Here is a 54,351-nt window from a genome sequence, read left to right as displayed (position 1 = left end):
TTGTAGCGCAGGTCGACAATCACTTCGGTGATCCCAGCCGCCTTGAACTGCGCGAACGCCGCACGCAGCGCCGGATCCGCGGTCGAGATGAAAGTGCGCAGGTTGACGTACCCCACCCTGCGGCCGCCATCGTCGAGGATCTTGGCGCCGTAGCGTGAGGAAACCGGAGTCAGCGTATAGTCTGCCTTGGCGACGCTGAGATCGCGGGTGCCGGCGGCGTCGGTGACGCGAAGGATGCGCGTGGTTCCTACGGTCGACGGGCCGAGCGCGTCGGTCACGCCCTGGGCACCGCTGCTCGCCATGATGGACGAAACCGTGCGCATATTGGCCGCACTGGTCCCGATCGCGACGATCTCGGCACCGCGATCGATTCCCGCGGCCAGCGCCGGCGTGTCTTCAAAGGCTTCGGCGACGAAGACACGCCCCGCGGTCGACTCGTACGAGAGGCGGACGCCGAACCCCGCACTCGATCCCGAGCTGTAATAGGCATTTTCCTCGGCGATCGAGGTGACGTAGGTGAAATAGCGGTCGCGGCCCTGCGAGCGCGCAGTCGCGGTCAGCGCGTCGATATAGTCGCCGACATTGGTGTAACCGGCAGGACTGAGGGTGGCGGGCAGCGTCTCGGGAAAGAGATACCATTCGCGCAGCTGCGCCGCGGCCCAGTCCTGACGGTCCCGCAGCGTGCATCCCGTGGTGGGTGGCGTTGGAGTCGGCGTCGAGCCGCCGCCGCTGATCGGCGGCATGACGACCGAGCCGCCGCCGCCGCTCCCGCCGCAGGCGGACAGGATCATCGCAAGGCTCAACACGGCAGCGGCAGGCTTGCGCATCGTCACTTCTTTCCCAGAGTGTACAGATACTTAGCATAATAGTCAGGCCGTGCCAGCCCCGCGACGAACGGGGGCGAAGGCCTATAATTCGGGAAGTGCCCAATCGATCGGCTTCTGGCCGCGACTCACGAGAAATTCGTTCGCCTTGGAGAAGTGCCGGCTGCCGAAGAATCCCGAATGCGCCGAGAGGGGCGAGGGGTGCGGGGCCTTGAGCACGAGATGCCGCCCGTCCTTGTCGGTCGAATCGACGAACGCCGCCTTCTTTTGCGCGTGGCTGCCCCAGAGCAGGAACACGACCGGCTCGGCACGCGCGTTGACCAGCCGGATTACCGCGTCGGTGAACCGCTCCCAGCCCCGCCCCTGGTGCGATGCGGCCATGCTCATCTGGACGGTAAGCACGGCGTTGAGCAGCAGCACACCCTGCTCAGCCCAATGTTCGAGAAAGCCGTGGCGCGCGCGCGGGATGCCGAGATCGGTCTCCATCTCCTTGTAGATGTTGACCAGGCTCGGCGGGGTGCGGACGCCGGGCTTGACCGAGAAACACAGGCCGTGCGCCTGGCCCTCGCCATGATACGGATCCTGGCCGAGGATGACGACGCGCACATCCTCGAGCGGGGTCAGGTCGAGCGCGCGGAACCACTCGCTGCCCGCCGGGAAGATGCGCTTGCCCGCTGCCTTCTCGGCAACGAGGAACTGGCGCAGTGTCGCCATGTACGGATCGGCGAACTCGCCTTTCAGCGGTTCGAGCCAGCTTGGATGCAATTTGACCTCGGCCATGGCTTCCGTGTCCGAAAGCCCGGAGGCGCTGTCAATGCGAACGGCAATCGGCGCGAAGCGGGCAGCCGGCGCAATCGGCCGCGTCTAAGCGGCACAGCGTCTGCCCGAGCTTCTTGGTGGCGATATGGAAGTCGAGGAAATCGCGGCCCTGCCATTCGGGCATCGCCGCGGTCACTGCCTCGCTCGCCGCGCGCGCCTCGGCGTGATGGGAGACGAATCCCAGCCGCTGGAGCACCCGCAACACATGGCTGTCGACGATCAGCACCGGGCGATCGAGCGTGCTGCCGTTGAGCGTCGCGGCGGCGACCTTCCGGCCGACGCCGGGCAGACGCTCGAGCCAGGCGAGCGCTTCCTCAAGCGGTGGCGGCCCGAGAAAGCCCAGGTCGAAGCCCTTGCGCTCCACCGCGATCCGCTCGAGCGCGTCGACGACATAGCCCGCCTTGTCCTCGGCATGGGTGACCCCGCCGATGCAGCGCAGCACTTCGTCGCGCCCCGCCGCAAGCACGCGGCCGGGCGTCCCGAACGCGGCGACCAGCCTGTCATAGGCGGCGAGCGAGACGCCGTCGCGCGTCCGCCCGCTGATCATCGACTTGACCAGCGCGCCGATCGGCGAACGGCGCGGCAACGGCCCGGCCAGCGCGCGTATCGGCGCCAGCGCCCGCTGCCAGCGGATCAGATCGTCGTGCCCGTTGAAACCGAACCCCGATTGCATTTCAAGGATATGAAACATAAAGTGAACATCCGCAATAGCGCCGCCCGCTCGTTGGCTTGCTCCCGTCACGCGCCGCGCTAGGTTCGTGCGAAACCAGCGGAGAGAATGATGTGGAGCTTTTGTACGTCGCCATGAGCCTTGTGATCGCTTGCAGTGCCTCGGCGAGCGCGCAGGATGCGCCGGCGGCCGAAGCCCCCAAGCCCGTTGCGGAGAAGAAGGTCTGCCGTTCGGTCACGCCCACGGGCAGTGTGATGGCGAAGCGCATCTGCCTCAGCCGCGAGGAGTGGAAGGAGTTCGACCGCGCCTATGAGCGCCAGAACGCGGCTTTCCGCGAAGGCCAGGCACGCGGCAATCCCAACCAGTAATCGCGGCTTGACGGCGCGGCGGCGAGTTGGTTCGAGACGCCATGCACATGACTCACGACGCATCGGCCCCGGCGGCGGAAACCATCGGCTTCGACCAGTTCCTTGCGGTCGACATCCGCGTCGGCACGATCGTCGAGGCGCTGCCCTTTCCCGAGGCGCGGAAGCCGGCGTACAAGCTGGTGATCGATTTCGGGCCGACGATCGGACGGAAGCGCTCCTCGGCGCAGATCACCGAGCATTACGCGATCGAGGAACTGCCGGGGATGCAGGTGGCGGCCGTGGTCAACTTCCCGCCGCGGCAGATCGGGCCAGTGATGTCGGAAGTGCTGACGCTCGGCTTTCCCGACGCCGAGGGCAAGGTCGTGCTGTTCCGGCCCACCACTCCCGTCCCGAACGGAGGCAGGCTGTTCTGAACGTTTGCCGTTGACGGCAAGGCGGCGCGGCATAGTCTCTCCCTCAAATATAAGGAGGGGGAATCATGAACGTGCGGATCGCACTCGCGCTGGGGGCGGCGCTGCCTGCCTTGTTCGCCGTGCCGGGGATCGCGCAGCAGGCGCAGACGGGCGACGATGCGCTCGCTGAGAAGGTGATCAACAACACCGATCCGGCGAGCTTCCAGACCTATGGCCTGACGCCCGCGGCCAAGACCGTCGCCGACAAGGCGGTGCAAGGCGGCAAGGCGCTGCGAATCCCGGTGACGGGCAGCGGCAATCCGTGGAGCATCGGGGTCAACGTGCCGCTGACCAAGCCGGTCAAGGCGGGGGACAGGATCATCGTCGCCTTCTACGCCAGGCTGAGCCAGGCGGCGGCGCCGAGCGCCAAGCTCAACGCCCAGCTCCAGCTCTCGGCGGCGCCCTATAGCGCGATCTTCGCCAAGGGCTTCGACGTGACGGCGGAGTGGCAGTTCCTTCAGTTCGCTGGCAAGGCCGACAAGGCGTACCCCGCGGGGGCGATCACCGCGGCATTCCACGTCAATACCGGCAACCATGTCCTTGATCTCGGCCCGGTCGCGGTGTTGGACATGGGGCAGTAGCGCTCAGACCCTGCGCGCGGTGACCAGATAGTCGAGACTGGTGTCGTCGCGCAACACGAAGCCGCGCGCGGGCGAGAAGCCAAGCCCGCGCAGGTCGCCGACCTGTAAGCCGGCGGCTTCGAGCAGCGCGGTCAGTTCGTCGGGGGTGAGGAATTGGTGCCAGTCGTGCGTCCCCTTCGGGATCGCGCCGGTGCCTTCGCCCAGGGTGATCATCGCGAGGTGCGATGATGCCGTACGATTCGGGGTCGAAAGGACCATCAGGCCGCCCGGGGCGAGCGCATCGGCCAGGCCGGCAATGAACGCGCCGGGATCCGAGACGTGTTCGATGACTTCCATCGAGGTGACGAGATCGAAGCGGCGGCTGGGCAGGTCCTCGATCCCGCCGGCGACATAGTCGATGTCGAGTCCGACCGCGGCGGCGTGGGCGCGGGCGGCGCCGATATTTTCTGGCGCTGCGTCGAGCCCGGTTACCCTTGCCCCCAGCCGGGCGAGCGGCTCGGCGAGCAACCCGGCGCCGCAGCCGACATCGAGCGCGGTCCTGCCGGCGAGCGGCGCGAACGACATGCCGTCGCTGTCGAAATGCGCGTCGGTCACTTCGCGCAGATAGGCGAGCCGCGCCGGATTGAGCCGGTGCAGCATCGCCGACGATCCGCGCGGATTCCACCAGTCCGCGGCGAGCTTGCCGAAATGCTCAGCTTCACCGGGGTCAATAGTTGCTTTGGTTGCGTTCGCCATGGCCGCCTCCTATCAGGCCGGTCCATCCTACCCAAGGCCCGGAAAACAAGCACCCGACATGGCACGCATCGTGATGAAGTTCGGCGGCACCTCGATGGCCGGCATCGAGCGGATCCGCAGTGTGGCGGCGCGCGTCAAACGCGAATGGGACGCCGGCAACGAAGTTGCGGTGGTCGTCTCGGCGATGGCGGGGGACACCGACCGGCTGGTCAATTTCTGCCGCGAGGCGAGTTCGCTCTACGATCCGCGCGAATATGACGTGGTCGTCTCCAGCGGCGAGCAAGTCACCTCTGGGCTGCTCGCCGTCGCGCTCCAGTCGATCGGCGTGCCCGCGCGTTCGTGGCTCGGCTCGCAGGTGGCGATCCACACCGACGCGGCGCACGCCAAGGCGCGCATCCAGTCGATCGATTCGACCGGACTTGAGGAAGGCTGGAGCCGCGGCGAAGTCGCGGTGATCCCAGGCTTTCAGGGCATCACCGACGATGGCAGCAACCGCATCACGACGCTCGGCCGCGGCGGATCGGACACGTCGGCGGTGGCGGTGGCGGCGGCGGTGAAGGCCGATCGCTGCGACATCTACACCGATGTCGACGGCGTCTACACCACCGACCCGCGCATCGTGCCGCGCGCGCGGAAGCTCAAGAAGGTGACGTACGAAGAGATGCTGGAGCTCGCCAGCGTCGGGGCCAAGGTGCTCCAGACGCGCTCGGTGGGGCTGGCGATGAAGGAACAGGTCCGCGTCCAGGTGCTGTCGTCGTTCACCGGCGACGATGCACCGATGGCGGACACGCTGCCCGGGACGATGATCGTGGGCGAAGAGGAGATTCAGGACGTGGAAAGCCAGCTCATCACGGGCATCGCGCACGACAAGAACGAAGCCAAGATCACGCTGGTCGCGGTGCCCGACAAGCCCGGCGCAGTGGCATCGATCTTCACACCGCTCGCCGAAGCCAACATCAACGTCGACATGATCATCCAGAACATCGCGCACCAGAGCGCGGGTTCGGCGAGCGCGACCGACGTGACCTTTACCGTGCCTGCGGCGGACCTGGCGCGCTCGATCGAGACGCTCAACCAGTCCAAAAGCGACATCGGCTTTGCCGAGCTGATCCAGGATACGCGCGTCGCCAAGATCTCGGTGGTCGGCGTGGGGATGCGCAGCCATGCCGGCGTCGCCGCGACGATGTTCACCACGCTCGGCGCACGCGGGATCAACATCCAGGCGATCACCACCAGCGAGATCAAGGTCTCGGTGCTGATCAACGAGGACGAAACCGAGCTGGCGGTGCGCGTGCTCCACACGGCATATGGGCTCGACGCCGAGGATATCGCGGTCTGAGCAACCATTTGCCGCGTGCGGACTTCTGCTTCCGGGTCGTGATGGGAGCAGCCATGCGGATTACCGTCCAACTCGCAGCGGCCGGGCTCATCGCCATCGGCAGCATCGGCGTGGCGCAGGCACAGGAATCGCGCGCCTTCTGCGCCGACCGACCCGGGCTCGGCACGCCGAGCTGCACCGTCGACACTGGCCATATCCTGGTCGAGACGGGCGCGGTCGACTGGACGCTGGAACGCGATTCCGGGACGCGCACCGATACGTTCGAGGCCGGCGACCTTCTCGTTCGTGCCGGACTGACCGGGACGCTCGAGGCGCAGATCGGCTGGACCGCGTTCGGCCATGTCCGCGAGCGCGACGCGACCGGCGCCGTTTCGCACGCGAGCGGCACCGGCGACATCCGCGTCGCGCTGCGCCAGAACGTCGCCAATCCGGACGGGTCGGGCTTCTCGCTCGCGGTGATGCCGTTTGGGACGTTGCCGGTTGGCGGCGAGGCGATCGGCGCGGGTGATTGGGGCGCCGGCGTAATCATGCCGGTCCATTTCGACCTCACCAACGCGGTCGAGCTGTTGCTCACGCCAAAGATCGAAGCCGCAGTCGACCAGGATCGGCACGGGCGCCATTTGGCCTATGGCAGCGTCGTCGGGCTCGAAACTCCGCTTTCGGATACGCTGGGCGCCGCGCTCGAAGCCCAGATGACACGCGACGACGATCCGCTGGAAGCCCATACCGAGGCGCTGGCCAGCCTGTCGCTGGAGTTGCAGCCCAGCGACGATCTCCAGTTCGACGCTGGCGCGGTCGCAGGGCTCAATTCCCAAAGCCCCGATGTCGAACTCTATATCGGGATAGCACGGCGCTTCTGATCGTGGGGGGCTGACATTTTTCCGCCGCATCGGCACGGCATCGCTCGCCTGCCTTGCCGTTAGACGATTCAATCAAAATGCGCCCGAGCGCTTCCGAACGGCTGCGCGCATCGCTGGGGCAGCGCGGCGTCGCATTCGTGCTCGCGCTCGTCGTGGAGCTGGGGCTGGCCCTGCTGCTGTGGTTCATGGCGCCCCCACTCTTCGAGAAGAAGCCGCCGCCGACCACTACGGTATTCGGGATCGATACGGCTCCGGGCGATACCGAACAGCCGCAGCGCACTGAGCAGAAAAAGGCGGACTCGAAGAGCCAGACCCGCGAGCGCGTACGCGAAGTCCAGCCCCGCCCGGTCGAGCCCCCGCCCGAGCCCGAGCCGCCCGCCGAACCCGTCCCCGAGACCTTCATCCGGATGACCCGGCGCGATTATGCGGCCGCCGACATCAAGGGAATGAAGTCCGGTGCTCCCTCGGCCCCCGCCGATGTAGGCGAAGCCTCTGGCGGGGGGAGCCGCCCCGGCGACACCGCGATCGTCGGCAAGGCGCCCAATGGCGAGCCGCTCTACGCGGCCGCCTGGTATCGCCGGCCGACACATGCCGAGCTTGCGCCCTATCAGTCGCGGCGCGCCCTGGGTCCGGGCTGGGGGCTGATCGCATGCCGTACGGTGGCGAACCATCGTGTCGAGGACTGTCAGGAAGTCGCGGAGGGCCCGCGCGGATCAGGCTATGCCGGCTCGGTGCGTCAGGCCGCCTGGCAATTCCGCGTCCGCGCGCCGCGCGTGGGTGGCAAGGAACTGACCGGCACCTGGGTGAGCATTCGCATCACCTATGGCCAGGTGGACTCCGATCCCGACTGAGCGTTGCCGCTTGCCGGAATGCTGCTCCCGGCGCTAGGCCCTGCCGCCATGACTGATACAAGCACGATCGGCGCCGAGCGCCTGGCCCGACGCATGGCGCGCGGACGCGAATTTCTGGGCAGCGAGGTTGCGATCCTGTGCGGCGCGATGTCGTGGGTAAGCGAGCGCAACCTCGTCGCGGCGATGTCCAATGCCGGCGGGTTCGGGCTGATCGCGTGCGGCGCGATGACGCCCGAGCTGCTCGACAAGGAAATCGCGGGCACCAAAACGCTGACGGACAAGCCGTTCGGCGTCAACCTGATCACGATGCACCCGCAGCTGCTCGAACTGATCGCGGTGTGCAAGAAGCATGATGTGACTCACGTCGTACTGGCGGGCGGGCTGCCCCCGGCGGGTAGCCTGGAGGCGATCAAGGAATTCGGTGCCAAGCTCATCTGCTTCGCCCCGGCGCTGAGCCTCGCCAAGAAGCTGATCCGTTCGGGCGTCGATGCGCTGGTGGTCGAGGGGATGGAGGCCGGCGGGCATATCGGCCCGGTCTCGACCAGCGTGCTGGCACAGGAGATCCTGCCCGAGGTTTCCGAGCAGGTCCCCGTGTTCGTCGCGGGCGGGATCGGCCGCGGCGAGGCGATCGCGGGCTATCTCGACCAGGGCGCGGCAGGGGTCCAGCTCGGCACGCGCTTCGTCTGCGCGACCGAGAGCATCGCGCACGCCAATTTCAAGAAGGCGTTCATTCGCGCCTCGGCCCGCGACGCGACCGCCAGCGTCCAGATCGATCCGCGGCTTCCCGTCATTCCGGTGCGCGCGCTCAAGAATGCCGGCGGCGAGCTGTTCACGGCCAAGCAGCGCGAAGTCGCGCAGCTGCTCGACGAGGGCAAGCTCGAGATGATGGAGGCCCAGCTCCAGATCGAGCATTATTGGGCGGGCGCGCTGCGCCGCGCGGTGATCGACGGCGATGTCGAGCACGGGTCGGTAATGGCGGGCCAGTCGGTCGGCATGGTCAAGAAGGAAGAGCCGGTCGCCCAGATCATCGCGACTCTGATGGCCGAGGCCGCGCACGCGCTGGAGAAGCGGGCGGCCTGAGCTCAGCGAAGCTCCCTATACAGCTGCCAGAGTTCCTTCGCGCATTCGAAGATCGTGAGTGCGGCGACGGCGATCACGGCGACCGTGAACCCCTTGTCGAGGCCGTTCTGGACCTGCGCGACTTGGTCTGCGTCGGCGCCGGTGACGATGACGATCCGCCCGGCCTCGTGCAGCACTTTGGCGATGGCCAGCGTGCCGGCGGCGCAGCCGAGGATAACCATAGCACGGAGCGGCCGCCACGAAGGACGCAGTATGTCGATCAGGGTAAGTACGATTCGCGCCGCCACCAGAGCGGTCACTGGCCAGTAAAGCGCGATCCATACCGGCGCACCCGTTACATTGATCGCGGCATCGTGCGGCAGGAGGGCGATCGGGAAGGCGCCTGTCCACCAAGCGAGGAACGTCACGCCGAAGGCAAGCTGGAATACCGATTCCCAGCGCTTGCGCGGCGGCATGTCGAGCCGGAGCTTCGGCAGATCGGGCAGGTCCTCGGGCTTCCATCGCGCGAGATAGTCGTCGAGCCATCCGGTTCGCTCGATCACGGCAAAAGCCAGCGTAACCAGCGCCGCGTTGAGAAGAAGCGACGACCCGGCACCGGCCACGCCCTGCCAAAGCACTCGCATCAACGGCTGCCCAACAAGAAAGCGCCCGCCAATTTGCACTGCCTCCGCCACCGCGACCACGGCGAGCACGATCCGCAGGACGAACCAATAGAAAGGAAAGACCTCCGCCCCGATCAGCGCGCGCTGGCCGTGATACTGGCCGGCGACTACGATCGGGTGGCCGAATTCGCGCAGCAAGGCGCTGACTTCGTCGCGCGCCAGCGGGCGCCCCAAACTTTCCTCGCGATCCTCAACCCGCGCCGCGATCAGGTCCGCGAGCTCCGCCACGATGTCGTCAGCCTTGGCAGCAGGGAGGTTCCAGCGCACTGCGCCGAGATAGCGGTCAATGACATCCATCATTTGTCTCCCTGCGTCAGGCGGAGGATCGATTCGGAAATGGCATTCCACTCGGCGAGCAACTGGCCGAGCACCGTGAGGCCGACCGAGGTGAGCCGGTAGAAGCGCTTGTTGCGCTTGGCCTCCTCGCGCCATTCGCTGGTCAGCAACCCCTGGGCTTCGAGCCGGCGCAGCAGTGGGTAAAGCGCGCCTTCGTCGATCGGCAGCCCTGCCTCCTCGAGGCTGGTGCGCAACGTATAGCCGTAGCGCTCCTCGCGCAGCGCACCGAGCACGGCCAGCACCAGAGACCCGCGCCGAAGCTCGACGCGCAGCTTTTCGAACATGTCGTCTTCGATGGGCACTGCCGTGTCTCACATGGTATGCGTTACACACTGTATAATACACAGTAAGTGCACACGCAAGGGGTATCGGATTTTGTGAGAGAACCCCGGGCCGGAAGCCGTCGCATCACCTGCGGCGGCTAGGGAAGTTTGGTTCCAAGGCATCCCGCGCGATGCATGATCTCGCGATGCTTATCGGATGCACGGATGCGGGGATATTGCCCGTATCGCGAGTGGACGACCGTCGGATGGAGGGGAGGCTTTAGCCGTCGATGCTCCCACCCAGCGATGCATTGACCAGCCCGCCGTCCACTGTGAGCGTCTCGCCCACCACATAATCCCCCGCGCGGCTGGCGAGGTAGATCGCGGCGCCGGCCATGTCCTCTTCCACGCCGATCCTGCCCGCGGGGATGCGCTTGGCTACGCCGTCGCCGTGATCGCGCGCGGCCTTGTTCATGTCGCTGGGGAAGGCGCCGGGGGCGAGCGAGGAGACGACGATATGGTCGCGGATCAGCCGTGCAGCCATGCGCCGGGTCAAGTGAATCAGCGCGGCCTTGGACGCCTGATAGCTGTAGGTTTCCCACGGATTGACGCGCTGGCCGTCGACCGAAGTGATGTTGATCACCTTGGCCGGTCGCTCGGCCGATCCGCCGGCCTTGAGCAGCGTGTGGAGCGCCTGGGTCAGGAAGAAGGGCGACTTGACGTTGAGGTCCATCACCTTGTCCCACCCCGCCTCGGGGAACTCCTCGAACGGCACGCCCCAAGCCGCGCCGGCATTATTGACTAGAATGTCGAGGCGGGATTCGCGCGCGGCGAGGTCTGCGGCCAGCGCGCGGCAGCCTTCGACGGTCGAGATGTCGTGGGGGAGGGCGATGCAATTCTCACCCAAGGCCGCCGCGGTCTCCTCGCAGGCTTCGGCCTTTCGGGACGAGACATAGACCTTGGCGCCTTGGGCGACATAGCCCGCGGCGATCATCCGCCCGATCCCGCGCGACCCGCCGGTAACGAGCGCGATGCGCCCGTCGAGGCGGAAAAGTGTGTTGGTGTCCATAGTAAACTCCCTCTCCCCATCGGGAAGAGGGCAGGGGAGAGAGGCAAGTGCAATGCCCTCTCGATCCCTGCCCCTCTCCCAACCCTCTCCCCGGAGGGGAGAGGGCTTTTGTTATCCGCCCCGCTTCAGCACTTCCCGCGCGATGATCAACTGCTGGATCTGGCTGGTGCCTTCGTAGATCCGGAACAGCCGGACGTCGCGGTAGAGCCGCTCGATGCCGTAGTCGGCGATATAGCCTGCGCCGCCGAAGATCTGCACCGCGCGATCGGCGACGCGGCCGACCATCTCCGAGGCGAAGTATTTGGTGGCGGCGGCCTCCATCGTTGTGTTCTCGCCAGCGTCCTTCTTGGCGGCGGTCTCGAGCATCAGCGCGCGGGCGGCCATCGCCTCGGTCTTCGAATCGGCGAGCATCGCCTGGATCAACTGGTGCTCGGCGATCGGCTTGCCGAATTGCTTTCGCTCGCTGGCATAAGCGACGCAATCGGCGATCAGCCGCTCGGCGACTCCGACGCATACCGCCGCAATGTGCAGCCGGCCGCGATCGAGCACCTGCATCGCGATCTTGAAGCCCTGGCCCTCCTCGCCGAGCCGGTTGGCGGCGGGGACGGGGGTGTCGTCGAACACCACGTCGGCGACCCGCGCGCCCTTCTGGCCCATCTTCTTCTCAGGCTCGCCGATCGACACGCCGGGCAGGTCGCGCGGCACGAGAAACGCCGATACGCCGCGGCCGCCGGGCTTGTCGCCGGTGCGCGCCATCACGGTGAACAACTGGGCCTTGTCGGCATTGGTAATGAAGCGCTTGGTGCCGGTGAGGCGGTAGACATCGCCGTCCCGCACCGCGCGGGTCTGCACCGCGCCGCTGTCTGAGCCGACATCAGGTTCGGTCAGCGCGAAGCTGGTGATCACTTCGCCACTGGCGATGCGGGGCAACCATTCGGCTTTCTGTTCGGGGGTGCCGGCCATTACGAGGCCCTGGCTGCCGATCCCGACATTGGTGCCGAAGCTCGAGCGAAATGCGGGAGTGGTGCGGCCAAGCTCGATCGCGACCTTGCATTCCTCGACCATCGTCAAGCCGAGTCCGCCATATTCCTCGGCGATCGACAGGCCGAACAGGCCTAGTGCCTTCATCTCCTCGACGACGGCGTCGGGGATCGCATCGGCGGCCTCGACATCGCCCTCGAGCGGGCGCAGCCGATCGGCGACGAAGCGGCGGACCGTGTCGATCAGCGTATCGAAGGTCTCGGGATCGAGCGCCATGCCATCCGTTCCTGTTGTTCGAAGGCGCATGCTATAGCTGGAGATAGGCGTCGAGCAAGCCATACCCGATATTCCAATCGGAGCGATTGACGCCGCCCCATCACCACCTATGCTGCGGTGGAAAGCTTCGTGAGAGGGTCGAACATGGTCACGAGCCCCGCCGATGCGCCTGCCTCGCTTATTCCGCCCGTGCGCCGTGTGCGCCAGACGACGATGCTCGCCTATGGCTTCGGCGCGGTCGCCTATGGGGTGAAGGACTTCTGCTTCTCCACCTTCCTGCTGCTGTTCTACAATCAGGTGCTGGGTCTCCCTGCGGCGCAGGTGGGCTTTGCGATCATGTGTGCGCTGCTGCTCGACGCAGTGATCGACCCGGCGATCGGCTTCGTGTCGGACCGGACGCGCGGGCGCTGGGGGCGGCGGCATCCATGGATGTATGCGTCCGCCGCGCCGATCGCGCTCGGCTGGCTGCTGCTGTGGAACCCGCCGGCCTGGTCGCAGGGGGCGATGCTGGTATGGGTGTTCGCCAGCGCGGTGCTCGTGCGGACGGCAGTGTCGGCTTATGAAGTGCCGTCGCAGGCGCTGAGCCCCGAGCTTTCCGCCGACTATGACGAGCGGACGCGGATCATGGCGTATCGCTATCTGTTCGGCTGGATCGGTGCGATGGCGATGCTGACGGCATCCTATGGCTGGTTCCTTGCCGACGGACTGCTTGAGCGGCGCGGCTATGTCGTCTTCGCGCTGGTGGGCGCGATCGTCATGGTCGTCGCGATCCTCGTCTCGGCGCTCGGCACGCACCGCGAGATCGGCCGGCTGCCGCGTCCCGAGATCGAACGCCAGTCGCTGGCCGCCAATTTCCGCGAACTGCGCGAGAGCCTGCGCAACCGGGCGTTCCTGATCCTGATGGCGGCGGGGATGTGCTATTATTCGGCGCAGGGCGTGAGCTATGCGCTGTCCAACTATCTCTACACGCATGTCTGGGGGTTTCGCGGCGCCGACTTCCAATGGCTCGGGCTGGTGCTGCTGGTCGGGGCAATCGGTGCGTTCGTCCTCGCACCCCGCGTGGCGCGCCGGATCGGCAAGCCGCAGGCGGCGATGGCATTCATGATCGGCGCGACGCTGCTGATCACCGGGCCGCTGTGGCTGCGCCTCGCCGGTTGGTTCCCGCCACTTGGCAGCCCGGTCCTGCTGCCGTTGCTGCTCGGCTTCTTCACCTTGAACGCGGTGTGCGTGATCGCCTCGACGATCCTCGGCGCATCGATGATGGCCGACGTCGCCGAGCATTCGGAGGCCGAGACCGGGCGGCGTTCCGAGGGGGTGTTCTTTGCGGGCTCCTTCTTCGTCCAGAAATGCACGAGCGGGCTGGGCATCTTTGCCGCGGGCGCGATCCTGGCCATCGCGGGGTTTCCGGAGGCGGCGAAGCCGGGGAGCGTGCCGCTGGCGACGATCGACCGGCTGACCTTGTTGTTCGCCGCGCTATACCTGGTGCTCGGCGTCGCCGCGGCGTTCTTCTACCGACGCTTTCCGTTCGGGAAGGAGGAGCATCTGGCTCGGGTCAAACGGCTGGCGGAAATGCCCGCCGGGCGGTGACCCGGCGAGCATCCTTTCCTCCCCAGGAAAGTCTGGCCTCAGGTCCAGAGTCAGGCGACGCGGCCGAGGCGGTGGTAGAGATTGGCGTATTTCGTGGATTCGGGCTGGTCCTTGATCTTGTGCAGATGGGTGCCGACCGCCTCGCGGATCAGCTTGAAATCCTCCGTCGAGAAGACGGCGCGGCTGCGTTGGGGTTCTCCGGTCATGGTCGTGCCTCCTTTCAGGCGGCTTGCTGGTTGAACTGGGCGGTCTCGGTGCTTTCGGCGAGCGCAGTGGTCGAGCTTGCGCCGCCGGCGACGGCCTGGGCTACGCAATCGAAATAGCCGGTGCCGACTTCGCGCTGGTGGCGGGTTGCGGTGTAGCCGTGGCCTTCCGCGGCGAATTCGGCCTGCTGGAGCTCGGAATAGGCGGCCATGCCGCGGTCACGATAGCCGCGTGCGAGCTCGAACATGCCGTAGTTGAGCTGGTGGAAGCCGGCGAGGGTGACGAACTGGAACTTGTAGCCCATCGCGCCGATCTCGCGCTGGAAGCGGGCGATGTCGTCGCGATCGAGATTCGCCTCCCAGTTGAAGCTAGGCGAGCAATTGTATGCCAGCATCTTCTCGGGATGTTCGCGCTTGATCGCTTCGGCGAAGCGGCGGGCGTCGTCGAGATTGGGCTTGCTCGTCTCCCACCACAGCAGGTCGGCATGCGGCGCGAAGGCGAGGCCGCGCTGGATGCAGTGATCGACGCCGGTACCCTCCTTCAGGCGGAAGAACCCCTCGGCGGTGCGCTCGCCTGTGAGGAACGCGTGGTCGCGTTCGTCGACGTCCGACGTGATCAGCTTCGCGCTCTCGGCATCGGTGCGGGCGCAGATCACCGTCGGGACGCCGCAGACATCCGCGGCGAGGCGTGCGGCATCGAGGTTGCGGATATGCGCCTGGGTGGGAATCAGCACCTTGCCGCCCAGATGCCCGCACTTCTTTTCCGAGGCGAGCTGGTCCTCGTAATGCACCCCGGCGGCGCCCGCGGCGATATAGGCTTTCATGATCTCGAAGCAGTTGAGCGGCCCGCCGAACCCCGCCTCGGCGTCGGCGACGATCGGCGCGAACCAGTCGCGCGTCGCACCGCCTTCCATATGCTCGATCTGGTCGGCGCGCTGGAGCGTGGCGTTGATCTTCCGCGCCAGCTCGGGGCCGGCATTGGCGGGGTAGAGCGACTGATCGGGGTACATCTGCCCGGCGGTGTTGGCGTCGGCGGCGACCTGCCAGCCCGACAGATAGATCGCCTTCAATCCGGCGCGGACCATCTGCATCGCCTGGTTGCCCGACAGCGCGCCGAGGGCGTGGATATAGTCCTCATTCCTGAACAGTTCCCACAGCTTGAGCGCGCCGCGGCGGGCGATGGTGTGCTCGATCGGCAGCGAGCCGCGGAGCCTGGCCACGTCCTCCGGCGAATAAGGGCGGACGATGCCATCGAAGCGGCCGCTGGGGGCGGGAACGAGATCCTCGAAAGTCATCGGCATGTCACTTCCTTGACAAAGCATGGTTTGTGACGGCGAATATGATTGACGAACTTGACTCAAAGCGAGGTTTGTTTGGCAATCGCGGGGTCCGTCTGTCGCAGGGCGGAGTCAACTAACCTGTCAGCATGTAAATAATTTACATCCCTCCGATTCTAGTCGGGGTAGAACATAATAAGAACAGGACGTGTAGGAAATGGCAGATCCGAAGCTGTTCGCCGGACACGCGATTAGGCGGTTGCGTCGCCAGCTCGGGCTCAACCAGGTGACGATGGCGCAGGCGCTGGCGGTGAGTCCGAGCTATCTCAACCTGGTCGAGCGCAACCAGCGTCCGATCTCCGCGACGCTGATGCTGCGGCTGGCGCAGAGCTATGACTTCGATCCGCGCCAGCTTGCCGCGAGCGAGCCCGGCGGCGGCGCCGAGGCGCTGCGGCGGCGGCTGGCCGATCCGATCTTCGCCGATCTGGAGATCGACCGGCACCAGATGGAGGAATGGCTGGCGGGCGCGCCGGGCGGGGCGGAGGCGTTCGCGCGCGCCTATGACCGGATCGGCGGCGGGGCGGGGCCGGTCGCCCGGCCCTACGATGCCGGCTGGCAGGTGCGCCGCGAAATCGAGCGCTGGCGTAATCATTTTGGCGACCTCGACGCCAAGGCCGAGGCGCTGGCCGACGAGCTGCGTATCGCTGCGGGCGACCTGTATGGCGCGATGGCCGAGCGGCTCCGCGTCAAGCACCAGCTTTCGGTGCGCATCCTGCCCGCCGACGTGATGCCCGACCTAACCAAGCGGCTCGACCTGCACGCGCGGCAGATCCAGCTCTCCGAGATGCTCGACATGTCGGGACGCAGCTTCGCGCTCGGCGAACTGCTCGCGCAGGAAGCGCGCGGCGAGATCGACGCGCTGGTGAAAGGGGCGGGGTTCGATCGCGCCGCCGAGCGGCTCTATCGGCGGCACCTGGGCGGCTATTTCGCCGCGGCGGTGATGATGCCCTATGCCCGCTTCCTGCGCGCGTGCGAGGCGAGCGGCTATGATCTGGAGCTGCTCCAGCGGCGCTTCGGCGCGAGCTTCAGCCAGGTCGCGCACCGGCTGACCACGCTCCAGCGCGTCGGCGCGCGGGGACTCCCTTTCTTCCTGCTGCGAGTCGACCGGGCGGGGCAGGTTTCGAAGCGCTATGCCGGGGCGAGCGCGTCGCCGCTTGCCGAGGGGCCGGGGACGTGCCCGTTGTGGAATATTTTCGAGGCCTTCGCGCGGCCCGACGAATTGCTGACGCAATTGCTCGAGCTCGAGGATGGCAGCCGCTGGTTCACGCTGGCGCGAGGCGTGCGGCCGCAGGGCGTGTCGCGCGGCGTGCCGGCCCGCTTCGCGGTCGGGCTGGGCGTGTCGGCGAACGATGCGCGCACGCTTGCCGTAGCGGCGGGGCATGACCTGGCCGGGCGGGCAATGCCGGTGGGGCTCGGTTGCCGCGCCTGCACCAGGCCCGATTGCCCGCAGCGATCGGCGCCGCCAGCGGGCCGCGCGATGCTGGTCGCCGAGCGCGAGCGCGGGGTCTCGCCGATCGCCTTTGCCGGCGATTGACGGCGGGGAAGCGCGCAAAACGGTCACATTTCGGTCGCGATGCTCGGGAACCAGCGGGCGTCCTCGGGGTTGCGTGCACGACGTGCGGGTCTCCCGGGACGCTGCAATGTGCCACTGCCGATCACGCGGCGGGGCCTGTCGAGAGGATATCGAATGCTGCTTGCCCTGATTGGACTGATCGCGGCCGCGCCGCCGCAGACTGCTGATGCCGCTGTCGGGCGATGGCAGACGCAGACGCGCGGCGGGATCGTCGAGATCCAGCGCTGCGGGGCTTCGATCTGCGGGCGGATCCTGACTTCGGAGAAGCTGCGGACCGATCCCAATTTCAAGGACGTCAACAACAGCAACGCCGCGCTGCGCGGCCGGCCGCTGCGCAACCTCCAGATCCTGAGCGGCTTCACCCAGAGCGGCAATGGCTGGACCGGCGGCAAGATCTACAATGCCGATGACGGCAAGACCTATGGCGCCGACGTGACGCCGGCCGGCGCCAACCAGCTCAAGGTGCGCGGCTGCGTGTTCAAGCCGTTCTGCAAGACCCAGACCTGGACCCGGCTGCGCTAACCGCGCCCGTTTGCTTTCAGTACCCGCGTACAAGGATCGTATGATGTCGCATCTCAAGCTTTCGCTCGTCGCCGCCACTGCGCTGGCGGGCTCGTTCGGTTTCGCCGCTTCGGCAAACGCCCAGGCATTCTATCTGCAAGAGCAGTCGGCACGCGCCGCGGGGCGAGCCTTTTCGGGCGAGGTCGCCGATACCGGGGCGGCGTCGCTGTGGTGGAACCCGGCGTCGATCGCGGGGACGACGCAGGGCGAGGCGGTGGTCAATGCCTCGCTGATCGTGCCGCGGGGCGAGGTCGCCGATACCGGCACGCTGATCCGTCGTCCCGGCCAGGCCTTCGCGCCGGTGGGCGGCGACGCAGTGACGCGCAACCCGATCGACAAGGGCGTGCTGCCTTCGGGCGCGGTGTCGATCCCGCTGGGCGACCGTGTCGCGATCGGCGTCGCGGTGACCTCGCCGTACAGCTTCACCACTGATTATCCCGAGACGAGCTGGGCGCGGTACAGCGCGCTCAAGACGCGGCTGCGCACGATCGACATCCAGCCGAGCGTCGCGGTGGCGGTGACCGACTGGCTGCGCGTCGGCGCGGGGCTCAACGTCGAATATACCGACGCCAGCCTGGCCAATGCGCTGCCCAACCTCTCGCCCGCGCTCGCCGACGGCCGGCAGGAATTGAAGGGCGATGGCTGGGACTTCGGCTGGACTGCGGGCTTCCAGATGCACAGCGACGACGTGACCGTCGGCGTCAGCTACAAGTCGGCGATCGAGCATACGCTGACCGGCGACCTCGAGATCAGCGGGCTCGCCGGCCCGCTCGCGGCGCAGAACGCGTCGCTCTCGGGCGTCGAGGCGCGCTTCTACACGCCGGCGCAGGTGATCGTCGGCGCGCGCTTCCGGCTGAGCGACCGCTTCACGCTCAATGGCCAGGGCGTGCATTATGGCTGGAAAAAGTTCGACGCGATCCGGCTCGGTGCGCCGATCAACGCCGCGATCCCGGAAAATTATCGCGACAGCTGGAGCATCGCGGGCGGGTTCGACTATGCCGCCTCGTCCAAGCTCGTTGTGCGCGCGGGCGTCCAGCGCACGCAGACGCCGACGCGCGATACCGAGCGCGACGCGCGCGTCCCGGACTCCGATCGCTGGAATTACGGCGTCGGTGCGTCCTATGCGCTGACCTCGGGCTTCACGCTCGACGCGGGTGCCAATTACGTGACCTTCTCGGATGCGCCGATCGACCGGGTGACCGCGGCCTATCCGGGCACCGCGGCGCAAACGCCGATCCTGACCTCGGGCGAGCTGCGCGACGCGAGCGCTTTGGTCTTCTCGCTCGGCGGGCGGCTGCGCTTCTGACCAACGCCCGCCGCCGTCCGGAAATGCGGCGGCGGGTTCGGTGTAGTTCGTAGGCGGTGCGTTACGGGCGCTTAGGACTTTGCGCCTAAGCGGGGGCTCCAACGGAAAATCGAGGCTTTTTCGCGTGTTGTCCTTCATCAAGCCGAGCTATCCCGTCGACGAGGCCGAGCGCCAGGCCGCGGTCGATCGCTATGGCGTCGCGGCGAGGCAGTCGCGTGCCGCGGACGCGCTGGTCGCCGAGGCGGCGCAATTGTTCGACGCCAAGTTCGGTATCGCGACGGTGATCGATCGCGAAAAGATGATCGTCAACGCTCGCTACCGCAGCGACATCCAGGAGATCGACCGCGCGATCTCGTTCTGCGGGCATGCGATCCTCAACCCGCACAATGTGATGGTGATCTTCAACGCGAGCATCGATCGCCGCTTTGCCGGCAATCCGCTGGTGCGCGGCAGCCCGCACATCGCCTTTTACGTGGGCGCGCCGCTGGTGGCGCCGTGCGGGGCGGTGCTCGGCGCGCTGTGCGCGATCGACAGCCTGCCGCGCGCGCAGCTGCTGCCCGGCGCGCGGGCAGAGCTGCAGCGGCTTGCCGGGCGGGTGACCGAGAAATTGCTGGGTTAAATTCCCCTCCCTGAAAGGGAGGGCAAGGGGTGGGTTAGAAAAGGTCGGGCTCGATGCCCGGCTTTTTCTTTTCCGCCGAGGACGCCGTTGGGCTCGCTGCGCTCGCACCCACCCCCAACCCCTCCCTTTCAGGGAGGGGAGTGGTTAGGTTGCCGCTTTCACCCAGCCCACCGCCGGATCGTTGAAATCGACGACGTCGCGCAGCTCCCAGACATTGGCATAGCCATAGCCGACCAGGTTGATGAAGGTCTGGATGTTGAGCGCGAGCGCCGGATTCTTGAGCGGGACTGGCATGCGGTGGTTCGCGAAATTGTTGTTGCAGTAGATCAGGATCGGGCGGTTGCGGTTCGGGCCGAGGACCGCGGCCAGCGCCTCCGCGGTGAAATCGGTGAGCGGCAGGTTGACCGCGCCGGCGATATGGCCGGCGGCGAACTTGTCGGCGGAGCGCGCGTCGAGGATCAGCGCGTTCTTCTCGGCCGCCTTGGCCTTGAACGCGGGAAGGGCGAGCAGGCGGCTGGCGCGGTGTGATCGGACATCGGTGGTGAGCGTGGCGAAGCCGGCATAGTCGATCTGCGGGTTGGGCACGTCTTCGGGAAGCGCGAACAGCAGCGCGAGGGCGGGGAGCATCGGGAGCCTCCTTCGGTCGAGGGCGTACCGATTGCCGCTGGCGCCTGCATGGTTGCTGAACCACCCCGTCACCCCGTCACCCCGGCACTGCGGTCGGGGTGACGATGGTTGTATGCGGCGGGCGACGCGCTATCACCCTAGGCAACAAGGAAGGGGAGCGTAGATGGCCAGCCTGTTTCGCCTGAAGGCGATCGTTGCGGAGGCGGACCGGCCTGAGGGGCACCGGCTCGCGCGGACCTTGTCTTGGCCGCATCTGGTCGCGCTTGGCGTGGGCGCGATCGTCGGCACCGGCATCCTGACGCTGATCGGGGTCGGCGCCGACCGGGCCGGGCCCGCGGTGATCCTGTCGTTCGTCGTCGCCGGGGCGATCTGCGCATGCGCGGCGCTGGCCTATGCCGAGATGGCGACGATGATCCCGGCTTCGGGCAGCGCCTATACGTACAGCTATGTCGTGCTTGGCGAAGTGATCGCCTGGGTGGTCGGGTGGAGCCTGCTTGCCGAATATACGCTCGTGGTCGGGACGGTGGCGGTGGGCTGGTCGGGCTATGCGACGCCGTTCCTGCTCGCGATGGGGGTGCCCGAGGCGCTTACCCACGGGCCGCAAATGGCAGGATGGCAGGTCGCGGAATGGGGCGTCAACGTGCCGGCGCTGTTCGTGGTGTGGCTGGTCGCGGGGCTGCTGATCCTCGGCACGCGCGAGAGCGCGACGCTCAATGCGCTGCTGGTGGTGATCAAGCTGATCGCGCTCGCGGTGTTCGTCGCGGTGGCGCTGCCCTATTTCGACGCCGCCAATCTCGAGCCGTTCGCGCCGTTCGGCTTCGCCAAGCAGATGTCGCCCGACGGAGTCGAGCGCGGGGTGATGGCGGCGGCGGCGATCATCTTCTTCGCCTTCTACGGCTTCGATGCGATCTCGACCGCGGCGGAGGAGGCCAAGAACCCGGCGCGCGACCTTTCGATCGGGATCGTCGGATCGATGGTGGCGTGCGTGGTGATCTACATGGTGGTGGCGATCGCCGCGGTGGGGGCGCTGAGCTATACGCGCTTCGCCGACAGCCCCGAGCCGCTGGCGCTGATTCTCCGGGGGCTCGGCCAGCCCGGGGCGGCGACCTTCCTCGCGGCGAGCGCGATCGTGGCGCTGCCGACGGTGATCCTCGCCTTCCTGTTCGGGCAGAGCCGGATCTTCTTCGTGATGGCGCGCGACCGCATGCTTCCGGAGAGCCTGGCGACGGTGTCGCGGCGCGGATCGCCGGTGCGGATCACGATCTTCACCGCGTGCGTGGTGAGCTTCTTCGCCGCCTTCTTCCCGATCGACGAGATCGCCGCGCTCGCCAATGCGGGGACGCTGACGGCGTTTGCGGCGGTGGGGATCTGCATGCTGGTGATGCGGCGCCGCGCGCCGGATGCGGTGCGGCCATTCCGCACGCCGGCGGCATGGCTGGTCGGGCTCGGCGCGGCGTTCGGCTGTCTCTATCTTTTCATCAGCCTGCCGCATCAGACCCAGCTGTTGTTCGGGGCATGGAACCTGATCGGGCTGCTGCTCTACTTCGGCTGGGCGCGGCGCAACGTGGACAAGGCAGGATGAGCGGCTGGACGATCGGGATCATCGGGGGGTCGGGGCTCTACGACGTCGAAGGGATCGAAGGCGGGCAATGGGTCGAGACGGCGAGCCCCTGGGGGCAGCCCTCGGACGCGTGCTTCGTCGGGCAGGTCGGGCATGTGAAAGTGGTGTTCCTGCCGCGGCACGGGCGCGGGCACCGGATCAGCCCGTCCGAGCTCAATGCGCAGGCGAATATCGACGTGCTCAAGCGGCTGGGGGTGACCGACGTGCTCGCGGTATCGTCGGTCGGCAGCCTGGTCGAGGACCGGCCGCCGGGGAGCTTCACGATCGCCGACCAGTTCATCGATCGGACCAAAGGGCGACCTTCGAGCTTCTTCGGGAGCGGGATGGTGGCGCATGTCTCGATGGCGGACCCCGTATGCCCGCGGCTGTCGGGACTGGTCGCCGAGGCGGCACGCGCGGCGGGGGCCGACACGCATGTCGGCGGCACCTATCTGGCGATGGAGGGGCCGCAATTCTCGACGCGCGCCGAGAGCCATCTCCACCGGAGCTGGGGGTGCCACCTGATCGGGATGACGGCGATGCCCGAGGCCAAGCTCGCCCGCGAGGCCGAACTTCCCTATGCGCTGGTCGGGATGGTCACCGACTATGATTGCTGGCGCGAGGGCGAGGCGGCGGTCGACGTCGCGCAGGTCATCGCCCAGCTTTCGAGCAATGCGGCCAAGGCGCGGGCGATGGTGATGCACTTGCTGCGCGGCCTGCCCGAGGCGCGGCCGGCGTCGCCGATCGACACGTGTCTCGATGCGGCGCTGATCACCGCGCCGTCGGCGCGCGATCCCGCGCTGCTGGCCAGGCTCGACGCCGTGGCGGGGCGGGTGCTGGGGGCCTCTGTTCGACCGGCCTAGCTTTGGCTAAGGCGGCGCCAGGCTCTGACGGAGTGAAGGTTTTGAAGAAGATGTATCTGATCGGCCTGGGTGCGGCCGGCTTGCTCGCCGCCACCGCGGCGGTCGCCTTGCAGAATGGCGGCCAAGAGGGCCCGTCACAGGACGCGGCGTGGCACAACAAGCAGATGCTCGCGCTGGCGCAACTGAAGTCGAGCGACGGCTGGCAGTCGCTGCCCGGCGGGCTGCGCTGGCGGCGGATCAAGGGTAACGGGCAGGGCAAGCACCCGACCGTCCAGGACGTCGTGAAGATCCATTATGCCGGAACGCTGATCGACGGCACCCCGTTCGACAGCTCGTACGATCGCGGCGAGCCGGCGACCTTCCCGCTCGGCGCGCTGATCCCGGCCTGGCAGATGGCGGTGCCGATGATGGGCGTGGGCGACACGATCGAGATCGCCTCGCCCTCGGACCTCGCCTACGGCCCGGTCGGCAAGGGGCCGATTCCCGGCGGCGCGACGCTGCTGTTCAAGATCGAGCTGCTGGGTATCGGCGAGGAATAATTCCCTCTCGCTCCCTCCCGCACGCGGGAGGGGCCAGGCCGAAGGGAGGGGCGCGAAAACCCGGCTTTCCGCGAAGCACGGGCTGGGTCGGGCCTGTCGCTCTCACAAAATAAGAATAGGGCTCAATCTGAACCCTCGTTCAGGCTCGTTTCGCTTCTGCGACAAATCGCGACACAAAAGGACGAACCGTGGGACACGCCTGCGACAGCCGCGTTTCATAACTCCTTCCAGGCCGCAGCGACGGCCCCGTATCGAAGAGGAGTTAGTCATGCAGAAGTTCACGCTCATGCTCGCCGGCCTCGGCATTGCTGCCGCGACTGTTCCCGCCACCGCGATCGCCGCGCCGGCCGCGGCGCCGCACGCCGCGAGCTATCAGGGCGGCTGGCAGAACATCAATGCGCGCCAGGCGCGGCTCGATGCGCGGATCAACCAGGGCATCCGCTCGGGCGCGCTCAGCCGCCGCGAGGCGACGCGCCTGCGCACCGAGTTTCGCGAGCTCGGCCGCCTCGAAGCACGCTATCGCGCCAGCCGCCCCGGCCTGACCTTGGCCGAGCGCCGCGATCTCGATCGCCGCTTCGACGCGCTGTCGGCGCGGATCCGGATCGAGAAGCACGATCGCAACGGCCGCCGCTGGTAAACCCGGCGGTTCGACCGACCAGGACGGGCTCCGCCGCAGGGCGGGGCCCGTGCCCGCATTTTTCCGCCCGCCTAACACTTTGTGCTAAAAAGAAAAATTAGGGCAGCAATCCAGACGCATTGTTCCTATTATGGAGGACATGGCCGTACTTGCACCGATCCATGCCGATTCGGCGACGCTGCTCGTCGTCGATGACGACAACGACATCCGCCACCTGCTCGCCAACAGCCTTGGCGCGCGTGGCTTCCATGTCGAGACCGCCGCCGACACGCGCGACATGGACGAGATCCTCGCCCGCACGCCGGTCGACTGCGTCATCCTCGACATCATGATGCCCGGCGAGGACGGCCTTGCCGCATGCCGCCGCATCGCCCGGCGCGACGGTCCCGAGGTGATCCTGCTGAGCGCATTGGGCGAGGAGCAGGATCGCATCCTCGGGCTCGAGGTCGGCGCGAGCCACTACCTTCCCAAGCCGTGCAGCCCGCGCGAGATCCTCGCCACCGTCCGCGCCGCGCTGCGCAAGCGCAATGCCGTCGCCGCGGCGCCCGCCCCGGCGAGCGAGATCTACGCGTTCGACGGCTGGCGGATCGATCTGGGCAGCCACGAGCTGTTCGATCCCAACGGCGTGCTGGTCGGCTTGACCGATGGCGAGTTTGCGGTGCTGCGCGTGTTCATCGAGCGCCCGCGCCGCGTGCTCTCCCGCGAGGCGCTGCTCCAGGCGGCGCGCGGCCCCGATACCGACGCCTATGACCGCGCGATCGACGTACAGGTCAGCCGGCTGCGGCGGAAGCTGCGCGCGGGCGGCGACGACATCATCCGCACCGTGCGCAACGAAGGCTATCTGTTCGTGCCGCGAGTCGTTCGCGCATGAGGGATGCCGGGGGCGCGGCACGCTGGCCGCTGTTCCCGCGCATCTTCGTGCTGATGCTGGTCTGCGTCGCGGTGGTCCAGCTGCTCAACCTCGGGCTGCTGATCGCGGTCCAGGCGCCCACTGCCAAGGTCTATACCGTCGGCCAGATCGTGCAGACGTTGCGCGAGGGCCGGGATTCAGCCGGCGAGCTGGAAGTCGCGCGCGTCGCGAAAGTGCATTCGCCGCCGTGGAACCCGCGCGGCGAACGTATCGCCGCGGCGCTGGCGACCGCGCTCGGCACGCCGGCGCAAATGGTGGAAATCAGCTTCCCCACGCCGTTCCTGCAGCGCGAGCGCATCTATGAGCGGGGCTCGGCGCCGCGGCCGGCGCCGGTCAGTCCAGCGGTCGCACGCGACGTCGTCATCTCGGGCGAATTCTCTGCGGCATGGCGCCAGCCCGACGGCCAATGGCTTCGCGTCGAGCCCGTCGCCGGGTTCGAGCCGTGGCGCTGGTTCGTGCTGCTCTGGCTGATCTGCTCGGCGGTGGCCGTCGCGCCGTTCGCCTGGGCGATGGCGCACCGCTTCTCCAAGCCGATCCGCGGCTTCGCTGCCGCCGCCGAGCGACTCGGCCGCGATCCGCGCGCGCCGCCGCTTCAATATGAAGGGCCGAGCGAGATCGCCGAGGCCGCCGCCGCATTCAACACGATGCAGGCGCGCCTGAATCGATATGTCGACGATCGCACCACCGTGATCAGCGCGGTCGCGCACGACCTGCGTACCCCGCTGATGCGGCTCGGGCTGCGGCTCGAGGAGGCGCCCGATGCGCTGCGCCAGGCGTGCGAGGGGGATATCCGCGACATGCAGGGACTGGTATCGACTGCGCTCGCTTATGTCCGCGAGACCAACGATTCCCCGGTGCGTCGCGCGCTCGATTTGCGCTCGCTCGCCGAGACCGTGGTCGACGACCTGGCCGATCGCGGCGAGGCGGTAACGCTCGCGCCCGGCGAGCCGGTGGTGCTCAATGCCAACCCCGCCGCGGTCAAGGCGATGGTCAGCAACCTGGTGATGAACGCCGTCAAATATGCCGGCGGGGCCGAGGTGTCGCTCGCGCAAATCGACGGCGATGCCGTGCTCGAAGTGCGCGATTCGGGGCCCGGCATCGCGCCCGCCGACCTCGACCATGTCTTCGAACCGTTCTTCCGCGCGGAGCGTTCGCGCAATCGCGATACGGGCGGGATCGGCCTCGGCCTGCCCAGCGCGCGGGCGGTGGCGCGCGCGCACGGCGGCGACGTCCAGCTCGTCAATCGCGCCGAGGGCGGAATTCTCGCGACGATCACCCTGCCGATCTGAGCTACGACCATCAGGGGCTTCCGCGGGCCCGCGCCCGCATGATAGCCCAAGGCCAAAGAGGAGAGGCAAGATGGGCAACGGACAGAGCCGCCGCGAGATGCTCGCCGGTTCGGGTGCGGCAATGTTGGCGGCGAGCCTGCCGGCGTGCGGCTGGGCGCAGGAGCCGCCGAAGCGGAAGCTCGGCTATGCGATCGTCGGGCTTGGCAGCTATGCCACGCGCCAGATCATGCCGCGGCTCAAGGAGTGCGAGCACGCCAAGCTTGTCGCCCTGGTCAGCGGCACGCCCGAGAAGCTCGAGCGCTTCGGCAGCGAATACGGCATCCCCAAGACGCACCGCTACAGCTACGCCGAATACGACCGCATCCGCGACAATCCCGACATCGACATCGTCTATGTCGTGCTGCCCAATGCGCTCCACGCCGAATATTCGATCCGCGCCAGCCAGGCGGGCAAGCACGTGCTGTGCGAGAAGCCGATGGCGGTCTCGGTCGCCGAATGCCAGGCGATGATCGCCGCGGCGAAGAAGGCCGGCAAGAAGCTGATGATCGGCTATCGCTCGCGCTTCCAGGCGCACAATCTCCGGGCGATCGAGCTCGTGCGCAGCGGCTTCGTCGGCAAGCCGCGGCTGATCACCTCCGAGCACGGCTTTACCATTTCGCCCAACCAGTGGCGGCTCGATCGGCCGCTGTCGGGCGGTGGATCGATGATGGACATCGGCATCTACAGCCTCAACGCCGCGCGCTATTTGGCGGGCGAGGAGCCGATCGAAGTCAGCGCGATGGAATCGACCGGCAAGGCCGACCCGCGCTTCCGCACGGTCGAGGATCGGATCGACTGGCAGATGCGCTTCCCCTCGGGTGCGCTCGCCGCCTGCGTGTCGAGCTACAGCTCGAACCACAATGCCTATCGCGTCACCGGCACCGAAGGCTGGGTGGGGCTCGAACCCGCCACCGCCTATGAAGGCCAGCAGATGTGGACGCGGACCAAGGGCAAGACCGAGCAGGTGACGCTGCCCGTACCGGCCAAGAACCAGTTCGTCGGGCAGCTCGATCACATGGCCGAATGCGTGCTCACCGGGCGCGAGCCGATCGTTGCCGGCGAAGAGGGCCTGCGCGACATGCGGCTGATCGAGGCGATCTATCGCTCGGCGCGCGAGGGCAGGGCCGTGAAGCTCGCCAAGGCATGACCCGCACAGGAGAGACGATGACCATTATCACGCGCCGCGCAGCGCTCGCCGGCATGGCGGCGCTGCCGCTCGTTCCCGGGCTCGCCCGCGCCGAGACCCTCGGCAGCATCACTCGCTTCGATCCCGCGCTCGATGCGGTGGTCGATGTGAACGCGCCGATCGAAGTGATCGCCTCGGGATACAAATGGAGCGAGGGCCCGGTATGGGTGCGGAACGGCGGCTATCTGCTGTTCTCGGACGTGCCCGCGAACATCGCCTATCGCTGGAAGCAAGGCGGCGGCGCCGCGCCGTTCCTCACGCCCTCGGGGCTGCAGGGGCCGATCCCGCCGACGATCCGCGAGGCCGGATCGAACGGCCTCGGGATCGACGCGAAGGGCCGGCTGATCGTCGCCGATTCGGGCACGCGCGCGATCGTTGCGGTAGACCTCGCCACCAAGCGGCGCACGATCCTCGCCGATCGCTATGAAGGCAAGCGCTTCAACAGCTGCAACGACGTCGCCTTCGGGCGGGGCGGGGCGATCTATTTCACCGATCCGCCTTATGGCCTCACCGACGGCGATACGTCGCCGCTCAAGGAGCTGGCATTCAACGGCGTCTATCGCCTCGAACCCGGTGGCAAGGTCCGGCTGGTCGACGATTCGCTCAGCCGCCCGAACGGCATCGGCCTGTGCCCCAGGAAGACCACGCTGTACGTCGCGATGTCGGACGCGGCGCGGCCGCATATCCTTGCCTATCCGCTGGGTGCCGATGGCATGCCGCGTGGGGCGCCGACGATCTTCCACGATTTCAGCGAGCCGCTCGGCCGGAAGCTGCCGGGGATGCCCGATGGGCTCAAGGTCGACAAGGCGGGCAGGGTGTTCGCCAGCGGCCCGGGCGGAATCTACATCCTCTCGCCGCAGGGCAAGGCGCTGGGGCTGATCGCGATGCCCAAGGCCACCGCCAATTGCGCGTTCGGCGAGGACGGCAGGACGCTGTTCCTCACCTCGAGCGACAAGATCGCCCGCGTCCGCCTCAAGACGCCGGGCTGGTAGAGCAGGGCGTCGCCCCCTAGATCGGGTCCATGTCCGAACCCGAGGCGATTCCCGCGGCCACCCTGATCGTGATGCGCGAAACCGCCGATGGCCCGCCCGAGCTGCTGATCGTCGAGCGTGCCAAGGCGATGTCGTTCGCGGGCGGCGCGCTGGTCTTTCCCGGCGGTCGCGTCGATCCGGGCGACCATGTCCTCGCCGCGACGCTCGACGGCGACCCTGACGAACGCGCCGCGCGTATCGCCGCGGTGCGCGAGACGATCGAAGAGGCAGGCGTCGCGGTCGGCGTGTCGGTTCCCTCCGCGACGATCCCGCACCTCCAGCGCCGCCTCTATGACGGCGAGCCGATGGGCGCGCTGCTCGACGAAGTCGGCGGAACGCTCGACCTCGACGCGCTCCACCCCTTCGCGCGCTGGCTGCCCGCGGGGGTGCACCATAAAGTGTTCGACACGCGCTTCTACCTCGCCCGTGCACCCGAAGGGGCCGAGCCGCTGGTCGACGGCAACGAGAATGTCCGCGTGTTCTGGGCTTCCGCGCGCGCCGTGCTCGACGCGGCGGATCGCGGCGAGGCAGTGATCATCTTCCCGACCCGGCGCAACCTGGAACGCCTCGCATTGTTCGCCAGCTTCGCCGATGCCGCCGCCGACGCCCGAGCGCATCCCGTTCGCACGATCACGCCGTGGATCGAGGGCGACCGGCTCTGCATCCCCGGCGATCTCGGCTATCCGGTGACCTCGGAACCCCTTGGGAACGCCGTCCGCGCATGAGGACGATCCGCCAGGCGATCATGGCCGTCGTGATCTTCGCGGTGCTGCTCGGCATCTTCTTCGCGATCTACGCGCTGGTGCGCAATCGCCCGCAGGATCTGCCCTGGACCAAGCTCGACCTCGGCCAGCCGATCGGCGCGTTCACCGGGCGCAAGCTCGCCGGGCTGACCGACGATTTCGCCGAATGCCGCGCGCTGCTCCAGGCGGCGGGGGTGCGCTACACGATCCTGCCGGCGGTCAAGTCGGGCGAACAATGCGGCTATGCCGACGGGCTTCGCTTCGCGCCCGGCGGCGCCCAGTCGATCGAGTTTACTCCCACGCGGCTCGGCGTGTCGTGCCCGGTCGCGGCAGGGGTGGCGATGTGGGAGTGGAACGTCCTCCAGCCGGCTGCGCAAAAGCATTTCGGGGCGCGCGTCGCCCGGATCGAACATCTCGGCTCCTATTCGTGCCGCCGCATGTATGGCCGCAGCGCGGGCGACTGGAGCGAGCACGCGACTGCCGACGCGCTCGACGTGTCGGGCTTCCAGCTATCGGACGGCACGCATGTCGGCGTGCTCGAGGATTGGAACGAGGGCGGCAAGAAGGCCGAATTCCTGCGCGAGGTGCGCACCGGGGCGTGCAGGCTGTTCTCGACGGTGCTGTCGCCCGACTACAACGCCGCGCATCGCGACCACCTCCATCTCGACCAGGCCGAGCGCGGCGAGATGGGATGGCGGGCCTGCCGGTGAGACAGGCCCGGTGAGTCTCAGTTCGGCAGCGCGGTCGCTTCGACCTTTTCCACCCATTGCGGGAAGAAGGCCGGCTGGCGGTTTGACCAGCCGGAAGCGGTCGCCGCAGCTTCGCTGATCGACTGGAGGAGCTTCCGGCGCAGATCCGGATGAAGGTGCGGTAGCGCCGCCGCCGCGCAGAACGCCGCGGGCAGCCACGGCCGCACTTCGGCGCCGACCAACCGCTCGTAGAGGAAGCGATAGGCCGAGAAGCTGGTCAGCCGGCCCTGGCCGAGATCGAACGCCGAGACGGTCACCAGCGGCGCCATGAATGGCTCGATCGCGTCGAGATCGCTGTCGTCGGGCATCAGCGCGCGAAGTTCGGGGAGGCGTTCGTACATGCGCGCCTGCGCCCGGATGCTCGCGGCCTCGACCACGTCGCGCCCCCAGCGCTCCAGCGCGTCCTCGCGCTCGAGCCCGATGTCGAGCGCGCGGCGCACATAGCGCTGCGTCGACGCGCTGAACCCCGCAAATTCCTTCATTTCGGCCAGCGTCATGGCGCCTTCGGCCGGCTTCATCTTCGATGCCATCACCGTAACTCCCACCCCACTCACTCCCCAGCGGCGATCATGCGACAGAATGGTTAACGCGTCGCTTAATCCGCCGTTGGCTCCCATTCATTATAGGAATCGAAAAGGTGTTGCGGCGCAACAATGCTGCGATGAATCGAGGATCGGGTTGCGGAAAAATGCGTAGCTGCGGCTTACGTGCCACGGTGGCTTCGCGGGTGCTGCCCGCCTGCCGACAAGCCAGATTTAACCGATTCTAGACCTTCGGCCTACGTAAAAAACCGCAGATTTCCGCGGCCCTGCGCCCGGTTCCTTCAACCCATCGGCTCGTCGCAACGGTTCGTCGGATCGGCGGGCCGAGGGGGTGTACCACGCTCCTATGATGCGGTTAGCAACACTCAACACCTAGATTTCCTGACCGGGGGGTCCATGAAGTTCCGTATTTTCGCAGCGCGTTTTGCGCTGATGGCGTTCTGCGCCCTGATGACTTCGGTGCCCGCCCAGGCGAAGAGCGCCTATCTGCAGTGCGCGCCGTATGCCCGTCAGATCTCCAACGTGAAGATCCACGGCAATGCCTGGACCTGGTGGGGCCAGGCCGCCGGACGCTACGAGCGCGGCGAGGAGCCCAAGATCGGCGCGATCATGTCGTTCAAGAAGACCGCCAAGAACCCGTTCGGCCATGTCGCGATGGTCTCGGAGATCGTCAGCGACCGCGAAGTCCTGCTCACCCACGCCAACTGGTCGCGCCGCGGTGGGATCGAGCGTGACGTGCGTGCGGTCGACGTTTCGGCAGCCGGCGACTGGAGCGAAGTCCGCGTGTGGTTCGCCCCACTCGGCGGTCTCGGCACGTCGAGCTACCCGGTCAACGGCTTCATCTATGCCGACGGCGCGGAAGGCGACGATGCGTTCGAAGCGCCGAAGATCGACCGTCACCTGATCGCTTCGCTCAACCTCGACCTCAGCGACCTCAAGCTCGAGACCGGCGTCAACTGAGTTTATCCCCTCCCTGAAAGGGAGGGGCTAGGGGTGGGTTTAGAAACGGCCGGGGCTCGATGCCCCGGCCTTTTCTTTTGCCGCACGCGCCGGAGCTCGCCTTCGGCTCGCACTCGATCATCCCTCCCTTGCAGGGAGGGGAGTTCCGCTGACCTAGCCCTTGGGCACGAACGCCAGCGCCACCCCGTTCATGCAATAGCGCTTGCCCGTCGGCCGCGGCCCGTCGTCGAAGACATGGCCGAGATGCCCGCCGCAGCGCCGGCACAATATCTCGGTTCGCGCCATGCCGAGCGAACGGTCGCTCTTCTCGATCACCGCGTTCGGCAGCGGCCGATAGAAGCTCGGCCAGCCGGTGCCACTTTCGAACTTGGTCGCCGAGGCGAACAGCGGCAGCCCGCATCCGGCGCAAGCGAAGGTGCCGGCGCGATGCTCCTTGTTGAGCGGGCTAGTGCCCGCCCATTCGGTTGCGCCCTTGCGCAGCACGTCATAGGCCTGTGGACTCAGCCGCTTGCGCCATTCGGCATCGGTGAGCTTGAACGGAAAGGTCTGCGCCGCTTCGGCGGGCGCGCCGCCACACGCGGCGGTTAAGGCGCCCAGCCCGGCGACGGCGAGAAGCGTACGGCGATCGGTCTGCATCGCCGATATGTGGGGTGGGGGCAGAGCCCCCGCAACGTTAGGCGAAGGCGCCGAGATGGTCGGCGAGGATCCAGCTGCCGATCGCGATCAGCGTCGCGCCGCCCGCCATCTCGACGACGCGGCCGAGCTTGCTGCCGACCATCCGTCCGATGCTGAGCCCGATCGTCGTCATCGCGAAGGTTGCAAAGCCGATCGCCGCGGCGATCATCACGATATTCTGGCCGACCAGGGCGAGCGATACGCCGACCGCTGCGGCGTCGATGCTCGTCCCGATCGCCACCGCGACCAGCGCCAGCGCGCCACGCCATCCCGACGCCGCGGGCACTGCTTCGTCTTCGTCGGCGTCTTCGCGGGTCAGCGCTTCCCAGATCATCCGGCCGCCGACGAAACCGAGCAGCGTGAAGGCGATCCAGTGATCGACCGCACCGACGAAGCTCGCGGTGGCGATGCCGACCATCCAGCCGAGCAGCGGAGTCAGCGCCTCGATCACCCCGAATACCAGCCCGCCCTTGAGCGCGCCGGAAAGCGTGGGGCGCGTCGCGGCGCCGCGCGCGATCGACGCGGCGAAGGCGTCGGCGGACATGCTGAGCGACAAAGCGGCGATACCGAAAGGGGACATTGCAAACCTCACCGGACGCGCGACAGCGTCATCGCACCCGGCCGGTAGCGGGTTCGATGCACGCTGGTCTCGCAAGGCGAACACGGTTCGCTGATCGCACCATGTGCCACGGCACAAGTGTGTTGACGCGATCTCGGCATGGGTGCCGATAGCTACTCCCCAACAAGGATGGGTTTAGCAGGCGGGGATTTTTGTGCAAGTGCGAAGGAGCTATCCTCCCCCCTCCCTGAAAGGGAGGGGCAGGGGGTGGGTGCGCGCGTCTGCGCGCTCAAAAAGACTCATCGCCAAGCATCGAAGCGTCGAGCAGGGCATCGAGCCCTGCCCAACGCTAAACCCACCCCCAACCCCTCCCTTTCAGGGAGGGGAGTCTCTCAGTCTCAATACCGCTCCAGCTCCACCGGCATCTGCTTGTACCCGTGCACGAAGCACGCCGCGACGCGCTCGGGTTCGCCCAGCACGTTCACGCGCAACCGCCGCTTGGCCATCTCTTCGAGCAATATCCCGATCTGCAATTCGGCCAGCCGCGCGCCGACGCAGCGGTGGATGCCGTGGCCGAATGCCAGGTGCCGCCGCGCATTCTCGCGATCGACGATGATCTTGTCGGCCTCGGGAAAGATGCTCTCGTCGCGATTGGCCGAGAGATACCACAGCGCCAGCTTGTCGCCCTCGCGGATCTTCTGGCCTTCCAGCTCGGTGTCCTGTGTCGCGGTGCGGCGCATGTGCGCTAGCGGGGTCTGCCATCGGATGATCTCCTGCACTGCATTGGGGATCAGCGCGGGATTCGCCTCCAGCTTGGCGCGCTCGTCGGGAAACTGGCTCAGCCCCCAGGCATAGGCGCTCATCGAGTTGCGCGTCGTGTCGTTGCCGCCGACGATCAGCAGGATCAAATTCCCGAGGAACTCCATCTGGTCCATGTGCGCCATCGCGTCCGAATGGATCATCATCGAGATCAGGTCGGGCGCGGGCTCCTTGCCGATCCGGCTCTGCCACAGATTGCCGAAATAGGCGGCGCATTCGAACAGGATCGTCCGCCGCTGGTCCTTCCGCACCGGATCCTTGGCGATTTCGATGTCGCCGGCCCAATCGGACCAATAGGTCAGCAGCCGCCGTTCCTCCCACGGAAAGTCGAACAGGATCGCGAGCATCTGCGTGGTCAGCTCGATCGAGACGGTATCGACCCAGTCGAACGGCGTGCCCACCGGCAGCGAATCGAGGATTTCAGTAGTACGGCCGCGGATATTCTCGGTCATCCGCACCATTTCCGAAGGGGTGAACGCCGGTGCCACCGTCCGCCGCTGGCCGGTATGCTTGGGCCGGTCCATCGCGATGAACATCGGCATCTTGATGTCGCCTTCCTGGAGGTCGGCGATGGTGATCCCGCCGGCCTGCGACGAATAGAGATCGGGCAGCGATTCGACCTGGACGATCGGCTTGTACGACGAGACCGACCAGAACGGCCCGAACGCGCTATGCTCGGTATGATAGACCGGCGCCCGCTCGCGCAGTTCGCGGAACGGAGCCTGCCAGACATCGTCGCGATAGAGCTCGGGCCGGCTCATATCGAGAGGATCGACGGAAACCGACTCGGCCGCATGCGTCGCCATATGCCTCTCCTGTCTCTTGGGAGAGGAGACCCTTAACTGACAGTCGTGTCAATAGCGGGGCGCTCCGCCTGCCGCTTGCTGCGCTTCGGACTGCCCGACTTGAGCACCCCGCGGCGGAACAGCCGCGCCGCAACCGTCACCGTGATCGCCACCCACAAGGCCTGCCAGGCAATAGCGAGCGCGTGCGGCCATAGCGCGGGCGAGTTCGCGGCGTGCGCCGCCATCGCCAGCGGCGAGCTGAACGGGAAGATCTCCGCGGCGAGCGCGGCCCAGGTCCCCGGATTGCCCGCGGCGAACGACGCGAAGCCGAACATCGCGAACTGGAAGATCGTGATCGGCAGCGACAGCATCTGGATCTCACGCTGTGTCCCCGCGAGCGATCCGATGCCGAGGAACACCGCGCTCTGCAGCATGTACGCCATCGTGAAATAGACGACGAACAGCAATGCGAAGATCGGCCCGACCGCGACGCTCAGGTCGCTCAGCCCGTCGGCGATCGCCACGGGGAGGAAGCGGGGGAGATTGGCGAACAATGTCCCCCAGAAGCAGACGAACAGCATCGCCGATCCGAACGCGCCGAGCAGCTTGCCGAAAAACACGCTCTCCAGCGGGATCGCCGCGGCGAGCACTTCGATAACCTTGTTCGACCGCTCCTCGGCCATCGCGCCGACCGCCTGGCCCGACAGCATCAGCGTCAGGAAGAAGATGCCGAGCGTCGCGAAGAACGCGGTCTGGCTACGGCCGCCGCCGGTCGCCTGGCCCGACGTCACTACGACGATCTCGGGCTCGCTCAGCGGGCGCGCGCCGCCAGTCTGCTCCACGCGCAGCGCATATTCGGCGAGCTGGGCGAGATAATTGGCGTCCGACCAGCCCGAGGGCCGGCGGAGGATTTGCGGCCGGGCAAGCGGACCATAGAGCACCGCGGCCGCGTCATATTGCTTGCTGTCGAGCAGCGCGCGCGCCTGCGCCGCGACATCGTCGCCCGGCCCTTCGATCTGGAGCGCCGGCCGCGCCTTGGGCGTGGTGAACAATTTCCGCAGCGCGCGATCGGCGGCGGCGATCTCGGCGGCTTCGCGCGGGCCGGCGATCACGACGACGCGCTGGCGCGCCTCGCCGCTGCCCGCCGCGCTGCTCGCGGTCATGCTGCCGACCAGCCCGAAGCCGACCATCAGCAGCGGGCTTAGCAGGAACAGCAGGAAGGTCGGCGTCATCACCGTCGCGGTGAAGTCGCGGCGCGCGACGGTGAGCGCCTGGCGGAGCATCCGGCCGAACTTCATGCCGCCTGCTCCAAAGCTTCGGGTCCGACGATCTTGACGAAGGCGTCGTGCAGCCCGGGCCGCTCGATCGACAGGCCGGAAATGCCGTACCCCGCATCGATCAGCCGGACGAGCAGCGCCTCGATCCCCTCGGCCGGGACCGTGAAGCGCCAGCTGCCATTCTCGCGCTCGGCATCGGCGGGGAGCAGCGCACCCGCGGTGTCGGCGTGATGATGGGGGGTGTAATGCGCCTTGAGCGGCAGCAGCGCGCGGGCCTGATCCACCGTGCCTTCGAACTTCACTACGCCCCCGGCGATGATCGACAGGTGGTCGCACAGCCGCTCGGCATGCGCCATGACGTGCGTCGAGAACAGGATCGTCGCGCCACGGTCGCGCTGGCCGCGGATCAGCTTCTCGAGCCGCTCCTGGTTGACGGGGTCGAGCCCCGAAAAGGGTTCGTCGAGCACGAGCAATTCGGGCTCGTGGACCACCGAGCCGAGCAGCTGGACGAGCTGCGCCATGCCCTTGGAGAGCTTGCGGATCTTGTCGTCGGCGGCATGGCCGAGGCCTGCCTGCTCGAGCAGCTCGCCCGCGCGCTTGCGGCCGGTGCTCCAGGGCAGCCCGCGCAGCGCGCCCATGAACGCGATCGCCTCGCGGCACTTCATGTTGGGATAGAGCCCGCGTTCCTCGGGGAGGTAGCCCACCCGGTCGCTCGCGTCGCGCGGCGCGGCTTCGCCGAGCAGCATCCGCTCGCCGCCATCGGGCTCGATGATCCCGAGCAGCATCCGCAGCGTCGTGGTCTTGCCCGCGCCATTAGGTCCCAGCACGCCATAGATCAGCCCCTTGGGCACGGCGATGCTCACGCCGTTGACCGCGCGCTTGTCGCCGAACTTCTTGACGAGCGCTGTGGCGCTCACCGCCAGGTCGCTGCTCAAATAGGTGCCCTCCATAGCGCTTCGTGGTAGCGGGTCGGCGTGCGCCAAGACAAGCCACTCGAAGACCGGATCAAGGAGAAGGCCGCCGAAATCGGTTTCGCCGATTGCGGAATCGCGCGCGCCGATGCCGCGCCGGCGGCGGGCGCGCGGCTGCACCAGTGGCTCGCCGAGGGGCGCCACGGCTCGATGATCTGGATGGAGGAGCGCGCGCACCACCGCGAGAGCCCCGCCGGGCTCTGGCCCGAGGTCCGCTCGATCATCGCGCTCGGGATGAGCTATGCCCCCACCGTCGATCCGCTGGCGCTGGCGGGAGAGCGCGAGATCGGCCGGATCTCGGTCTATGCCCAGGGCGGCGATTATCACGACCTGATCAAGCGGCGGCTCAAGGAACTGGCGCGCTGGCTGGTCGGCGAGGCGCCGGGCGCCGACGTCAAGGTATTCGTCGATACCGCGCCGGTGATGGAGAAGCCCTTGTCCGAAGCCGCGGGGCTCGGCTGGCAGGGCAAGCACACCAATCTCGTCAGCCGCAGCCATGGCAGCTGGCTGTTCCTCGGCGCGATCTACACCACGCTCGAACTTTTCCCCGACCAGCGCGGCGCCTCGACCTGCGGAAGCTGCGACGCGTGCCAGACGGCGTGCCCTACGAACGCGTTTCCCGCGCCGTACCGGCTCGATGCGCGGCGGTGCATCTCGTATTTGACCATCGAGCATAAGGGCCCGATCCCGCACGAATTCCGCGAGGGAATCGGAAACCGGATCTATGGCTGCGACGATTGCCTCGCGGTCTGCCCGTGGAACAAGTTTGCCGCCGCCGCCCAGGCAAACCTCGCCTTCGCCCCGCGGGCAGAGCTGACCGCGCCTGCGCTGGCCGACCTGCTCGCGCTCGACGATGCGGCGTTCCGCGAGGTGTTCGCCGGATCGCCGATCAAGCGGATCGGGCGCGACCGGATGGTGCGCAATTGCCTGATCGCGGCAGGGAACAGCGGGAGTGCGGCACTGGTGCCGCCGGTGCGCGCGCTGCTCGGCGATCCCGACGAGACGATCCGCGAAGCGGCGGAGTGGGCGTTGGCGCGGCTATGTTCCCCTCCCGCTTGCGGGAGGGGTTAGGGGAGGGGCTGAAGTGGCGGCTTGGCCACCGTTGTCCGCTCCATCCCCGTCGGTCCCTCCCCCGACCCCTCCCGCAAGCTGGAGGGGAGCGCAATGGGCGACCTTACCGCCCCGCCGGTCGCTTCGCCGCCAGCGCGGCCAGGCAGCTTGCCTGGTCGATCGGTCCGCCATCGCGCTGACGGGTGTCGACATAGGTCACCACCGGCTCGCCGCGGCCCTTCTGCGGATAGAGATAGGCGTCGAGCACGCAGATCGGCCCGGCGAACTGGAGCTTCCGCGCCGGGCCCTCGGTCGCGTCGATCGCGGGCTGGCCGAACTGGGCGATCAGCCGCGGCGCGGTCTGGCCCTTGACCGCGGCGATGCTCGCCGGGGTGGCCGCGGGAGCCGCGCCGGGGACGGGGACATAGGCGGCCGGGCGCGCCTCGGGGATCATCGGTCCCCCGCATCCGCCCAGCGCCATCATGCCCGCCAAAACCCAGAACCTCATGTACTTCTCCCGCGATGGAATGCGTGCGTCGCCATCGCCGCGCCGAGCACCGGCGCGACCAGGGCGACCAGCGGCACCAGCAACAGCCCGGTGCCGACCGCGCCGAGCGCGAAGCGGCGCGCCTTGGTGCCGCGCCGCCACTCGGCTAGCGCGCGATAGGGCATATGCCGCGCCGCGACCATGTCGCCAAGGTCGCGCCCGAGCAGCCAGGCATTGACCAGGAAGAAGGCAAGCGCGGTGCCCACCCCGGTGACGAGCAGCATCAGATAGAGCGGCGACAGCAGCAGATTATAGCCGATCGCGCGCGCCGCCGAACCGACCCCCATCGCGATCGACCGCCCGATCGGCACGTCGCGCGCGGCCGCGTGCGCGGCGGGATAATGTTTGGCCTCGACCGCGGCGACGACGTCGTCGGCGAAGATCCCCACGACGGCGACGGCGACCGCGCGGAACAGCAGCCACCAGCCGAATAGGAACAACAACAGGGTCGCGACATCGGCGAACGGCCCGGCGTCGGGGCCGAACCCTATCCATTCGCTCGCCGCGCCGCCGATCCAGTCCATCGCGAACCACAGCCCGATGCCCAATCCGGCGAAGAGCAGCAGCGTGAGGGCAAGCGACTTGAGCAAGACCCGCAATACCGGCCGGTCGGTCAATTGCCCGATCGCGAGGAAGAAGCCTTGAATCATTGCGCTATTCCTTGCCCATGACTAGGGCGTCGGCGCAACCCAATCGCGCCATTCGGAGCCCCAGACTTGACCAAGCCCACCTATGACGTCGTCGCCATCGGCAATGCGATCGTCGATATCCTCGCCCAGGCCGAGGACAGCTTCATCGAGGAGATCGGCGTCGCCAAGGGCTCGATGCAGTTGATGTTCTCGCCCGAGGAAGCCGACGCGCTCTACGCCAAGATGGGCCCCGGCCGCGAAGTCTCGGGCGGCTCGGCGGGCAACACCGTTGCCGGTATCGCGGCGCTGGGCGGCAAGACCGCGTTCATCGGCCAGGTTGCCGACGACCAGCTCGGCGAAGTCTTCGCGCACGACCTGCGTGCCGCCGGCGTCGACTTCAACACCGCGGTGCGCCCCGGCCAGCCGACCACCGCGCGCTGCCTGATCTTCGTCACGCCCGATGGCCAGCGCACGATGAACACCTTCCTTGGCGCGTCGCAGTTCCTGCCTGCCGCCGCGCTCGACGAGAAGGTGATCGCCGACGGCGCGATCCTCTACCTCGAAGGCTATCTGTGGGATCCCGAAGAGCCGCGCGCGGCGATGCGCAAGGCGATCGAAATCGCCCGCGCCGCTGGGCGGAAGGTCGCGTTCACGCTCTCCGACGTGTTCTGCATCTCGCGCCACGGCGGCGATTTCCGCAAGCTGATCGATGACGGGCTGATCGACATCCTGTTCGCCAACGAGAACGAGCTGCTCGCCTTGTGCGAGCATGCGGAGTTTGAATCGGCAGTCGCGCACATCCACGGCAAGGTGCCTTTGCTCGTCGTCACCCGCGGCGAGAAGGGCGCGATGGCGCTCCAGGGCAGCGAGCGCGTCGAAGTCGGCGCCGAGCCGATCGAACGGCTGGTCGACACCACTGGCGCGGGCGACATGTTCGCCGCGGGCTTCCTGTTCGGCCAGGCGCAGGGCCGCGGACTGCAGGACTCGCTGCGCCTCGGCGCGATCTGCGCGGCCGAGATCATCCAGCATTACGGCGCGCGCGCCGAGAAGGACCTCAAGAAGCTCGCAGCCGAGTCGGTGGCCGGCTGATTTCCCGGACCCGCGGCGGCACAGGCGGTCGCGGGTCTGACGTTCCAGGTCTGAGACACACCTGCCAGCGCGTCTTAAATCCACCGTAACCTGACATGGACTAGTCCGATTCGGAGAGATTGCTCAGGGTCGAACGCTTGCTGCAACGGATTGCGCCAAGTCAGGTCAAGATCGGGATGTATATCCACGGGTTCGAAGGCTCGTGGTTCAGCCATCCCTTCTGGCGCACGCGCTTCCTGCTCGAACGCCCCGAGGATCTTGCCGCCGTCCTGGCCAGCGACGTTCCCGCGGTATTGATCGATGTCGAGCGCGGGCTGCCGGCGCTCGTCCCGGAAACACCCCGCGCGTCGGTATCGCGCGTCCAGATCGCACTGGCGGCCGGCGCTCCCGTGACGATGGCGCCGCGCGATGTCGCCAAGGCCGATCGCGAAGAGGCGCGTAAGACGATCGCGCGCTCGAAGCGCGTGATGAAGGGCGTATTCGACGGCGCCCGGCTCGGCGATCCGGTCGATGCCGAAGCGGTGATGCCGGTGGTCGAGGACATCTCGGCCGCGGTCGATCGCAATCCGGGGATGTTCATCGACATGGCGCGGCTCAAGTCGAAGGACGAATATACGTACATGCATTCGGTCTCGGTCTGCGCGCTGATGGTCAATCTCGCGCGCCAGATCGGGCTCGACGAGGACCAGGTCCGCTCGATGGGACTTGCCGGTCTGCTTCACGATGTCGGCAAGATGGCGGTGCCCGACGAAGTGCTCAACAAGCCCGGTCGGCTGACCGAGGAAGAGTTCGCGCTGATCCGCGCGCATCCCGAGCAGGGGCATGCGATGCTCGAGCATGGCGAGGGTGTTACCCAGGAAGTGCTCGACGTCAGCCTGCTCCATCACGAGAAGGTCGACGGCAGCGGCTATCCCTATGGACTCAAGGGCGATGCGATCAGCCTCGCCGCGCGGATGGGGGCGATCTGCGATGTCTATGACGCGCTGACCTCGGATCGCCAGTACAAGCAGGGCTGGACCCCGCTCAAGGCCGCGACCGAGATGCACGGCTGGCAGGGCCATTTCGACCGCGATCTGCTGTTCAAGTTCTTTCGCGGGATCGGGGTGGTCCCCACCGGGCTGCTCGTGCGGATGCGCTCCAACCGGCTCGGCATCGCGCTGCCCGACGGCGGAAAGGAGGCGCGCAGCAAGGTCCGCGTCTTTCATTGCGCGCTCGAACGCGTGCCGCTCACGCTCGAGGACGTGTTCCTGTGCAGCTCGGGCGGCGCCGACCATATCGTCAGCGAGGAGGATCCCGATCGCTGGGGCTTCGCCGACTGGGGCAAGCTCTCCGAGCAGTTGATTGCGGGCCGTATCGGCCGCGCCTGAGCGCCGCGCTGGGAGAAATTGCCCCCGCGTGGCGGGTTTTGTTGCAAACGGTTCTTATTAGCACTAATGGCCCCGTCGTGCCGCTCAGGGCGGCTCTGTAGATTGGGGAAGACCGTTGACTTCGAAGCTTGCTCTCACCCTCGGCGTGGCGCTGGCCGCGCTGGCATCGCCCGCCTTTGCGCAGACCGCAGACGAAGCGCGATCCGAGGACGAGATCGTCGTCAGCGGCCGCTATACGATCCCCGACAAGATCGACACGGCGACGGGGCTCGGCCTCACCGTGCGCGAGACGCCGCAGTCGGTGAGCATCGTCACTGCGCAGCGCATCCTCGACCAGAACCTGATCAGCGTCGCCGACGTGATCAACAACGGCATTGGCGTGTCGGTCAACGAAGTCGACGACGTCCGCAACACCTTCTTCGCGCGCGGCTTCGAGATCCGCAACACCCAGGTCGATGGCGTGCCCGCGGCCTGGACGCTCGCCGGCGGCAATGGCGAGACCAGCATCGACATGTCGATCTACGAGCGCGTCGAGATCGTGCGCGGCGCGACCGGGCTGCTCTCGGGCGCCGGCGATCCCTCGGCATCGGTCAATCTGGTGCGCAAGCACGCCGACGCCACCGACTGGACCGGCTATGTCAACGCGCAGGCCGGGAGCTGGAACACCTATCGCGTCTCGGCCGATATCGGCGGCGCGCTCGATGCGGCCGGCCGCATCCGCGTCCGCGCCGTCGGCCGCTACGAGAACGGCAAGAACTTCACCGATCTGCTCCACACCCGGAAGTGGGTGCTCTATGGCGTGGTCGATGCCGATGTGACCGACACCACGCTGGTCCGCGCGGGCATCAGCCACCAGGACACCAAGCCCAAGGGCGCGACCTGGGGTGCGCTGCCGACCTTCTACAGCGACGGCACCGTGACTACCGACCTTGGCCGCGCGCAGACCACCGCGGCGGACTGGACCTATTGGAACTCGACCAACCAGAACATCTTCGGGAGCATCCGCCAGGAGATCGGCGACCGCTGGAGCATCACCGCCAACTATAACCGGCTCAAGAACACCGGCGACACCCAGCTGCTCTACCTGTACGGCACCGCCGACCGCGCGACCGGCACGATCGCGAGCAGCAACCCGTACAAGTCGGTGGGCGACAGCGTCCAGGAGAGCTTCGACGGCCAGATCCAGGGGCGCGTCAAGCTGTTCGGCCGCGATCACGAGGTCGTGATCGGCGCGCTGCACAGCGTGCTCAACCGCCACACCGACAATTACGTGGCGCCCTACACGCGCAACAATCCAGCCTGGGGCGCCGGATTGAACGATTGGGCAATCAATGTGCCCGTCCTCGGTCGCGAAGGCGCGGACTTCGCCGAGCCGGTTTGGGGCACCACCGCGGTGCGTAACGAGCAGGAGCGGATCGAGCAGACCGGCTATTACGGCGCGGTCCGATTCAACCTCGCCGATCCGCTCAAGATCATCGCGGGCGGCCGCATCGCGAGCTGGCGCCAGCGCGGCTTCGCGTGGAGCGGGCCGAGCGACTATGGCAATGACGACGAGTTCATCCCCTATGTCGGTGCGCTGCTCGACGTAACCTCGAACCATCGCCTGTACGCCAGCTACACGCGCATCTTCCAGCCGCAGAACCTGCGCACGCGCACCAACGAGCTGATCGCGCCGCTCGACGGCAAGGCCTATGAGATCGGCCTCAAGAGCGCCTTCTTCAACGAAGCGCTGCAGACCTCGGTCGCGCTGTTCCGCATCAAGCAGGACAATGTCGGCCAGACCGACGGGGCGCCGATCCCGGTCCCGGGCGGCACGCCCTTCCAGCCCTATCGCGCGGCGCAGGGCGTCACCAGCGAGGGCTTCGAGATCGAAGTCACCGGCAAGCCGCTGCCCGACTGGAACATCAATTTGGGCTACAGCCAGTTCAAGGCCGAGGACGAGAACGGCGTCGCCGCCAATACCGAGCAGCCGCGCCGCCTGCTCAAGCTGTTCACCACCTATACGATCGATCGCCTGACCCTGGGCGGCGGCGTCAACTATCGCAGCGAGGCGTTCACGATCGCGCCCAATCCGGTCACGAACGCGCCATTCCGCTTCGAGCAGGACGGCTTCACGCTGGTCAATCTGATGGCGCGCTATGCGCTGACCTACAATGTCCAGCTCCAAGCCAATGTCGAGAATCTGCTCGACGAGACCTATTACAGCCAGATGGGCACGTTCAGCCAGTATCGCTACGGCGCGCCGCGCAACTTCACGGTGGGCGCGACCTTCAAGTTCTGAGCGCGGCACCGGATCGATCGATGGCGCTCGTGGTCCAGGCCGCGGGCGCCATTTTCGTTTGGGCGCATGCCGCACACAATTGATCGCTGATCAATTGAACTTAAATGAGCATTGATCAATTATCTCCTCATGGCCAGTCGGTCATGTCCCTTCGTCTGATGGCGCAGGGAAGACGAAGGAGAAAGACCATGAAGCGCACGCACTTCATCGCAGCCCTCGGCCTCGCCGCGGCGCTCGCGAGCCAGCCTGCCGCTGCGTCCGCCCCCATCAAGATCACGGGGCGCACGCTTGCCAGCCAGCAGCTGGCGACCGACCTGCTCCGCCAGATTGCCGCCTATTCGAAGCGCAGCGGTGGCTGCTCGATGCTGTTCTCGGCGCATGTCGACGTGATGCCCAGCAGTTTCGTGCCCCAGCAGCCGACCAAGCCGGCGCCTGCGCTCGGGGGTCATTACGAGATCTGGACCGTCAACGCCTGTGCCGCGAAGCAGCGCTTCCAGGTCGCGATGTGGCCGTTGCCGCGCGGCGGCGCCGATTTCGCGATCACGCCGCTCAGCGGGCGCATGTCGCTATTGAGCCGCTGAGCCCGAACCCGAACTCGAACATTGTCGAACTGACCAACCAAGGAGACGCATCGTGAAGAAGCTTCCTGCAGGGACGCCATCGATCGGCATGATGATCGCGGCTGCGGCCGCGGTGCTGCCGAACCCCGCCACCGCCCAGGTCGCCGGCTGGAACGGCCGCTATGTCTGGGAAGAGGATGTCGGCCGCCATGGCGGCACCACGCCGTCGGACAGCGTCGTCGCGTTCATCACCTACACGCTGTCGATCGGGCCGGGGAACGGCCCCACCGGGTGCCTGCTCACCGGCCAGGGCTTCCAGACCAATCGCCGGATCCAGTGCACGGTCACTCCGCGCGGCAATGCGATCACGGTCAAGTTCTACAAGTTCGGCGCGGACAATGTCGGCGGGCGCTATCCCTCGGGCCAGCCGCTGTTCACGCTGACCCGCACGCCGCGTGGCATCGTCACGTCGCTGAACGGCCTGGGCGCATCGAGCCGCACGACCCCGCACCGCGGCATGCTGTTCCGCCGCGCGGGCTAAAAACCCCTCTCAGCCCCTGCCGGCGTCTGCCGGCGGGTGCTACCCCTCCATCGAGCGAGATTTCATGGGCCGACGATCCGATCACAGCCGCGACGAACTGCGCGCGCTTATTCTCCAGGCCGGCGAGGCGGTGATCGCCGAACGGGGCCTGTCGGGCTTCTCGGCGCGCGAAGTCGCCAAGCGCGTCGGCTACACGATCGGGACGATCCACAATGTCTTCGGGAATGTCGACGGACTGATCACCGCGATCAACACGCGCACGTTCGAGCTCTGGGCCGAGGCGCTCGAAGCGCGGCTGGAGCAGGCGAGGGAGGATCGGATCGCGGCGCTGGTCGCGGCCTATTTCGCCTTTGCCCGGGCGAACCCGCTGCGCTGGCCGGCGATCTACGAACATCGTCCGGCGCCGGAGACGATCTCGCCCGAACAGGCCGAGGTGCGGCAGCGCCTGATGCGGGTCGTCGTCCGCGAAGTCGCCGTCACGCTCGGCCGCGGACCCGACGAGGCGATCGGAACGTTGGCCCGCTCGCTGGTGGCAACGGTCCATGGCCATTGCACGTTCGACGTCAGCGGCGCCTGGGCCGCGATGGGCGAGCGCGATGTCGAGGCGGCGGCGCTGGCACGGGTGCGCGAGAGCATCGCCGCGGCGCGGACCGGCTGACGTACAGGTTGGAGGACGACCCATGGGACTCATCTCGCTCTTCGGCGCCGGCATGGCGATGCAATTCGAGAAGCACGGTACCGGCTATGTCTATCGCGCCAACGGCACCGGGCCGGCGCTGCCGGTCAGCGAAGCCGAATTCGAGCGCTTCGTCTTCAAGGGCGGGGTGAGCTTCCTGCTCCATGTCGCGGCGTTCTTCCTCTGCGTCGTGGCGGCAGCGATGGTGACCGCGATGTGGTTTCCGCAGGGCGACGAGGCGGGCGGGTTCGTGCTGATGGGCGCGATGCTCGTCGCGATCGGCTGGGCGCTCTATCGCTCGGTGCGCTGGAGCCTGTTCGCGCCTGCCCGCGCACTCGCCGATCGCGCTGCGGTGTCGCCGGCGCGCCCGGCGAGCGCACGCCCGCGTCCGCGCCTTGCCGGCGGCAAGCGGCCGGCAGCGCCCGCCCCGAAGCCCCGCGGCGGCTGGCTGCTGGTGCTGCTCTTCGCGATCGCCGAGTTCATCGGGGGACTTCTTGCCGCGCTGTTCGGCTATCAGGCGCTCTTCGGGCTCGGCTATGGTGCAGGACTGGTGGGCGGGCTTCTTTTCGGCGTGCTGACGGCCTTCCTGATCGATCGCTGGTGCCAGCGCGTGACCCGACGCAGCCCTACCGAATTCCTGCAGATCCTACGCATTTTCGATTGAAGTCGCCCTGCGGAACGATTTCGCGGCTGCGGCGTCGTTGGGCTCGGCGTGGACGAGGAGCAAGAAATGGCATTTTGCAGCCAATGCGGTACTGCCCTTCCCGACAATGCCCGCTTCTGCCCGAAGTGTGGCGAGGCGGTGACCGCCGATGCGGAACCCGTGCCGACTCCAGCCCCGCCGGCGGTGGTCCACGCGACGCCCGGCCCACTACCCGAGCGCGCCGCGCCGCCGCCGCGTTCGGGGCGGGGCGGGCTGATCCTGCCGGTGCTGCTCGTCCTCGCACTGGCGGTGATCGGCTTCGCGCTGTGGAGCCAGCGCGACGGCGCCCGGCCGATTGCCGGCGACAACGCCTCCGAAGCCGTCGAGGCGCCCGAGAAGGCGGGTGACGCGCCTGCGTCCGAGGAAAAGACCGAGCAGACGGCCGAAACCCGCACGAGCACCACGGCGGCGAGCCTCGATTCGGCGTTCAACGCCGATCCGCAGGGCGCCCGCGCGCGCTATCCCGGACCGGTGACGGTCAGCGGTACGGTCGCGACGATGGTGACGCCGGGATCCACGCCGGCGCTCTCGCTCGAAGGGCGGACGAAGTTCAACTACATCGTCGCGAACTTCCCTTCGGGCACGCGCGAGCAACTCGCCGGCGTCGCCAAGGGCGACCGCGTCGCTCTCGCATGCCGAAGCGTCACTGCCATCGCCGGCACCACGATGCTGCAGGGCTGCGCGCTCGAATAGTTTACCCTTGATCGTCCTCGCGCGCGACTTCGCGCCAGCCGATGTCGCGGCGGCAGAAGCCGCTCGGGAAGTCGATCGCGTCGACCGCGCGATACGCCGCGGCCTGCGCCTCGCTTACGCTCGATCCACGCGCGGTGACCGCCAGCACGCGCCCGCCGCTTGCCACCAGCGAATCGCCGTCGCTGCGCGTGCCGGCGTGGAATACCTTGGCGCCGGTTGCCTCGGCTGCGTCGATCCCGGCGATCGTGCCGCCGGTCTCGGGGGTGCCGGGATAGCCCTTCGCCGCCATCACCACGGTCAGCGCGGTATCGGCGGAGAATTCCGGATCGGCGCGTCCCGCCAGCTCACCCTTGGCGATCGCGATCATCAGCTCGAGCAGATCGCCTTCGAAGCGCAGCATCAGCACCTGGCATTCGGGGTCGCCGAAGCGGGCATTGTATTCGATCAGCTTGGGGCCGTCGGCGGTGAGCATCAGCCCGGCATAGAGCACCCCCGAATACGGCGATCCCATCCGCGCCAGCGCCTCGACCGTGGGACGGACGATCTCGTCGATCGCGCGCTGCTCCAGCGCCGGGGTTAGCACTCGGGCGGGGCTGTACGCCCCCATGCCGCCGGTGTTCGGGCCGGTGTCGCCGTCGCCGACGCGCTTATGGTCCTGGGCCGATCCGAATGGGAGCAGCGTCGTGCCGTCGGTCAGCACGAACAAGCTGGCTTCCTCGCCCTCGAGAAACTCCTCGATCACCGCGCTCGCACCGTTCACCGCGAAGATCGCCTGGATCGCTTCCTCGGCCTCGTCGCGCGTCGTCGCGACGGTGACGCCCTTGCCCGCGGCGAGGCCGTCGGCCTTGATCACCACCGGCAGGCCGAAATCCTCGAGGCTGGCAAGGGCGCCGTCACGGCTCTCGACGCGGACATAGCCTGCGGTCGGGATGTTCTCGCGCGCGCACAGATCCTTGGTGAAGCCCTTCGATCCCTCGAGCTGCGCGGGCAGCTTGTTGGGCCCGAACACGCCGATCCCCATCGTGCGCAGATTGTCGCCCAAGCCCTCGACCAGCGGCGCCTCCGGGCCGATCACCACGAACTGGATCGAGTGGCGGATGCAGAAATCGATCACCGCGCGGTGGTCCGACAGCGCCAGCTCGGCGGTCTCGGCGTGCTGCGCTATTCCCGGATTGCCCGGCGCGGCGTAGAGCCGGGTCAGCAGCGGCGATTGTGCGAGCTTCCAGGCAAGCGCATGTTCGCGGCCCCCCGACCCGAGTAGCAGGACGTTCATGGCCGACCCCTTTTCCGATACGTCATCCGCGCGGCTCGTAGCCGAGCAAGTGCCGGGGGACAACGCACCCGCGATGAGCGTCAGCGAACTCTCGCAGTCGCTCAAGCGCATGGTCGAGGGCGAGTTCGGCCATGTCCGGTTGCGCGGCGAGATTTCGGGATGGAAGCGCGCCGCCTCGGGGCATGCCTATCTGGCGCTCAAGGATGCCGATGCGGTGATCGACGGGGTGATCTGGCGCGGCGCTGCCAGCGCGATCCCGTTCCAGCCGCAGGACGGGATCGAAGTCGTGGTCACCGGCAAGCTAACCATTTATCCCGGCCGCTCCAAATACCAGATCGTCATCGATCGGATGGAGCTCGCCGGCGAAGGCGCGCTGATGGCGCTGTTCGAGAAACTGAAGGCCAAGCTGGCGGGCGAGGGGCTGTTCGATCGCGAGCGCAAGCGGCCCTTGCCCTATATGCCGCGCACGATCGGCGTGGTGACCTCGCCCACCGGCGCGGTGATCCGCGATATTCTCCACCGCCTCGCCGATCGCTTTCCCAGTCATGTCCTCGTCTGGCCGGTCAAGGTGCAGGGAGAGGGGGCCGCTGCCGAGGTCGCCGCCGCGGTCCAGGGGTTCAACGCGCTGCCCCAAGATGGTCCGATCCGCCGTCCCGACCTGCTGATCGTCGCGCGCGGCGGTGGCTCGATCGAGGATCTATGGGCGTTCAACGAGGAAGTCGCGGTCCGCGCGGTCGCGAACAGCGCGATTCCGGTCATTTCCGCGGTCGGTCACGAGACCGATACGAGCCTGTGCGACTTCGCCGCCGACTTGCGCGCGCCGACGCCGACCGCCGCCGCGGAGATGGCGGTGCCGGTGCTCGCGGACGTACGCCACACCGTCGCGACGCTCGCGCACCGCACCGAACGTTGCGTCCGCCGCTATCACGAGCGTGCCGGCGAGCGGCTTCAGGCGCTCGTCCGGATTTTGCCGCGCCGCGATGCGCTGCTCGGCCCCCAGCGGCAGAAGATGGACGACATGGCGGGCCGGCTCGACCGCGCGCTCGAGCGCCGCGTGACGCTGGCGCGTGCGCAGCTGGATCGCGACGCCGGGGCATTGCGGCCTGCGATGCTCGATCAGAAGCTGCGCGCAGCGTCGGAGCGATTGGCCGCGCTTTCCAGCCACTTGAAGCTGGTCCATCCCAATCGCCCGCTCGAAAAGGGCTATGCCTGGGTCGAGGCGCGCGGCACGCGGAAAGTCGTCGGCACGGCGGCCGACGCCCGCTCCGCCCAGGCCGTGACGCTCCACTTCATCGATGGCCCGGTCGACGCTCGGGTTGAGCGTCCGGGCGGCAAGACCTACACTGGTTCAGGCCCCGAACAGCCTTCGCTGCTATGAATCCAAACCCGAAGAGAATGCCATGCTGATGTCGAACACCGCCCGCGCCGCCAAGCTCCATTACATGGCGAACAGCTTCCGCGTGCTCGCTCCCGGCGATCATGTCGTCTGCGCCGTCAGCGGCGAGCGCATCCCGCTCGATCGCCTCCGCTACTGGAGCGCCGAGCGCCAGGAACCCTATGCCGGCGCCGAGCAGGTGGCACAGGCGCTGCACGGCAAATGAGGCTGTTGCTCGCTGCGCTGGCGGTCCCGCTCCTCGGCAGCGCTGCTGCGAGCGGCCCGCTCGCCGCGCAGCAGCAGGAGCGGTTCGGGCTCACCGGCAAGCTGATCCAGGGCGGCTTCGCGCTGGGCACTGCGCCGCGCGGGACGACCCTGCTCAGCCTCGGCGGCGCGCCGGTCGAAGTCGCGCCGGACCGCCGCTTCCTGATTGCGTTCGACCGCGATGCTGGCCCCGGCACGATTCTCGTCGCCCGGCTGAACAACGGCAGCGAAGTCCGCCAGACGCTGACGATCGCGCCGCGCGCCTGGGATATCTCGCGGCTCAACACGCTGCCCAAATATCCGGTGCCGCGCCCCGAATTCGAGCGTATCCGCGGCCCCGAGCTCGCCCAGATCAACGCCGCGCGTGCGCGGGAGAGCGATTCCCAGGGCTGGCGCCAGACCTTCCTCTGGCCGGTCACCGGCCGCATCTCGACGCTGTTCGGCTCGCAGCGAATCTATGCCGGCGAGCCCGGCTCCTATCATTCCGGGATCGACATCGCCCGCCCGACCGGAACGACGGTGCTGGCTCCGGCCGACGGCGTTGTGGTGCTTGCGGCGACGGCGCCGTTCACGCTCGAAGGCAACCTGCTGATGATCGACCACGGCATGGGGCTCAATACCGCCTTTATGCACCTGTCGCGGATCGACGTGAAACTCGGCGAGCGCGTGCGCCGCGGCCAGCCGGTGGGCGCGGTGGGCCGTTCCGGGCGTGCGACCGGCCCCCACCTTCACTGGAGTCTTAAATGGCGCGATGCCCGGATCGATCCGCTGCTCGTCGCCGGGCCGATGCCTGTTGCCGATTGATTTCAGCCATCCTGCGCCGCAACATTTTTGAACAATCGGCCGGGCATTCACGCAACATTCACAATGCCCCTGTGGTATTTCAGCTACAGTCCGCTCAAAAGGGCGCAGTGTCACAGCTTTGTATGCTTTACAGGCGAAGGCGCGCCCATCATCCATCATCGCAAGCTCTGCCCGAAGTGTGCCTGACGCACGCGCGGGAAGAGCGGGGAGACACCCGGCCGGGGCGAAATGTTACGGCCGGAAATGCGAGGGAAATTCATGAAGAAAACCCAGATCACACGCGGCCTGCGCGGCGGCACGGCGTTGTCCGCGCTCGTCCTCGCCGGCACGCTCTTCGCTGCGCCTGCGTTCGCGCAGGACACGCAGACCGTGCCCGCCGAAGACACGGCGGCACAGGAAGACAGCAGCAGCGGCGATATCGTCGTCACCGGTTCGCTGTTCCGTCGCACGGATACTGAGACTGCTTCGCCGGTCACCGTGCTGAGCGCGGAGTCGCTCCAGCAGCGCGGCATCAACACGGTCGCCGAGGCCGTGCAGCGCGTGTCGGCAAACGGCGCGGGCACGATCACCCAGGGCTGGAACACCGGTTCGAACTTCGCGACCGGCGCGAACGCGGTTTCGCTGCGCGGCCTGACCGTGCAGTCGACGCTGACGATCTTCGACGGCCAGCGCATGGCGCCGTATCCGCTCGCGGACGACGGCCACCGCAACTTCGTCGATCTGAACACGATTCCGAACGCGATCATCGAGCGTATCGAAATCCTGCGTGACGGTGCTTCGTCGACCTACGGCGCCGACGCGGTCGCTGGCGTGGTCAACGTGATCACCAAGAAGGAAATCAAGGGCCTTCATCTCAACGCCTCGGCGGGCATCTCGGAACTGGGCGATGCCCCCGAGCAGCGCTTCGATGCGACTTGGGGCTATGGTGACCTCGACGAGCAAGGTTTCAACTTCTACATCAACGGCGAATACCAGCGGAATGAGGCGCTCTGGGCGCGCGACCGCAAGTATCCGTTCGGCACGTCGGACCTGAGCGGCCTGTGCGGCACCTCGCTCGGCGGCACCGTCGGCACGGGCGCTACCGCGCGCGTTTACGCTCCGGGTTCGAAGGTCTGCATGACCAGCGGCGTCTGGAACAGCGTGATTCCGAGCAATGCCACCAGCGGCCCCGGGTTCATCTACAACGGACTGATCGCGACCCCGGTCGCCGTCGGCCGCCCGGTCGACGCGACCGGCGCCGTGGTCCCGGGCAACCTCTTCCGGCTCCTCAACCCTGCTGCCGGTTGCCGCAACCTGACTCCGGTCACCGTGCCGTCGGTCGCCAACGGCGGCGCGGCCACCAGCGCCGGCACCACGCAGTGCTCGCTCGACCCGCGCGCGGAATATTCGCAGCTCCAGCCGGAGCAGGAGCGCATGGGCTTTGCCGGTCGCTTCACTGCGAAGGTGGGCGACAACGCCGAGTTCTACGCGTCGGCGAACTATTATCAGGTCAAGACCCACACCCAGCTGGCGCCGCTCGCGTTCAACGGTGGTACGGCATATCCGCCGCCCACTCCCGCTGGCTTCGTGCAGCCGACCAACGTCTTCCTGCCGGTCTATGTCTGCCCGACCGGCGTCGGCTCGTTCGGCCAGACGGGCAATCTGAACACTGGCTGCACCGCGGCCAATGGCGTGCTCAACCCGAACAACCCGTACGCCGCCTCGGGCAGCCGTGCGCAGCTGCTGTATCGCTACGATCGTCCGCGTGACATCCAGAGCAAGTCGCGCAGCCTGCGTGCCGCTGTCGGCATCAACGGCAGCTTCGGTGAAGACTGGAACTACTCGGTCGAAGCTACGGCGTCGCAGGTTCAGCTCGACATCATTCAGAACAACTTCCTGAATGGTCAGCGCATCGCGGACGTGCTTGCACGCGGTACCTACAACTTCATCAATCCCGATGCGAATTCGGAAGCGATCCGCGATTACATCGCGCCGGAAAACAACACGCGTTCGACTTCGGACCTGTGGCAGGTGTCGGGTACCCTGAGCAAGTCGCTGTTCGAACTGCCGGGCGGTCCGCTGCAGACGGCAGTCGGCGTTGCGTATCGTCATGAGTCGATCAACAACCCGTCGGCGAACCCCGAAAATCTCGCCAACCCCTATGATCGCTATTACAGCGTGAATGCGGTCGGCGCGGTCGGTTCGCGTGAAGTCAAGTCGGCGTTCTTCGAAGTCAGCGCGCCGGTCGTCCCGCAGCTCGAGATCAACGCATCGGGCCGTTACGACGATTATTCGTCGGGCCAGAGCAACTTCTCGCCGAAGATCGGCGCGAAGTTCACGCCGATCCCGCAGGTTGCAGTGCGCGGTACGTGGTCGAAGGGCTTCCGTATCCCGTCGTTCAACGAGGCCTATGGTCTGCCGACCACGGGTTACGTGAACTTCCAGCTGAGCAACAGCGTCCCGGCCGAGCAGGCGTTCATCAACGCACACGGTGGCAATTCCTATGCCACGGGCGGTTTCCCGGTGGGTCTGACCTCGACGGGCAACGCCGCGCTTGATCCGGAGAAGTCGACCAGCTGGACCGTTGGCGCCATCTTCGAACCGATCCGCAATGTCAGCTTCACCGTTGATTACTTCCACATCAAGGTGACCGATATCATCGGCGGTGCCGACTATTCGGACGTTCAGAACCAGTATTATGCCAATAATGGTGTTGTGAACATACCGGGTATCACGGTGCTTCCGGGTGCGCCGGACATCAACTTCCCGAACGCCCTGCCGCACATCGGCTTCATCCAGTATTCGTTCCAGAACAACGACTCGCAGAGCGTGTCGGGTCTCGATTTCGGTGCGAACTTCCGGAAGTCGTTCGGTGACGTGACCTTCTCCAGCTCGCTTGAGGCTTCGTACCTCATCAAGTTCGAGAAGACGATCGGCGACAACGTGCAGCGGTACGACGGCACGCTCAGCCCCTGCGACGTCACGTCGTGCTCGGGTGCGCCGAAGTGGCGCGGCAGCTGGCAGAACACGGTCGAGGTCGGTGGCTTCACCGGCTCGGTCACTGCCTACTACACCAGCGGCTATGACCTGGCATCGATCGATTACGGCGGCGTCAAGGGTGACTGCCTCAACAACGTCGGCGCTTCGGTCTCGACCTATGCGGACAACGTGACGCCGGTGCTCTGCGAGGCGAAGGCCCAGTGGAACGTCGATCTGAGCCTCAGCCAGAAGGTGGGCGACAACTTCACCATCTACGCGAACGTGCTCAACGTCCTTGGCATCGATCCCGTGTTCGATCCGAGCGCTGCGTACCATATCTTCCAGTTCAACCCCGCCTGGGGTGGCCCGAACATCATGGGTCGCTACTTCCGCGTGGGCGCGCGCGTGAGCTTCTAACTCGAAGCTCGCTATGGAAATTGGGGCGGCACCTAGTGCCGCCCCTTTTTTTGTGGAAGCGCGACGCGAATGAAATTGCGCGTTGCGAGGCTCGAACAACTTGGAGTGAGGTTGCGTGATCCGAATCAATCCAGCCCATGACCCCGACGTTCTGAAGCTCGCGTTTCAAGCGGACCGCAGGATGCAGATTCGAGATTTTTTTATCGCCGAGGACGCAGAGCGCATCCACGGGTTGCTGAGCTCGGAAACGCCCTGGTGGCTCGCATATAATGTTGGCAGCGAGGTACGCCAACTTCCACCGGATTATCTTGCTTCGCTAAGTCAGGCCGAGCTAAATCAGATACTGGGAGGGATTCAGGAGCGCGCTCGAACACAGTATCAGTTTCTGTATCAATTCTATCCGATGGTATCGAACTACTTCACTCCAACCGCTCCGAAATTAGGCATTCTCGCCGCGTACGAGTTTCTAAATTCACCCGCGTCGCTAGATTTCTTTCGGGCGTTGACGGGTCGACCCGATATCAGATGGGCGGATGCCCAGGCTACGCTTTACCGCTCAGGTAACTTCCTGAAATCCCATAGTGACTTAGACGAAGGTGGGCATCGCGTGGCTGCCTATGTCTTCAATTTCACCAAGCTTTGGGAGCGCGACTGGGGTGGCTACCTCCAGTTCTTCGATCCGCAGCACGACATCGAAAAAGCATATCGGCCCATTTTTAACGCGCTGAACGTCTTCAGCGTCCCGCAGGATCACAGCGTGGGGATGGTCTCATCCTTCTGCTATGGACTGCGTTACTCCATAACCGGGTGGCTTCGCAGCGACGAGCCACCCGGTGCTTTCGGGCGCGTCTCCGGCTGAGGGGCAATAGTTATGCCGGCGTTTAGTCCACGCTGAGCGCAAGTGCCCCGTCGCCCTCCTCAATCTGCACCGTCGATCCGTCCCTGACCTCGCCGCGCAGTATCTTGTCGGC

Annotated in this window: 58 protein-coding genes and 1 riboswitch (2 of these 59 only partly in view); of the genes, 37 read left to right on the top strand and 21 right to left on the bottom strand. The window is 67.0% G+C overall.

The features are described from left to right. The 3 genes from RZN05_RS13985 to RZN05_RS13975 form a co-directional block, all read right to left on the bottom strand. Positions 1 to 827, bottom strand: the 5' portion of a protein-coding gene (locus RZN05_RS13985) for a S41 family peptidase (RefSeq protein WP_317227215.1). The gene continues 619 nt to the left of window position 1, outside the view; only the first 827 of its 1,446 coding nucleotides appear in the window; the start codon lies at positions 825 to 827; its stop codon lies beyond the left edge, outside the window. A gap of 81 nt (positions 828 to 908) precedes the next feature. Then, positions 909 to 1,604: a uracil-DNA glycosylase gene (ung, locus tag RZN05_RS13980; protein WP_317227214.1), complete on the bottom strand. Its 696-nt coding sequence runs from the start codon at positions 1,602 to 1,604 to the stop codon at positions 909 to 911. Between the two features lie 31 nt (positions 1,605 to 1,635). Then, a complete protein-coding gene (locus tag RZN05_RS13975; RefSeq protein WP_317227213.1) occupies positions 1,636 to 2,316 on the bottom strand; it encodes an endonuclease III domain-containing protein in 681 nt (226 codons plus the stop codon). A 131-nt stretch (positions 2,317 to 2,447) separates the two neighbouring features. Between RZN05_RS13975 and RZN05_RS13970 the strand changes: the two genes are divergently transcribed. The 3 genes from RZN05_RS13970 to RZN05_RS13960 all read left to right on the top strand — a co-directional run bounded on the left by RZN05_RS13970 (position 2,448) and on the right by RZN05_RS13960 (position 3,714). Next, on the top strand, positions 2,448 to 2,681 hold the full coding sequence (locus RZN05_RS13970) for a hypothetical protein (protein WP_317227212.1): 234 nt from the start codon (positions 2,448 to 2,450) through the stop codon (positions 2,679 to 2,681). Positions 2,682 to 2,722: 41 nt separating this feature from the next. Continuing rightward, a complete protein-coding gene (locus tag RZN05_RS13965; protein WP_317227211.1) occupies positions 2,723 to 3,094 on the top strand; it encodes a tRNA-binding protein in 372 nt (123 codons plus the stop codon). Between the two features lie 65 nt (positions 3,095 to 3,159). Further along, positions 3,160 to 3,714, top strand: coding sequence for a carbohydrate binding domain-containing protein (locus RZN05_RS13960; RefSeq protein ID WP_317227210.1), 555 nt, complete (start codon positions 3,160 to 3,162; stop codon positions 3,712 to 3,714). Positions 3,715 to 3,717: 3 nt separating this feature from the next. On the opposite strand, the gene ubiG is transcribed toward RZN05_RS13960, so the two are convergent. Next, the gene (ubiG, locus tag RZN05_RS13955) at positions 3,718 to 4,449 is read right to left on the bottom strand and encodes a bifunctional 2-polyprenyl-6-hydroxyphenol methylase/3-demethylubiquinol 3-O-methyltransferase UbiG (RefSeq protein WP_317227209.1); all 732 of its coding nucleotides are present in this window, start codon (positions 4,447 to 4,449) and stop codon (positions 3,718 to 3,720) included. A gap of 58 nt (positions 4,450 to 4,507) precedes the next feature. On the opposite strand from ubiG, the gene RZN05_RS13950 reads away from it, so the two are divergent. From RZN05_RS13950 to RZN05_RS13935, 4 genes are all read left to right on the top strand, one after another. Beyond that, a complete protein-coding gene (locus RZN05_RS13950) occupies positions 4,508 to 5,788 on the top strand; it encodes an aspartate kinase (RefSeq protein WP_317227208.1) in 1,281 nt (426 codons plus the stop codon). 53 nt (positions 5,789 to 5,841) lie between these two features. Further along, a complete protein-coding gene (locus RZN05_RS13945; protein WP_317227207.1) occupies positions 5,842 to 6,648 on the top strand; it encodes a transporter in 807 nt (268 codons plus the stop codon). 77 nt (positions 6,649 to 6,725) lie between these two features. Further along, positions 6,726 to 7,499 carry a hypothetical protein gene (locus tag RZN05_RS13940; RefSeq protein WP_317227206.1) on the top strand — a complete coding sequence of 258 codons (774 nt, stop codon included), beginning with the start codon at positions 6,726 to 6,728 and terminating at the stop codon, positions 7,497 to 7,499. A 48-nt stretch (positions 7,500 to 7,547) separates the two neighbouring features. After that, positions 7,548 to 8,579: an NAD(P)H-dependent flavin oxidoreductase gene (locus RZN05_RS13935; RefSeq protein WP_317227205.1), complete on the top strand. Its 1,032-nt coding sequence runs from the start codon at positions 7,548 to 7,550 to the stop codon at positions 8,577 to 8,579. Between the two features lie 2 nt (positions 8,580 to 8,581). Here the strand turns inward: RZN05_RS13935 and RZN05_RS13930 are convergent, their stop codons facing one another. The 4 genes from RZN05_RS13930 to RZN05_RS13915 all read right to left on the bottom strand — a co-directional run bounded on the left by RZN05_RS13930 (position 8,582) and on the right by RZN05_RS13915 (position 12,166). Then, complete coding sequence (locus RZN05_RS13930; protein WP_317227204.1) at positions 8,582 to 9,541, bottom strand: hypothetical protein; 960 nt, start codon at positions 9,539 to 9,541, stop codon at positions 8,582 to 8,584. Next, positions 9,538 to 9,879: a PadR family transcriptional regulator gene (locus RZN05_RS13925; RefSeq protein WP_317227203.1), complete on the bottom strand. Its 342-nt coding sequence runs from the start codon at positions 9,877 to 9,879 to the stop codon at positions 9,538 to 9,540. Before RZN05_RS13925 ends, RZN05_RS13930 begins: the two co-directional genes overlap by 4 nt. A gap of 241 nt (positions 9,880 to 10,120) precedes the next feature. After that, positions 10,121 to 10,909, bottom strand: coding sequence for an SDR family oxidoreductase (locus RZN05_RS13920; RefSeq protein ID WP_317227202.1), 789 nt, complete (start codon positions 10,907 to 10,909; stop codon positions 10,121 to 10,123). Between the two features lie 111 nt (positions 10,910 to 11,020). After that, complete coding sequence (locus tag RZN05_RS13915) at positions 11,021 to 12,166, bottom strand: acyl-CoA dehydrogenase family protein (RefSeq protein ID WP_317227201.1); 1,146 nt, start codon at positions 12,164 to 12,166, stop codon at positions 11,021 to 11,023. 144 nt (positions 12,167 to 12,310) lie between these two features. On the opposite strand from RZN05_RS13915, the gene RZN05_RS13910 reads away from it, so the two are divergent. Beyond that, the gene (locus RZN05_RS13910) at positions 12,311 to 13,753 is read left to right on the top strand and encodes an MFS transporter (protein ID WP_317227200.1); all 1,443 of its coding nucleotides are present in this window, start codon (positions 12,311 to 12,313) and stop codon (positions 13,751 to 13,753) included. Between the two features lie 50 nt (positions 13,754 to 13,803). Here the strand turns inward: RZN05_RS13910 and RZN05_RS13905 are convergent, their stop codons facing one another. Continuing rightward, a complete protein-coding gene (locus RZN05_RS13905) occupies positions 13,804 to 13,959 on the bottom strand; it encodes a hypothetical protein (RefSeq protein WP_317227199.1) in 156 nt (51 codons plus the stop codon). Between the two features lie 14 nt (positions 13,960 to 13,973). Further along, positions 13,974 to 15,257: an isocitrate lyase gene (gene aceA, locus RZN05_RS13900; RefSeq protein ID WP_317227198.1), complete on the bottom strand. Its 1,284-nt coding sequence runs from the start codon at positions 15,255 to 15,257 to the stop codon at positions 13,974 to 13,976. Between the two features lie 193 nt (positions 15,258 to 15,450). Here aceA and RZN05_RS13895 point away from each other — a divergent pair, with 193 nt between their 5' ends. The 4 genes from RZN05_RS13895 (at position 15,451) to RZN05_RS13880 (ending at position 19,352) form a co-directional block, all read left to right on the top strand. Continuing rightward, a complete protein-coding gene (locus RZN05_RS13895) occupies positions 15,451 to 16,827 on the top strand; it encodes a helix-turn-helix domain-containing protein (protein WP_317227197.1) in 1,377 nt (458 codons plus the stop codon). A gap of 153 nt (positions 16,828 to 16,980) precedes the next feature. Then, on the top strand, positions 16,981 to 17,388 hold the full coding sequence (locus tag RZN05_RS13890; protein WP_317227196.1) for a DUF2147 domain-containing protein: 408 nt from the start codon (positions 16,981 to 16,983) through the stop codon (positions 17,386 to 17,388). A 40-nt stretch (positions 17,389 to 17,428) separates the two neighbouring features. Further along, entirely contained in the window at positions 17,429 to 18,733 is a 1,305-nt protein-coding gene (locus RZN05_RS13885) for an OmpP1/FadL family transporter (protein ID WP_317227195.1), read from the top strand. Positions 18,734 to 18,857: 124 nt separating this feature from the next. Further along, a complete protein-coding gene (locus tag RZN05_RS13880; RefSeq protein WP_317227194.1) occupies positions 18,858 to 19,352 on the top strand; it encodes a GAF domain-containing protein in 495 nt (164 codons plus the stop codon). A 144-nt stretch (positions 19,353 to 19,496) separates the two neighbouring features. Here RZN05_RS13880 and RZN05_RS13875 read toward each other — a convergent pair whose 3' ends face one another. Next, positions 19,497 to 19,979: a rhodanese-like domain-containing protein gene (locus RZN05_RS13875; RefSeq protein WP_317227193.1), complete on the bottom strand. Its 483-nt coding sequence runs from the start codon at positions 19,977 to 19,979 to the stop codon at positions 19,497 to 19,499. A 163-nt stretch (positions 19,980 to 20,142) separates the two neighbouring features. Here RZN05_RS13875 and RZN05_RS13870 point away from each other — a divergent pair, with 163 nt between their 5' ends. The 10 genes from RZN05_RS13870 (at position 20,143) to RZN05_RS13825 (ending at position 29,526) form a co-directional block, all read left to right on the top strand. Continuing rightward, positions 20,143 to 21,561: an amino acid permease gene (locus RZN05_RS13870; protein WP_317227192.1), complete on the top strand. Its 1,419-nt coding sequence runs from the start codon at positions 20,143 to 20,145 to the stop codon at positions 21,559 to 21,561. Next, a complete protein-coding gene (mtnP, locus tag RZN05_RS13865) occupies positions 21,558 to 22,442 on the top strand; it encodes an S-methyl-5'-thioadenosine phosphorylase (RefSeq protein WP_317227191.1) in 885 nt (294 codons plus the stop codon). Before RZN05_RS13870 ends, mtnP begins: the two co-directional genes overlap by 4 nt. 50 nt (positions 22,443 to 22,492) lie before the next feature. Then, entirely contained in the window at positions 22,493 to 22,981 is a 489-nt protein-coding gene (locus RZN05_RS13860; protein WP_317227628.1) for an FKBP-type peptidyl-prolyl cis-trans isomerase, read from the top strand. 268 nt (positions 22,982 to 23,249) lie between these two features. Further along, positions 23,250 to 23,618, top strand: a complete 369-nt coding sequence (locus RZN05_RS13855) for a hypothetical protein (RefSeq protein WP_317227190.1) — start codon at positions 23,250 to 23,252, stop codon at positions 23,616 to 23,618. A gap of 139 nt (positions 23,619 to 23,757) precedes the next feature. After that, a complete protein-coding gene (locus RZN05_RS13850; RefSeq protein ID WP_317227189.1) occupies positions 23,758 to 24,489 on the top strand; it encodes a response regulator in 732 nt (243 codons plus the stop codon). Next, entirely contained in the window at positions 24,486 to 25,817 is a 1,332-nt protein-coding gene (locus RZN05_RS13845; RefSeq protein ID WP_317227188.1) for an ATP-binding protein, read from the top strand. Before RZN05_RS13850 ends, RZN05_RS13845 begins: the two co-directional genes overlap by 4 nt. A gap of 70 nt (positions 25,818 to 25,887) precedes the next feature. Continuing rightward, complete coding sequence (locus tag RZN05_RS13840; RefSeq protein ID WP_317227187.1) at positions 25,888 to 27,003, top strand: Gfo/Idh/MocA family protein; 1,116 nt, start codon at positions 25,888 to 25,890, stop codon at positions 27,001 to 27,003. A gap of 17 nt (positions 27,004 to 27,020) precedes the next feature. Further along, positions 27,021 to 28,034 (top strand): SMP-30/gluconolactonase/LRE family protein, encoded by a 1,014-nt coding sequence (locus RZN05_RS13835; RefSeq protein WP_317227186.1) that lies wholly within the window; start codon positions 27,021 to 27,023, stop codon positions 28,032 to 28,034. 29 nt (positions 28,035 to 28,063) lie between these two features. Continuing rightward, positions 28,064 to 28,798 (top strand): NUDIX hydrolase, encoded by a 735-nt coding sequence (locus RZN05_RS13830; RefSeq protein ID WP_317227185.1) that lies wholly within the window; start codon positions 28,064 to 28,066, stop codon positions 28,796 to 28,798. Then, the gene (locus RZN05_RS13825) at positions 28,795 to 29,526 is read left to right on the top strand and encodes an extensin-like domain-containing protein (protein ID WP_317227184.1); all 732 of its coding nucleotides are present in this window, start codon (positions 28,795 to 28,797) and stop codon (positions 29,524 to 29,526) included. Before RZN05_RS13830 ends, RZN05_RS13825 begins: the two co-directional genes overlap by 4 nt. Before the next feature lie 17 nt (positions 29,527 to 29,543). Here RZN05_RS13825 and RZN05_RS13820 read toward each other — a convergent pair whose 3' ends face one another. After that, positions 29,544 to 30,095: a hypothetical protein gene (locus RZN05_RS13820; RefSeq protein ID WP_317227183.1), complete on the bottom strand. Its 552-nt coding sequence runs from the start codon at positions 30,093 to 30,095 to the stop codon at positions 29,544 to 29,546. A gap of 408 nt (positions 30,096 to 30,503) precedes the next feature. Between RZN05_RS13820 and RZN05_RS13815 the strand changes: the two genes are divergently transcribed. Next, positions 30,504 to 31,067, top strand: coding sequence for a CHAP domain-containing protein (locus tag RZN05_RS13815; RefSeq protein ID WP_317227182.1), 564 nt, complete (start codon positions 30,504 to 30,506; stop codon positions 31,065 to 31,067). A gap of 153 nt (positions 31,068 to 31,220) precedes the next feature. On the opposite strand, the gene msrB is transcribed toward RZN05_RS13815, so the two are convergent. From msrB to RZN05_RS13790, 5 genes are all read right to left on the bottom strand, one after another. Then, a complete protein-coding gene (gene msrB / locus RZN05_RS13810; protein WP_317227181.1) occupies positions 31,221 to 31,703 on the bottom strand; it encodes a peptide-methionine (R)-S-oxide reductase MsrB in 483 nt (160 codons plus the stop codon). A gap of 37 nt (positions 31,704 to 31,740) precedes the next feature. Beyond that, positions 31,741 to 32,322: a manganese efflux pump MntP gene (locus tag RZN05_RS13805; RefSeq protein ID WP_317227180.1), complete on the bottom strand. Its 582-nt coding sequence runs from the start codon at positions 32,320 to 32,322 to the stop codon at positions 31,741 to 31,743. A gap of 74 nt (positions 32,323 to 32,396) precedes the next feature. Beyond that, a riboswitch (yybP-ykoY riboswitch) is annotated at positions 32,397 to 32,495 on the bottom strand. A gap of 204 nt (positions 32,496 to 32,699) precedes the next feature. Then, positions 32,700 to 33,926 (bottom strand): cytochrome P450, encoded by a 1,227-nt coding sequence (locus tag RZN05_RS13800; protein WP_317227179.1) that lies wholly within the window; start codon positions 33,924 to 33,926, stop codon positions 32,700 to 32,702. Between the two features lie 32 nt (positions 33,927 to 33,958). Continuing rightward, positions 33,959 to 35,203 carry an ABC transporter permease gene (locus tag RZN05_RS13795; RefSeq protein ID WP_317227178.1) on the bottom strand — a complete coding sequence of 415 codons (1,245 nt, stop codon included), beginning with the start codon at positions 35,201 to 35,203 and terminating at the stop codon, positions 33,959 to 33,961. After that, a complete protein-coding gene (locus tag RZN05_RS13790; protein WP_317227177.1) occupies positions 35,200 to 36,132 on the bottom strand; it encodes an ABC transporter ATP-binding protein in 933 nt (310 codons plus the stop codon). The genes RZN05_RS13795 and RZN05_RS13790 overlap by 4 nt, the downstream gene beginning before the upstream one ends. 24 nt (positions 36,133 to 36,156) lie before the next feature. Between RZN05_RS13790 and queG the strand changes: the two genes are divergently transcribed. Further along, positions 36,157 to 37,224: a tRNA epoxyqueuosine(34) reductase QueG gene (gene queG, locus RZN05_RS13785; protein WP_317227176.1), complete on the top strand. Its 1,068-nt coding sequence runs from the start codon at positions 36,157 to 36,159 to the stop codon at positions 37,222 to 37,224. Positions 37,225 to 37,327: 103 nt separating this feature from the next. On the opposite strand, the gene RZN05_RS13780 is transcribed toward queG, so the two are convergent. Beyond that, positions 37,328 to 37,711: a hypothetical protein gene (locus RZN05_RS13780; RefSeq protein ID WP_317227175.1), complete on the bottom strand. Its 384-nt coding sequence runs from the start codon at positions 37,709 to 37,711 to the stop codon at positions 37,328 to 37,330. Next, complete coding sequence (locus RZN05_RS13775; RefSeq protein ID WP_317227174.1) at positions 37,708 to 38,400, bottom strand: EI24 domain-containing protein; 693 nt, start codon at positions 38,398 to 38,400, stop codon at positions 37,708 to 37,710. Before RZN05_RS13775 ends, RZN05_RS13780 begins: the two co-directional genes overlap by 4 nt. 66 nt (positions 38,401 to 38,466) lie before the next feature. Between RZN05_RS13775 and RZN05_RS13770 the strand changes: the two genes are divergently transcribed. The 8 genes from RZN05_RS13770 (at position 38,467) to RZN05_RS13735 (ending at position 46,289) form a co-directional block, all read left to right on the top strand. After that, the gene (locus RZN05_RS13770; RefSeq protein ID WP_317227173.1) at positions 38,467 to 39,468 is read left to right on the top strand and encodes an adenosine kinase; all 1,002 of its coding nucleotides are present in this window, start codon (positions 38,467 to 38,469) and stop codon (positions 39,466 to 39,468) included. Between the two features lie 137 nt (positions 39,469 to 39,605). Next, on the top strand, positions 39,606 to 40,835 hold the full coding sequence (locus tag RZN05_RS13765; protein WP_317227172.1) for an HD-GYP domain-containing protein: 1,230 nt from the start codon (positions 39,606 to 39,608) through the stop codon (positions 40,833 to 40,835). Between the two features lie 115 nt (positions 40,836 to 40,950). Next, positions 40,951 to 43,116 (top strand): TonB-dependent siderophore receptor, encoded by a 2,166-nt coding sequence (locus RZN05_RS13760; RefSeq protein ID WP_317227171.1) that lies wholly within the window; start codon positions 40,951 to 40,953, stop codon positions 43,114 to 43,116. Positions 43,117 to 43,304: 188 nt separating this feature from the next. Continuing rightward, positions 43,305 to 43,697: a hypothetical protein gene (locus tag RZN05_RS13755; protein ID WP_317227170.1), complete on the top strand. Its 393-nt coding sequence runs from the start codon at positions 43,305 to 43,307 to the stop codon at positions 43,695 to 43,697. Between the two features lie 52 nt (positions 43,698 to 43,749). Further along, on the top strand, positions 43,750 to 44,217 hold the full coding sequence (locus tag RZN05_RS13750) for a DUF5991 domain-containing protein (protein WP_317227169.1): 468 nt from the start codon (positions 43,750 to 43,752) through the stop codon (positions 44,215 to 44,217). 64 nt (positions 44,218 to 44,281) lie between these two features. Beyond that, positions 44,282 to 44,875 carry a TetR/AcrR family transcriptional regulator gene (locus RZN05_RS13745; RefSeq protein WP_317227168.1) on the top strand — a complete coding sequence of 198 codons (594 nt, stop codon included), beginning with the start codon at positions 44,282 to 44,284 and terminating at the stop codon, positions 44,873 to 44,875. A gap of 22 nt (positions 44,876 to 44,897) precedes the next feature. Beyond that, positions 44,898 to 45,557 carry a hypothetical protein gene (locus RZN05_RS13740; protein ID WP_317227167.1) on the top strand — a complete coding sequence of 220 codons (660 nt, stop codon included), beginning with the start codon at positions 44,898 to 44,900 and terminating at the stop codon, positions 45,555 to 45,557. Between the two features lie 66 nt (positions 45,558 to 45,623). Continuing rightward, entirely contained in the window at positions 45,624 to 46,289 is a 666-nt protein-coding gene (locus RZN05_RS13735) for a zinc ribbon domain-containing protein (protein WP_317227166.1), read from the top strand. A gap of 1 nt (position 46,290) precedes the next feature. Here RZN05_RS13735 and purD read toward each other — a convergent pair whose 3' ends face one another. Then, entirely contained in the window at positions 46,291 to 47,562 is a 1,272-nt protein-coding gene (gene purD, locus RZN05_RS13730; protein ID WP_317227165.1) for a phosphoribosylamine--glycine ligase, read from the bottom strand. On the opposite strand from purD, the gene xseA reads away from it, so the two are divergent. The 5 genes from xseA to RZN05_RS13705 all read left to right on the top strand — a co-directional run bounded on the left by xseA (position 47,561) and on the right by RZN05_RS13705 (position 54,239). Then, positions 47,561 to 48,940 carry an exodeoxyribonuclease VII large subunit gene (xseA, locus tag RZN05_RS13725; protein ID WP_317227164.1) on the top strand — a complete coding sequence of 460 codons (1,380 nt, stop codon included), beginning with the start codon at positions 47,561 to 47,563 and terminating at the stop codon, positions 48,938 to 48,940. The two genes, purD and xseA, sit on opposite strands and share 2 nt — an antisense overlap. A 22-nt stretch (positions 48,941 to 48,962) precedes the next feature. Next, entirely contained in the window at positions 48,963 to 49,163 is a 201-nt protein-coding gene (locus RZN05_RS13720) for a DUF2093 domain-containing protein (protein WP_317227163.1), read from the top strand. Next, positions 49,160 to 50,005: a M23 family metallopeptidase gene (locus RZN05_RS13715; RefSeq protein ID WP_317227162.1), complete on the top strand. Its 846-nt coding sequence runs from the start codon at positions 49,160 to 49,162 to the stop codon at positions 50,003 to 50,005. The genes RZN05_RS13720 and RZN05_RS13715 overlap by 4 nt, the downstream gene beginning before the upstream one ends. A gap of 258 nt (positions 50,006 to 50,263) precedes the next feature. Next, positions 50,264 to 53,380: a TonB-dependent receptor domain-containing protein gene (locus RZN05_RS13710; RefSeq protein WP_317227161.1), complete on the top strand. Its 3,117-nt coding sequence runs from the start codon at positions 50,264 to 50,266 to the stop codon at positions 53,378 to 53,380. 115 nt (positions 53,381 to 53,495) lie between these two features. Beyond that, positions 53,496 to 54,239, top strand: a complete 744-nt coding sequence (locus RZN05_RS13705) for a 2OG-Fe(II) oxygenase (protein WP_317227160.1) — start codon at positions 53,496 to 53,498, stop codon at positions 54,237 to 54,239. A 22-nt stretch (positions 54,240 to 54,261) separates the two neighbouring features. Here the strand turns inward: RZN05_RS13705 and clpB are convergent, their stop codons facing one another. Continuing rightward, positions 54,262 to 54,351, bottom strand: the 3' end of a protein-coding gene (gene clpB, locus RZN05_RS13700; protein WP_317227159.1) for an ATP-dependent chaperone ClpB. It continues 2,490 nt past the right edge of the window; 90 of the gene's 2,580 nt are visible here — the last part of the coding sequence; its start codon lies beyond the right edge, outside the window — the gene reads right to left on this strand; the stop codon is at positions 54,262 to 54,264.

This window comes from Sphingomonas sp. HF-S4, assembly GCF_032911445.1.
In the GTDB taxonomy this organism is placed as follows: domain Bacteria; phylum Pseudomonadota; class Alphaproteobacteria; order Sphingomonadales; family Sphingomonadaceae; genus Sphingomonas; species Sphingomonas agrestis.
Note: the sequence above shows the minus strand (reverse complement) of the source record. Positions and strands in the feature narration are given on the sequence as shown.

Excerpts from the sequence above, each read along its gene's own strand:
- RZN05_RS13745 (WP_317227168.1), top strand. The coding sequence starts at position 44,282 with ATGGGCCGACGATCCGATCACAGCCGCGACGAACTGCGCGCGCTTATT.
- RZN05_RS13870 (WP_317227192.1), top strand. The coding sequence starts at position 20,143 with ATGGCCAGCCTGTTTCGCCTGAAGGCGATCGTTGCGGAGGCGGACCGG.
- RZN05_RS13920 (WP_317227202.1), bottom strand. The coding sequence starts at position 10,909 with ATGGACACCAACACACTTTTCCGCCTCGACGGGCGCATCGCGCTCGTT.
- mtnP (WP_317227191.1), top strand. The coding sequence starts at position 21,558 with ATGAGCGGCTGGACGATCGGGATCATCGGGGGGTCGGGGCTCTACGAC.
- RZN05_RS13930 (WP_317227204.1), bottom strand. The coding sequence starts at position 9,541 with ATGATGGATGTCATTGACCGCTATCTCGGCGCAGTGCGCTGGAACCTC.
- RZN05_RS13890 (WP_317227196.1), top strand. The coding sequence starts at position 16,981 with ATGCTGCTTGCCCTGATTGGACTGATCGCGGCCGCGCCGCCGCAGACT.
- RZN05_RS13715 (WP_317227162.1), top strand. The coding sequence starts at position 49,160 with ATGAGGCTGTTGCTCGCTGCGCTGGCGGTCCCGCTCCTCGGCAGCGCT.
- RZN05_RS13910 (WP_317227200.1), top strand. The coding sequence starts at position 12,311 with ATGGTCACGAGCCCCGCCGATGCGCCTGCCTCGCTTATTCCGCCCGTG.
- RZN05_RS13710 (WP_317227161.1), top strand. The coding sequence starts at position 50,264 with ATGAAGAAAACCCAGATCACACGCGGCCTGCGCGGCGGCACGGCGTTG.
- msrB (WP_317227181.1), bottom strand. The coding sequence starts at position 31,703 with ATGCAGACCGATCGCCGTACGCTTCTCGCCGTCGCCGGGCTGGGCGCC.
- RZN05_RS13830 (WP_317227185.1), top strand. The coding sequence starts at position 28,064 with ATGTCCGAACCCGAGGCGATTCCCGCGGCCACCCTGATCGTGATGCGC.
- RZN05_RS13845 (WP_317227188.1), top strand. The coding sequence starts at position 24,486 with ATGAGGGATGCCGGGGGCGCGGCACGCTGGCCGCTGTTCCCGCGCATC.
- xseA (WP_317227164.1), top strand. The coding sequence starts at position 47,561 with ATGGCCGACCCCTTTTCCGATACGTCATCCGCGCGGCTCGTAGCCGAG.
- RZN05_RS13740 (WP_317227167.1), top strand. The coding sequence starts at position 44,898 with ATGGGACTCATCTCGCTCTTCGGCGCCGGCATGGCGATGCAATTCGAG.
- RZN05_RS13860 (WP_317227628.1), top strand. The coding sequence starts at position 22,493 with ATGTATCTGATCGGCCTGGGTGCGGCCGGCTTGCTCGCCGCCACCGCG.
- RZN05_RS13905 (WP_317227199.1), bottom strand. The coding sequence starts at position 13,959 with ATGACCGGAGAACCCCAACGCAGCCGCGCCGTCTTCTCGACGGAGGAT.
- RZN05_RS13825 (WP_317227184.1), top strand. The coding sequence starts at position 28,795 with ATGAGGACGATCCGCCAGGCGATCATGGCCGTCGTGATCTTCGCGGTG.
- RZN05_RS13815 (WP_317227182.1), top strand. The coding sequence starts at position 30,504 with ATGAAGTTCCGTATTTTCGCAGCGCGTTTTGCGCTGATGGCGTTCTGC.
- RZN05_RS13945 (WP_317227207.1), top strand. The coding sequence starts at position 5,842 with ATGCGGATTACCGTCCAACTCGCAGCGGCCGGGCTCATCGCCATCGGC.
- aceA (WP_317227198.1), bottom strand. The coding sequence starts at position 15,257 with ATGCCGATGACTTTCGAGGATCTCGTTCCCGCCCCCAGCGGCCGCTTC.
- ung (WP_317227214.1), bottom strand. The coding sequence starts at position 1,604 with ATGGCCGAGGTCAAATTGCATCCAAGCTGGCTCGAACCGCTGAAAGGC.
- RZN05_RS13915 (WP_317227201.1), bottom strand. The coding sequence starts at position 12,166 with ATGGCGCTCGATCCCGAGACCTTCGATACGCTGATCGACACGGTCCGC.
- RZN05_RS13720 (WP_317227163.1), top strand. The coding sequence starts at position 48,963 with ATGCTGATGTCGAACACCGCCCGCGCCGCCAAGCTCCATTACATGGCG.
- RZN05_RS13855 (WP_317227190.1), top strand. The coding sequence starts at position 23,250 with ATGCAGAAGTTCACGCTCATGCTCGCCGGCCTCGGCATTGCTGCCGCG.
- RZN05_RS13800 (WP_317227179.1), bottom strand. The coding sequence starts at position 33,926 with ATGGCGACGCATGCGGCCGAGTCGGTTTCCGTCGATCCTCTCGATATG.
- purD (WP_317227165.1), bottom strand. The coding sequence starts at position 47,562 with ATGAACGTCCTGCTACTCGGGTCGGGGGGCCGCGAACATGCGCTTGCC.
- ubiG (WP_317227209.1), bottom strand. The coding sequence starts at position 4,449 with ATGGCGAACGCAACCAAAGCAACTATTGACCCCGGTGAAGCTGAGCAT.
- RZN05_RS13780 (WP_317227175.1), bottom strand. The coding sequence starts at position 37,711 with ATGAGGTTCTGGGTTTTGGCGGGCATGATGGCGCTGGGCGGATGCGGG.
- RZN05_RS13840 (WP_317227187.1), top strand. The coding sequence starts at position 25,888 with ATGGGCAACGGACAGAGCCGCCGCGAGATGCTCGCCGGTTCGGGTGCG.
- RZN05_RS13735 (WP_317227166.1), top strand. The coding sequence starts at position 45,624 with ATGGCATTTTGCAGCCAATGCGGTACTGCCCTTCCCGACAATGCCCGC.
- RZN05_RS13950 (WP_317227208.1), top strand. The coding sequence starts at position 4,508 with ATGGCACGCATCGTGATGAAGTTCGGCGGCACCTCGATGGCCGGCATC.
- RZN05_RS13970 (WP_317227212.1), top strand. The coding sequence starts at position 2,448 with ATGAGCCTTGTGATCGCTTGCAGTGCCTCGGCGAGCGCGCAGGATGCG.
- RZN05_RS13790 (WP_317227177.1), bottom strand. The coding sequence starts at position 36,132 with ATGGAGGGCACCTATTTGAGCAGCGACCTGGCGGTGAGCGCCACAGCG.
- RZN05_RS13850 (WP_317227189.1), top strand. The coding sequence starts at position 23,758 with ATGGCCGTACTTGCACCGATCCATGCCGATTCGGCGACGCTGCTCGTC.
- RZN05_RS13940 (WP_317227206.1), top strand. The coding sequence starts at position 6,726 with ATGCGCCCGAGCGCTTCCGAACGGCTGCGCGCATCGCTGGGGCAGCGC.
- RZN05_RS13755 (WP_317227170.1), top strand. The coding sequence starts at position 43,305 with ATGAAGCGCACGCACTTCATCGCAGCCCTCGGCCTCGCCGCGGCGCTC.
- RZN05_RS13820 (WP_317227183.1), bottom strand. The coding sequence starts at position 30,095 with ATGGCATCGAAGATGAAGCCGGCCGAAGGCGCCATGACGCTGGCCGAA.
- RZN05_RS13875 (WP_317227193.1), bottom strand. The coding sequence starts at position 19,979 with ATGCTCCCCGCCCTCGCGCTGCTGTTCGCGCTTCCCGAAGACGTGCCC.
- RZN05_RS13795 (WP_317227178.1), bottom strand. The coding sequence starts at position 35,203 with ATGAAGTTCGGCCGGATGCTCCGCCAGGCGCTCACCGTCGCGCGCCGC.
- RZN05_RS13975 (WP_317227213.1), bottom strand. The coding sequence starts at position 2,316 with ATGCAATCGGGGTTCGGTTTCAACGGGCACGACGATCTGATCCGCTGG.
- RZN05_RS13775 (WP_317227174.1), bottom strand. The coding sequence starts at position 38,400 with ATGATTCAAGGCTTCTTCCTCGCGATCGGGCAATTGACCGACCGGCCG.
- RZN05_RS13835 (WP_317227186.1), top strand. The coding sequence starts at position 27,021 with ATGACCATTATCACGCGCCGCGCAGCGCTCGCCGGCATGGCGGCGCTG.
- RZN05_RS13965 (WP_317227211.1), top strand. The coding sequence starts at position 2,723 with ATGCACATGACTCACGACGCATCGGCCCCGGCGGCGGAAACCATCGGC.
- RZN05_RS13960 (WP_317227210.1), top strand. The coding sequence starts at position 3,160 with ATGAACGTGCGGATCGCACTCGCGCTGGGGGCGGCGCTGCCTGCCTTG.
- RZN05_RS13895 (WP_317227197.1), top strand. The coding sequence starts at position 15,451 with ATGGCAGATCCGAAGCTGTTCGCCGGACACGCGATTAGGCGGTTGCGT.
- RZN05_RS13935 (WP_317227205.1), top strand. The coding sequence starts at position 7,548 with ATGACTGATACAAGCACGATCGGCGCCGAGCGCCTGGCCCGACGCATG.
- RZN05_RS13805 (WP_317227180.1), bottom strand. The coding sequence starts at position 32,322 with ATGTCCCCTTTCGGTATCGCCGCTTTGTCGCTCAGCATGTCCGCCGAC.
- RZN05_RS13885 (WP_317227195.1), top strand. The coding sequence starts at position 17,429 with ATGATGTCGCATCTCAAGCTTTCGCTCGTCGCCGCCACTGCGCTGGCG.